36 protein-coding genes are annotated in these 52,739 nt (G+C 36.7%); 19 read left to right on the top strand and 17 right to left on the bottom strand.

Features of this window, described 5'->3' with window-relative positions:
- The 4 genes from MP478_RS21980 to MP478_RS21995 all read right to left on the bottom strand — a co-directional run.
- Positions 1-1,479 (bottom strand): DUF6443 domain-containing protein (locus MP478_RS21980; protein ID WP_257201672.1); only part of this gene is annotated, 1,479 nt, incomplete at its 3' end.
- 5 nt (positions 1,480-1,484) lie between these two features.
- Positions 1,485-4,541: an RHS repeat protein gene (locus MP478_RS21985; protein ID WP_257201673.1), complete on the bottom strand. Its 3,057-nt coding sequence runs from the start codon at positions 4,539-4,541 to the stop codon at positions 1,485-1,487.
- Between the two features lie 3 nt (positions 4,542-4,544).
- Positions 4,545-6,170, bottom strand: coding sequence for a T9SS type A sorting domain-containing protein (locus tag MP478_RS21990; RefSeq protein WP_257201674.1), 1,626 nt, complete (start codon positions 6,168-6,170; stop codon positions 4,545-4,547).
- A 449-nt stretch (positions 6,171-6,619) separates the two neighbouring features.
- Positions 6,620-8,551 (bottom strand): zinc-dependent metalloprotease, encoded by a 1,932-nt coding sequence (locus MP478_RS21995; protein WP_257201675.1) that lies wholly within the window; start codon positions 8,549-8,551, stop codon positions 6,620-6,622.
- Positions 8,552-8,773: 222 nt separating this feature from the next.
- Here MP478_RS21995 and MP478_RS22000 point away from each other — a divergent pair, with 222 nt between their 5' ends.
- The 3 genes from MP478_RS22000 to MP478_RS22010 all read left to right on the top strand — a co-directional run bounded on the left by MP478_RS22000 (position 8,774) and on the right by MP478_RS22010 (position 12,010).
- Positions 8,774-9,844 carry a DUF4407 domain-containing protein gene (locus MP478_RS22000; protein WP_257190041.1) on the top strand — a complete coding sequence of 357 codons (1,071 nt, stop codon included), beginning with the start codon at positions 8,774-8,776 and terminating at the stop codon, positions 9,842-9,844.
- A 14-nt stretch (positions 9,845-9,858) separates the two neighbouring features.
- Positions 9,859-11,733 carry an AAA family ATPase gene (locus tag MP478_RS22005; protein ID WP_257190042.1) on the top strand — a complete coding sequence of 625 codons (1,875 nt, stop codon included), beginning with the start codon at positions 9,859-9,861 and terminating at the stop codon, positions 11,731-11,733.
- A gap of 79 nt (positions 11,734-11,812) precedes the next feature.
- The gene (locus tag MP478_RS22010; protein WP_230037369.1) at positions 11,813-12,010 is read left to right on the top strand and encodes a KTSC domain-containing protein; all 198 of its coding nucleotides are present in this window, start codon (positions 11,813-11,815) and stop codon (positions 12,008-12,010) included.
- Positions 12,011-12,074: 64 nt separating this feature from the next.
- Here MP478_RS22010 and guaB read toward each other — a convergent pair whose 3' ends face one another.
- The 8 genes from guaB to MP478_RS22050 form a co-directional block, all read right to left on the bottom strand.
- Positions 12,075-13,535, bottom strand: coding sequence for an IMP dehydrogenase (gene guaB / locus MP478_RS22015; RefSeq protein ID WP_230037367.1), 1,461 nt, complete (start codon positions 13,533-13,535; stop codon positions 12,075-12,077).
- A 357-nt stretch (positions 13,536-13,892) separates the two neighbouring features.
- The gene (locus MP478_RS22020; RefSeq protein ID WP_257190044.1) at positions 13,893-14,099 is read right to left on the bottom strand and encodes a hypothetical protein; all 207 of its coding nucleotides are present in this window, start codon (positions 14,097-14,099) and stop codon (positions 13,893-13,895) included.
- Positions 14,100-14,152: 53 nt separating this feature from the next.
- Entirely contained in the window at positions 14,153-14,653 is a 501-nt protein-coding gene (locus tag MP478_RS22025; RefSeq protein WP_230037363.1) for a DUF4252 domain-containing protein, read from the bottom strand.
- 11 nt (positions 14,654-14,664) lie between these two features.
- Complete coding sequence (locus tag MP478_RS22030; RefSeq protein WP_257190046.1) at positions 14,665-15,945, bottom strand: DUF4252 domain-containing protein; 1,281 nt, start codon at positions 15,943-15,945, stop codon at positions 14,665-14,667.
- A gap of 61 nt (positions 15,946-16,006) precedes the next feature.
- A complete protein-coding gene (locus tag MP478_RS22035; RefSeq protein WP_257190048.1) occupies positions 16,007-16,663 on the bottom strand; it encodes a hypothetical protein in 657 nt (218 codons plus the stop codon).
- Positions 16,638-17,147, bottom strand: a complete 510-nt coding sequence (locus tag MP478_RS22040) for an RNA polymerase sigma factor (RefSeq protein ID WP_230037356.1) — start codon at positions 17,145-17,147, stop codon at positions 16,638-16,640. Before MP478_RS22040 ends, MP478_RS22035 begins: the two co-directional genes overlap by 26 nt.
- A 98-nt stretch (positions 17,148-17,245) precedes the next feature.
- Positions 17,246-18,406, bottom strand: coding sequence for a putative sugar nucleotidyl transferase (locus MP478_RS22045; RefSeq protein ID WP_257190050.1), 1,161 nt, complete (start codon positions 18,404-18,406; stop codon positions 17,246-17,248).
- A 255-nt stretch (positions 18,407-18,661) separates the two neighbouring features.
- Positions 18,662-18,913: a type B 50S ribosomal protein L31 gene (locus MP478_RS22050; protein ID WP_047489008.1), complete on the bottom strand. Its 252-nt coding sequence runs from the start codon at positions 18,911-18,913 to the stop codon at positions 18,662-18,664.
- A 184-nt stretch (positions 18,914-19,097) separates the two neighbouring features.
- On the opposite strand from MP478_RS22050, the gene MP478_RS22055 reads away from it, so the two are divergent.
- From MP478_RS22055 to MP478_RS22080, 6 genes are all read left to right on the top strand, one after another.
- Complete coding sequence (locus tag MP478_RS22055; protein WP_257190051.1) at positions 19,098-20,507, top strand: hypothetical protein; 1,410 nt, start codon at positions 19,098-19,100, stop codon at positions 20,505-20,507.
- A complete protein-coding gene (locus MP478_RS22060; protein ID WP_047488591.1) occupies positions 20,507-20,833 on the top strand; it encodes a nucleotide pyrophosphohydrolase in 327 nt (108 codons plus the stop codon). The genes MP478_RS22055 and MP478_RS22060 overlap by 1 nt, the downstream gene beginning before the upstream one ends.
- A 68-nt stretch (positions 20,834-20,901) precedes the next feature.
- On the top strand, positions 20,902-22,125 hold the full coding sequence (locus MP478_RS22065) for a 3-phosphoshikimate 1-carboxyvinyltransferase (protein WP_257190053.1): 1,224 nt from the start codon (positions 20,902-20,904) through the stop codon (positions 22,123-22,125).
- A gap of 73 nt (positions 22,126-22,198) precedes the next feature.
- On the top strand, positions 22,199-22,687 hold the full coding sequence (locus tag MP478_RS22070; protein WP_257190054.1) for a hypothetical protein: 489 nt from the start codon (positions 22,199-22,201) through the stop codon (positions 22,685-22,687).
- A 16-nt stretch (positions 22,688-22,703) separates the two neighbouring features.
- Positions 22,704-23,387: a hypothetical protein gene (locus MP478_RS22075; RefSeq protein WP_257190055.1), complete on the top strand. Its 684-nt coding sequence runs from the start codon at positions 22,704-22,706 to the stop codon at positions 23,385-23,387.
- 116 nt (positions 23,388-23,503) lie between these two features.
- Positions 23,504-24,499 (top strand): phosphatidylinositol-specific phospholipase C, encoded by a 996-nt coding sequence (locus MP478_RS22080; protein ID WP_230037344.1) that lies wholly within the window; start codon positions 23,504-23,506, stop codon positions 24,497-24,499.
- A 193-nt stretch (positions 24,500-24,692) separates the two neighbouring features.
- Here the strand turns inward: MP478_RS22080 and MP478_RS22085 are convergent, their stop codons facing one another.
- From MP478_RS22085 to MP478_RS22095, 3 genes are all read right to left on the bottom strand, one after another.
- Entirely contained in the window at positions 24,693-26,519 is a 1,827-nt protein-coding gene (locus MP478_RS22085) for an alkaline phosphatase (protein WP_257201676.1), read from the bottom strand.
- Between the two features lie 76 nt (positions 26,520-26,595).
- Entirely contained in the window at positions 26,596-28,104 is a 1,509-nt protein-coding gene (locus MP478_RS22090) for a RagB/SusD family nutrient uptake outer membrane protein (RefSeq protein WP_257201677.1), read from the bottom strand.
- A 24-nt stretch (positions 28,105-28,128) separates the two neighbouring features.
- A complete protein-coding gene (locus MP478_RS22095) occupies positions 28,129-31,017 on the bottom strand; it encodes a TonB-dependent receptor (protein WP_257201678.1) in 2,889 nt (962 codons plus the stop codon).
- Between the two features lie 408 nt (positions 31,018-31,425).
- Here MP478_RS22095 and MP478_RS22100 point away from each other — a divergent pair, with 408 nt between their 5' ends.
- The 10 genes from MP478_RS22100 to MP478_RS22145 all read left to right on the top strand — a co-directional run bounded on the left by MP478_RS22100 (position 31,426) and on the right by MP478_RS22145 (position 46,821).
- Positions 31,426-32,214 carry an SDR family oxidoreductase gene (locus MP478_RS22100; RefSeq protein WP_257190059.1) on the top strand — a complete coding sequence of 263 codons (789 nt, stop codon included), beginning with the start codon at positions 31,426-31,428 and terminating at the stop codon, positions 32,212-32,214.
- A gap of 181 nt (positions 32,215-32,395) precedes the next feature.
- Positions 32,396-33,973 (top strand): autotransporter assembly complex family protein, encoded by a 1,578-nt coding sequence (locus MP478_RS22105; protein WP_257190060.1) that lies wholly within the window; start codon positions 32,396-32,398, stop codon positions 33,971-33,973.
- A 182-nt stretch (positions 33,974-34,155) separates the two neighbouring features.
- Positions 34,156-37,314 carry a SusC/RagA family TonB-linked outer membrane protein gene (locus MP478_RS22110; RefSeq protein ID WP_257201679.1) on the top strand — a complete coding sequence of 1,053 codons (3,159 nt, stop codon included), beginning with the start codon at positions 34,156-34,158 and terminating at the stop codon, positions 37,312-37,314.
- Positions 37,315-37,330: 16 nt separating this feature from the next.
- Positions 37,331-38,863 carry a SusD/RagB family nutrient-binding outer membrane lipoprotein gene (locus tag MP478_RS22115; protein WP_257201680.1) on the top strand — a complete coding sequence of 511 codons (1,533 nt, stop codon included), beginning with the start codon at positions 37,331-37,333 and terminating at the stop codon, positions 38,861-38,863.
- A gap of 81 nt (positions 38,864-38,944) precedes the next feature.
- Complete coding sequence (locus MP478_RS22120; RefSeq protein WP_257201681.1) at positions 38,945-41,290, top strand: phosphocholine-specific phospholipase C; 2,346 nt, start codon at positions 38,945-38,947, stop codon at positions 41,288-41,290.
- A gap of 194 nt (positions 41,291-41,484) precedes the next feature.
- Positions 41,485-42,063, top strand: a complete 579-nt coding sequence (locus MP478_RS22125; protein ID WP_257201682.1) for a hypothetical protein — start codon at positions 41,485-41,487, stop codon at positions 42,061-42,063.
- A gap of 104 nt (positions 42,064-42,167) precedes the next feature.
- Positions 42,168-42,968, top strand: a complete 801-nt coding sequence (locus MP478_RS22130) for a WxL protein host-binding domain-containing protein (RefSeq protein WP_230037323.1) — start codon at positions 42,168-42,170, stop codon at positions 42,966-42,968.
- Positions 42,961-45,714, top strand: coding sequence for a hypothetical protein (locus tag MP478_RS22135; RefSeq protein ID WP_257201683.1), 2,754 nt, complete (start codon positions 42,961-42,963; stop codon positions 45,712-45,714). Before MP478_RS22130 ends, MP478_RS22135 begins: the two co-directional genes overlap by 8 nt.
- Positions 45,711-46,244, top strand: coding sequence for a hypothetical protein (locus MP478_RS22140; protein ID WP_257190067.1), 534 nt, complete (start codon positions 45,711-45,713; stop codon positions 46,242-46,244). The genes MP478_RS22135 and MP478_RS22140 overlap by 4 nt, the downstream gene beginning before the upstream one ends.
- Before the next feature lie 7 nt (positions 46,245-46,251).
- Entirely contained in the window at positions 46,252-46,821 is a 570-nt protein-coding gene (locus tag MP478_RS22145; RefSeq protein WP_257201684.1) for a hypothetical protein, read from the top strand.
- Between the two features lie 112 nt (positions 46,822-46,933).
- Here MP478_RS22145 and MP478_RS22150 read toward each other — a convergent pair whose 3' ends face one another.
- Positions 46,934-48,829, bottom strand: a complete 1,896-nt coding sequence (locus MP478_RS22150; protein ID WP_257201685.1) for a SusD/RagB family nutrient-binding outer membrane lipoprotein — start codon at positions 48,827-48,829, stop codon at positions 46,934-46,936.
- Between the two features lie 16 nt (positions 48,830-48,845).
- On the bottom strand, positions 48,846-51,752 hold the full coding sequence (locus MP478_RS22155; RefSeq protein ID WP_257201686.1) for a SusC/RagA family TonB-linked outer membrane protein: 2,907 nt from the start codon (positions 51,750-51,752) through the stop codon (positions 48,846-48,848).
- Between the last annotated feature and the right edge of the window lie 987 nt (positions 51,753-52,739).

Raw genomic sequence — 52,739 nt, forward strand, 5'->3', positions numbered from 1 at the left:
CTGAATGGTTATGCCTGATTCACCGGGTTTTCTAAGATGATAGGTATTGGTGTTTTGTGGAACTCCTGCAAAATCCAGCATGGATTCTGTTTTGGTATAGCCTCCCAAATGATTAATCGAATGTGTACCAATGAGTCTACCTTTAGTGTCATAGTAAATATAGTTCTTTGTCCATCCAATATCATTGGCTTCTGTATTTTTTACATAGCTGGCAATGGGTAGTCCTTTTGTACTTACCGTAGAGTTTTGGGTGTTATCCTGTAAAACATTGCTTCCCTGTATCTGTGATGGAGTGGCAGGTGCCCCTACAGGATACGTATCATAATAATTGAGGCTTAAAAAATTATAGACTTTATCATATTGGGGATATCCTTGGGTAACGGAATAATAGATATCCATTCCACTATAGTTCATTGATAAACCAGAGCTTCTGGTTTCACTATTGCTACCTTTGGTATTGGCATAATTCTGTTCTTCCAAACGGGAGTTCCCCATAGCCTGACATATCCCAGTCATAATCACTCTTGAAAACTGGTCATATTTGGTGTACATCCACTGTCCTTTAGCTCTGAGATTGGCATCTTGTGTGCCCACCAGTCTATCCTGTTTATCATACACCATATATTCCCAATCTTTTCCAGGAAGCTTCTTTTCTACCAAACGGTTTCTTCCATCATAACGGTACTCATAAGCTAATTCCTGCTGGTCAGCCCATCCCCAATGTACTTTTTCTGATAACAAAGGAGGGATTACCCATGCTAGCTGATCATATTCATTGTATACATAATAGGTGTCTGCATTTTCTGTAGCATTGATTACTTTTCTTACCATCAGCGTCTGACCTTTTCCATTTTTGAATTCAATGGTTTGGTTTCCGTCTTCATCGGTGATGGTATTTTTGTAGAGCTGGCTTGCTCCATACATACCTCCATACTCAATGGTTGATTTTGTAGCACCGTTCTCCCAGGTGGTGGTAGTGAACATCTTTATAACATCTGTTGCTGTATTGGTTCCATAATCAAATTTTACAGGTTTACCGGACCAATCATTTCCGACCTGAATCTGTTGCTGGATTCTGTCTAAAGGCGAGTTTTCCAGGATCTTTTCTGCATAAATCTTTTCTGAACCATAAGGAGTATTGGTCGCATTCGATAAAGGATTGGGAACAATAGCTCCATTCAAAGTTCCTCCTTGTGGAACGGGCAAATAATCTTTTACCTGCCTTCCAAAGCCGTCATATTCAATATGAGTGACAATATCTTTTTCCAATGGGGATGCTTTTACATTAACTACCTGTTTAGGTCTTCCTAATCCGTCGAAATATTGAACTGTTTCGGCAGATTTTGTAGCCGTAGCTCCATTGTAATCCAGATACGTTTTAGCCTGGATATAGTTTTCCGTATTAGGAAGCGGAGTGAGCTGTGCCTGTAAACTTCCTGTTACCAACAGTACTCCTATGGGAATTATTATCTTTTTCATCGGTATTAGTTTTTATAGTTGTACTTCATTTCCTTTACTACTTTTCCATTCGCATCAGCTACTTTTATCAGCCTTCCTGCTGTATCATAAGTGTAAAACTCTGTGATCCCTGTTGGCGGAGTGATACTTCTGACCCCTACCAACGGATCATAGGTATAAGTAGTGACCGGAGAATTAGGAAACTGAGCTCTGAATGTCTTCAATGCACTTAATAAAGCGGTTTCATCATTATTGGACCCTGCTGCTTCATCCAAATCAGAAGCGCTGACAATAGCACTGGTAGCAGATGAAACCTGAGCATAGGCCATTCCTTCTATTTTAGCGATAGGCTGGGTATTATTATATCCCCAGATAATGACTGTTGATATACCGTCTTTTGTGGTATACTGTTGTAGGTTTCCGTTTAAATCATATTTATCATATTGAGCCTCTGTCGTTGAAATAGCAGGGTTTTGAAGATCATAAGATTTAACAGCTAACGGCAGTACGATATTTCCGGTTTGAGCAGTAGGTAGGGTTGCCGGATAGATGGTCTCTGTTTTTGCAATAATTTTATTATCTTTTTTAACTTCTGTACTTACAGGAATACCCACCATGTTTTTGGATATCATTAAAGTATTATTTACTTCTGTATCCTCTGCATATAAATACTTTTTTGATAGACTGGAATTGTCTGATGTAACCATATTTTCTTTGGAAAGGTTCAAGTTTTTACTACTCTCATAATAATATTCTTCTGTATACTTAATTTCATTATTGCTTATGAAATCTGTAACCACTTTCTTTTTGATAGCAGACATATTCAAAAACTTCTTATACCCCTGAACCCAGGCACCTGAAAGATGATGCACCGTTACAAAATTATTATTGTCTTTTGCATTATTAGGATTAAAATCTATATTGTCATTGAAAGTATATTCTGTTTTCTTTAAAGGATTTACAGAGCCTTCAGCGTATATAATTTCTGATTTTAGTTTACCTCTTAAAATACTTCTATCAATTCCATATAAATTTCTGAGATTTTTATACAAATTTTCTGGAACTATCTGATCGGAAGTAAAGTAGTTCCTTAAGTTTCCAGTATCAGGGTTTAAAATATCAGGATAGTCTTCATAATTTGTAAAATTGTACTCCGTATATCCTTTTCCTGCATTCACTTCAAAAACCTTTTGGTATCCTACATTATAACTATCCATACTATTTTGCTGAACATTAGAACTGGATCTCATCATCAGCTTCTGAATCGAAGTAGGACTTGTAAATTCTATATAATAAATATATCTTGGCCAGTTCATCAATATCCCTGAAGAAATTCCCCCACTTAATGCCATTGTATATTTGTATGTTTTATCATTAATTATTCCTCCGTTTTCTGAATAATCATATTGTCTGAGAATTCTTGCTCCTCCTACAACTCCCGCATTGTTCATTAAAGAAGGCAAAAAAGAACTTGCAGAATTTCTTTCTATTCTCTTACCATAATAATTAGGTTCATATTCAAAAGTAGAATACCCTTTTGTTGGATAGGTGATCTTACTTAACAATCCTAAATTGTATTTTTGAATATTAGTATCTCTATATGTATTATTTAATGTATAATCTCCTGTGGTGGCATTATAGGTTTCAAAGGGTGATATATTGGTATTATTATCATTTCCATTCCAATATCCCCAGTGATCCAGACCTTTTGTGACATACTTAGGTAAGTTTGCCGTATTATAATATTCAAAACTGTAGACTTTATTACTTTGAGGCTCTGTAATTGTTTTTAAAAAAGGTCTTTTGTTTACCCCTCCAAAATCATCATATGCAAATATGGTATTCCGAACCAAAAGGTTGTTACTAAATATCTGAATATTATCTACCAAAAACTCGTTGAAATTTAAGGCACTTGCACTTCCTTCATAATGTTTAATTGGATAACCAGCATCTTTATAATTAATTTTCACTTCCTTATCTCCATATTTTATAGATTCAAGAAGAGAACGTTTGGTCAAAACAAAATTTTCAGTATAACCTGGTGTACCAGCTGCACTAGAAGCACAGCCTGCAAGTCCTCCCGGACAATTTACCCAATCATCAACCCTTGCACCATCCTGAAAGTAGCCTTCAAAATTAAGTACTTTTGCATTATTCAGGACATTTGTAGTACTGGACATAATACTACAAAAAGTACTGTTTAAGTTATCTTGAACATATCCAAAATTGACGGTTTGCCCATTTGTAAATTCAACTTTTGAAAGACTGAATGAACTTATGTATGGGAATCCCTTAAATACATTTTGTTTAGACGGACCAGGAAGAGGTAAATTATATGCTATTTCATATTTGGAGAAATCTCCACCAAAGTAATATTTGTTTCCCTGTCCATCAGTAATAATAATTGTTTGATTAGTTGGTTTACAAAATTCATATCCTCCATAGGAGACTACTCCTGTTAAGTCAACTTTTATATTGGGATCATTTGATTCTACCAAAACATTTCCATCATTTCCCAACATAAATTTTCCGGAAATCCCCATTGCGTTAAAACTAAAAACATCAGGTTCTCCTTCATAACCATTATCTACAGTTCCCAATCTCCAGTTCTCCCCAGTTATACCTCCTGTACCATTGTATAAATCATAAACCTGAGTATTAGTGTAGGGATTGAGCCGAACTCCAGTTAAAAAGCCATGAAGATTTGCCCCTGTTCCAAAAGGATTACCAGCAGTTCCATTAGGAATACCCTTATATTCATCAGGAATACCTTTTAAAGTTCTGGTAATCCTTCCTCCTGCCAAAAGTGACCAGTTCATCCCGGCATAATCAGATTTCTTATGAGGTAAAAAACCGGACGAATCATAGGAAATAAAAACGTCTATATTTTTTCCACCATTTGTTGGAATCGTATAAATAGGTATTCTAAGATCCAGCGTACCTGTATAAAGATTAACAGGTACATTTCCATACTTTTCAAATGCATAAGTTTGTGGTGACTTTATTTGTATTGGCTCCTTTACTTGTTGTGAGAAAGTATGCATAGCTAGCAGGAGTGGTAGCGATAAGTATATTTTTTTCATTGTTTATTTTTTAATCAATTTGGCATTCGCTGTTTTATTCGTATCCGTTTTTATGGTCACCAGATAAGCACCTTGAATAAGCGCCTGGGCATTGATTTTGGTAACATTATTTTTAGTTTTTATATTCTGAAGCTGTCTGCCACTCATATCATACAGCATAATATCAGCTTCTTTGAAATCAAAGCCTATTTCTACATACGCATAGTCTGAAACCGGGTTTGGATAGATCTTGATATCATGCTTTTCTATTAGCTGATCAATCTGTTTATCTCCCAGCTTCACAATCTTCCAGTTCTCTTTTCCTAATTCCTCGGCACTGGTTCCGGCCAGAACAATAGAGCCATCTCTGTTAAGTCTCAAATCTGAAAGTCTCTCCTCTCTTTTCCTCGAGTCTCCATTCACATGTTTTCTCCACTGTTCATTTCCATTGCCATCCAGATACAGCATCCAGAAAGTCTCATCATCTTTCTCTATTCTTCCTTCCGCCTGCGTATAACCGCCCAACAATATTCCTTTGGTCATGTCTTGATTCTTGGCTCTCGGCTCTTGACTCTGTATCACATTCATTCCCATTAAGATATCCCTGTTCTTAAAATTGTAAGACTTCTGCCACAGCTCATCACCTCTTTCATTCAAAGAAATCAGCCAAAGGTCCGTACCTTCTTCAATACCTACTGATTTATTTCCGGATCTTTCGGACCTGGATTCTCCTCCAATGATAAAACCGGTTGAAGTTAAAGCCAATGTTCTGATATGATCATCTCCTTTTCCACCAAAGTTCTTTTCCCATTCTAGTTTTCCATTTTTATCCAGCTTTACGATCCAGTAGTCGCCTTCACCAAAATTGATGCTGGCTTTTGGCAGCTGGCTAATGGCTATTGAGTTAGCCGGTTTTTCAGTTGAAGGTTTAGTCTCAGAATTCCCAACCTCGGAGCTCCTTGAGTAGATTCCCAGTAATGCTCCGCCGTCTTTTGTTGGGATCATTTTCTCTACTTCGTCTAATCCTCTTCCTCCTAGAATAAGCTGAGACAGTTCTTTTCCGTCTTTATCCAGTCTGGTGATCCAGACATCTTTTGAACCATAGCCTTTGGATGAATTCTGTATATTTCCCGCTACAAAAAATCCTAAGTCGGTGGTCTGAATCACTGCTTTGGCTTCTTCATCTGAGGAAGTGCCCAAGGTTTTCTGCCACAGTTCATCACCAAATTCATTCAATCTGATCAGCCAGATATCCGATCCTCCTTTGGAATCGTCTTTTTTATCCAGTCCTTTGCTTGAATACGTGGTACCTGAAACCAGAAATCCACCATCCTGGGTGGTCACCGTTGCGGATAGATAATCGTGGTTTTGTCCCGCAATATATTTCTCCCAAACCTGTTCGCCCTGCTGGTTGAGTTTGATCAGGTGAAAATCGTAGCCGTTGTTTTGCTTTTGGCTATTAGCAGCTGGCGACTGGCTTTTAGCCTGAATAGAGCTTCCGGTGATAAGATATTGCTGATCAATAGTTGTGATTACCTGATTGAGAAAATCCTGGGTAGAGGACTTGATGTCTTTCTGCCAGATCACTTCCTGGGCAGAAAGGTTCAGAGTTGTGCACAGAAACCATGCACCGAGATAAAGTTTTTTCATTCTCTGTTCTTTTTAAATTATTGTTATTTTAATTTTGCTGCAAAAGTATTCTTTTTAGTTCACTGTCGAAAGATTTATTAGCGTGAATGCGTACAAAATCATCACCCATTAACTTCTTTCTAGGTTTATGTTATTTTCATTCAAAAATAGTACTCAAAAGCGTCAAAACGTGTCGTATAATCATGAAAAAAAAAACAATTAATTCTAAAAAAAGAGATTTCATATTAAACTCAATTGAACCTATTCATATAATAATTTGTTTTACAAAAAAATTATGTATCAAACACATCTATTGAGTTAAGTAAGTATTACAGTTAAAATAAAGGCCGCTTCACAACTAGTGAAACGGCCTTTTATGATGATTTTCTCAATCTTCTGCCTGAACATATTTCCAATACAGAGGATTCTCACTCCATATCATTAATGCTATGAGACAAATTCTGTCCCTATTAATTATTTAAAAATTTCTTAGAAACATTTTTATTTCTATCAAAATAGTTGATTATAAATGCTCCTTTCGGCAGTTGGTTACTGATTTGAATTTCATTTGTTTTAGTATTTCCTTTCTGAATAAGCTTACCACTTAAATCATAGATCTGGTAATCTCCAAACACATCATTTCTGTTTCCAACCAGCTTTATTTTATTTTCAGACTTCAGGTATACAATTTTTGATTCCGTGCTTCCTTTAGTTTCTGCCGTGCTTAATTCAGAGCTTGTAATTCTTACGGCATAATCTTCCATTTGCCCATATTGTAATTGAGAACAAGCTGTCATATCAGGAAGCGTTGTGCCACCATAAGTTGCAGCATCTACCGCTACCCTCATTCTCAGATAGGTACCTGTTACTGCACCTGCAGGAGGTGTAATATTGCTGGTCAAAGTAGTCCCAGCTCCGCTTGCCATAGAATTTGATGTATTATTGACCACTAATTCAGAATCTTCAAATGATCCATTGTTATTATAATCTATCCAGACTTTTGTTTTGAATTTATCGGACTGTAAAAAACCATTTTCATAATATACTTTCAGCTCTGTACTTGAATTCAGCGGAATGTCAGTATAATAAGCAGGTCTGATACAAGTAGCCATAGCATAATCTTCATAAAATTTAGGCGATGGTTCATCAGAATCATATCCGTTTGTCATACTGTTAACTGAACCAAACTGAACTCTTGTAGGGCCAATCGCAAAATTATTATTCGCAGGATGTACAATTGTTGATGGGTTACATTGTGCTGCTACCACAGAAACAGGAGATGGAATTACCACTGACGGATCCTGTCCTGCGTTGGAATTGAGTAGATTCTTTCTGTATTCCATCATCAGCATGATTGCTCTATCTCTCTGACCGGCTGTAAACTTTCTTTCATTATTCGAGTAATTCATAATATTATACTGAACACCTTGATAATTCACTCCTGTACAAGGGTTGATATCTGAATTTGAAGGTGCGGGAAACTGAGAATATGCAGCTCCTGATACCTCTGTATCACAAACTCTGTCATTATCTACTGTACAATCAGTCTCTGCAGGTGGACAATAGCCAGCTGTACCACTATTCGCCTGATAATCCCCTCCATCAAAAGTATGGTATAAACCAAAGGCATGGCCAAGCTCATGTGTAAGAGTCGAATTATTCTGATTCTTAATTGTAGCCACTTTCATAAAACTTTCATACCCATAATCATAGGTATCAGGGAATCTGGCATATCCCATTAAACCGTATGACAACTGCTGCTGTCCATTAAAACCAATAATCACATAGATATTAAAGTAAGAGGTTTCAGGCCAATGTGGAGCTAAAGTCCTTATACTTCCAACTGCTGCACCAACACCCGGATTTGTAGACGAAAGGGCAGTCTTCATTCCCTTCGTATCATATAAAGGAATTGTGCTTCCATTATATCTTATGATGCCCGTAGTAGCAGTACACGTAGGAGATCTCTTTGCTAATACTAGCTTGAAAGGAATAACATTTCCTCCATTCGGACCATCACCTTCTGCATAAAACCCATTTCCATAGGTTGTTGCATACATTTTATTAGCACGGTTTATCCAGTCTGTGACCTCTTGATCTGTTACCGATAAATTGGCATTGGCAGCAGCTGTGGATTCAATGACATGTACAACAACAGGAATCTCAAAGATCTGCCCTGTATAGAGTCCATTCCACGAGGTAGTTCCTCCTACCTTTTTAAGATATGATTGCATATCCATACCCCTGAGCCTCGCTTCTGTTGCTTCTCTTTTTTTCTTCAAATCAGGATGTTTGATGTCCATTATTCTTAATTCTTCATCAAAACCACAAAAACTTTCATGATTTTGAGAAAACAAATTAAAAGACAATAAAACCATAGAATTAATACTAATTTTTACCATACTTTGTATTTTTATTAATTATTAAACACCAAATATATTAATTTAATAAAAAGATTCAAAATTTAATATTATAAATTTAAATTGTTGGTATTCTAATACGGATGGAAACTATATAACTAAATGACAAACATTTATATAAAAAACGCACTTACTTGGTAAAACATAATACTATCTTTTACATTGGTATGATTTTTAGTATTACATTTGTATAAATTTTCAGTTATGAAAACAAACCAACAAACTATAAATCAAGGGAATCATAAAATAAATTGGTTCCAGCAGTTTCTGATGGTATGTTCCGGCGGAAACATCCATATTTTGAGAAAAACTCCCAGTGAATGGAATAAATTTTCGGGGATTGGAGGAATTGTCCTCTTCACCGCTGTATTTGCTACTCTTTCTGCTGGGTATGCCATGTATACGGTATTTGATAATATCTGGGCTTCTGTAGGATTCGGAATTCTTTGGGGATTAATGATCTTCAACCTGGACCGTTATATTGTTTCATCCATTAAGAAGACCGGGACATGGTGGAACCAGATCCTGATGTCTATTCCCCGCCTGATTTTGGCCACATTTTTAGGAATTATCATTTCAAAACCTTTAGAGCTTAAAATTTTTGAAAAGGAAGTTAACAAACAGCTTAATACCATTATACAAAGAAATAAGAAGCAGCTTCAGGGAGAAATGAGCGGAAGAATTCTTCAGCAAAGCGGACCCTTTGAAACCGAGAAGCAGCAGATTTCAGAAAAGACCGCCCAATATCAAAAGTCTTATGATTCAGCATCTGTGGAACTGGAGAAAGAAATTCTGGGAAAACAGTCAGGACTGACCAGTGGAAAAGAAGGTTTCGGGCCTAATGCCAAACGTAAACAGCAATTAAAAGAACAGCGCAGGCTGGATCTTGAAAATTTTCAGAAACAATCTGCTCCCAGACTGGAATATTTGGATAAAGAAATTTCCAAAGTATATACTAATCTGGAAACGGAAAGGAAATCTTCAGAAACCTTTGAAGATAAATTCAACGGTTTTGCCGCAAGACTGCAGGCCCTGGATGAACTTGGCAAAAACTCAGCCATTATTGGATTGGCTGCTGCTTTCATAATGGGACTTTTTATCTGTCTTGAGATCTCTCCTGTTCTGGTGAAATTAATATCCCACATAGGGCCTTATGATTATCTTTTAGAAAAAACGGAAAATGATTTCAGACTGTATTCCAAAGAAAAAATTGAAAAAGGAAATGCGCTGACCGATTTTCGTATTGATGATTTTAAGGATAATTTAAAAAATTAGTGTATTTTTCAAATATGATTATTGATAAAGAAGAGATCCGGAAAAAAAAGAAAAAGCTGGATGACTGTAAAGCTTTTCTCAAAAAGGAATTCATTGGAATAGATAAAATTATTGATAACCTGATGGAATATATTCAGGTATGGTATCTGATGCCTGAGATTCTTACCCGCCCTGTGGTAATAAGCCTTTGGGGAATGACAGGAGTAGGAAAAACTGACCTGGTAAGAAAAATGGTCCGGTTTCTGGATTTCCAAAACCGTTTCGTAGAAATTGAGCTCAGCAACAGTGATGAAACCTCATGGAGCAAAAGCGTTGCCGATATATTTCAAACTAATGGTCTTGGTGATGAGAAACCCAGTATTGCCCTTTTTGACGAGATCCAGCGCTTTAACACCCTTGAACCGGATGGAACTCCTGTTCCCCAGACTAAATATACAGATTTCTGGGAGCTTTTAAGTGATGGACGGTTAAGTAAAAGGGAACGTGAAGATCTTGAACATTACCTCTTCTCCTACCTTTTACGGAAAAAGGAAAATGAAAGACGGAAAAAAGGTGGTGAAACAGATCTGGAAGAAAACCCCTATCTCAATCTCTGGGATGCAAAAGAGCTTAAGAAATACCTCAGCATGGAAGATGATGTGATGAGCATCATTGATATGAAAGAGGAAGATATGATCAAGCTGATCCGTAAGAAACAAAAGGAAAAGAAAATCTATGAGCCTGTAGATTACAGCAAAATGCTGATCATCATCAGTGGAAACCTGGATGAAGCCTTTCAGATGTCCCGCGAAACCAGTGAAGCTGATATAGATGCCAATATCTACCATGCATTTACAAAAAAAATCACAATGGTGGACATAAAGAATGCATTGGCCAGAAAATTCCGTCCTGAGCAGGTTGCCAGGTTTGGTAATATTCATCTTATTTATTTTTCACTGAAAACAGAAGATTTTTACAAGCTGATTCAACGGGAGATCAATAATCTGAAACATAAGACCAAAACAAAATTCGGTATTGCCCTGAAGATTAATAAAAATATTAATGAGCTTATCTACAGAAACGGTGTTTTTCCTGTACAGGGTGTCCGTCCCGTATTCAGCAGTGTAGTGGATATTTTAGATACCAACCTCAGCCAGTTTCTTTTTGAAGCAATTATGAATGAGGATACAACTATAGAAATTGATTACCTTCAGGAGCAGAAGATCATTACCGGGAAGATAGGCAGCAGAATGGTTGAAATTCCTTATCTGGGAAGAATAGACAGCATACGTCAGGCTAATGAGCAGAATGCCGTCGCTAATATCAGCGTCCACGAATGCGGTCATGCCGTTTGCTATATGCTTTATACCGGATTTGCCCCATTACAGCTGAAAAGTAAGGTGGCAAGCAGCTATGCCGCAGGTTTTACATTTCCCCATCAGATACACGACACAAGGGAAAGTATCCTGGACAGAATTAAAATTTATCTTGCGGGAGGAATTGCTGAAGAAATTATTTTTGGCGAAAAGAATGCCAGCATAGGAAGAAGTCATGATAGAGAGCAGGCTACTGTTCTTGCTATTGATTATATCAGAAAATATGGTTTTGAGGAGGATTTTCAGGCCACCTATAACCTGGAAGATTATCCTCACCGCATGCAGCAGCATATTACCGATGAGAGAGTAGAAAAACTAATACAGGATCTCGCCAAAATAACCAGGGAAGACCTTATCCTTCACCTGGACCTGTTGATAGATATAAGCAGAATACTGAGTGAAAAAGGAAGCATGCTGCCTAAAGAAATTTATGATATTGCCATTAAGCATCATCTAAAGGTAAGCATCAAAGAGGAGGGCTATCTTCATATTACAGATTACCATGACCTTCTCCATCTTCAGAAAAAAAACTGAGAATAGTATAACTAAAGCTTTCGGATATCCGGAAGCTTTTCTTTTTCATATCAGGGAACATTTTTTGCTTTACCCTGGTATGCCATCAAGTGTCGTAAATAGCTTTATTTATTTTCCTGAAACTGAAATATTGCGAATTATATATCAGTCGGGAGCTGTTTATGACTACCTTAATGTACCGTCTGATATTGTTGAAAAGTTTAGAAAGGCCAAGTCAAAAGGCATTTTCCTAAATAAGATCATTAAACCTGGATTTAAATATTCCAGAATAAGCTGAACAAAAAAGCCTTCAAAAGTAATTCACTTTTAAAGGCTTTCTATTGAACAATATTAACTTCTTTTTATAAAGAGTAGTTCGGAGCTTCCTGAGTAATGATGACATCATGTGGATGCGATTCTTTTAATCCACTTCCTGTGATCATCACCAGTTTGGAATCTTTTTGTAAAACTTCAATATCTTTAGCTCCACAATATCCCATACCGGCTCTTAATCCTCCCGTTAACTGGAAGATTACATCTTCTAGTTTTCCTTTGTGAGGTACTCTTCCTTCAATTCCTTCCGGAACGAATTTTTTAGCTTCACTTTGAAAATATCTTTCTTTTCCTCCTCTTTTCATTGCAGAAAGGCTTCCCATTCCCTGGTAGGATTTAAATTTTCTTCCCTGGAAGATAATCTCTTCACCCGGTGCTTCATCTGTTCCTGCTAAAAGAGATCCTAGCATCACTGCTCCTGCCCCGCTTGCAATTGCTTTTACAATATCTCCGGAAAGCTTAATCCCTCCATCTGCAATTACGGTAACATTTTTAGATTTCGCATATTCATATACGTTATAAATAGCTGATAGCTGTGGTACACCTACTCCGGCAACCACTCTCGTTGTACAGATAGATCCCGGACCTACTCCTACTTTAAGAACATTAGCCCCTGCTTCAATCAAATCTTTAGCAGCATCAGCCGTTACAATATTTCCTCCTACAATATCTAAATCCGGATATTTTTTTCTGATTTCTGAAATCTTATCCAGTACCCCTTTCGAATGTCCGTGTGCAGAGTCAATTGCTATGATATCAACGCCGGCTTTTACCAAAGCCTCGATTCTATCTAATGTATCTTCTCCTACTCCTACTCCCGCACCTACAATAAGACGGCCTCCCTGATCTTTATTAGCATTAGGGTATTCTAATTGATTATCAATATCCTTGATGGTAATTAACCCTACAAGCTTATTATCTTTATCTACAATCGGAAGTTTCTCTACTCTGCTTTTAAGAAGAATTTCTTTAGCTTTTTCAAGGTTGGTATCTTTATCGGAAGTGATAAGATTTTCTTTGGTCATGATCTCTTCCACTTTCATATCAAGATTTTCCTGATATTTCACATCTCTGTTGGTAATGATTCCTATCAGAACATTATCAGCATCTACTACAGGAAGCCCTGAAATTTTGTATTTCGACATCATTTCTTTGGCCTGTCCTAAAGTATAATCTTTAGAAAGGGTTACCGGATCTGAAATCATTCCGTTTTCGGAACGCTTCACGCGATTCACCTGTGCAGCCTGCTCAGCAATGGTCATATTTTTATGAATAAAACCTAAGCCTCCAACTCTTGCCAAAGCAATCGCCAGATCACCTTCAGTAACAGTGTCCATCGCAGCAGATACTATCGGAACATTCAGCGTGATTTTGTCGGTAAGTCTTGATTTTAATGATACCTGGTTAGGTAAAACTTCTGAATAAGAAGGGACTAGAAGAACGTCATCGAAAGTGATGGCTGTCTCTACAATTTTGTTATGAATAGACATCTTTACTTTCTTTGCAAAATTAGGCTATTTTAGTGAGATATGAAAATCATTTTTAATAGTTTACATAAAAATTAATAATCTATAACTTAAATCAAAAAAACCATCCTTTAATAAGAATGGTTTGATCACAAAATAAATCTAGTATGTTTGAAACTACTTGTTACAAATTATCTTTACGGCATCATAACTTCTGTTATCTAACCGGGTTACCATTTTCGTTCAGCTTTTCAATGTGGGTCTGGTTATTTTTATCAATATAAAGCCTTTAGCCGAACTTTTCCTTTTGTATCGCGGATAAAAATACCCACATCTCCATTGGATTAAAGAAGATCATTCCCGCCTCTCTTTCTCTCGGCTTCATTCTTTGTGACTGGCCATTCCGGGATGTTGTCTTTCTTTATTGCTGATGATCATCTTTAAGGTTCCGTCTTTCTCTACAATATTGATGCGTTCCACATCTATTTCTTTAAACCTCTCATTGGAAGACTGCATTTTGAATGCGAGAATAAAAAACAGAATACAAACTACAGTAAGTGAAACAACGTAAATCTTTAGGGCACGCACTTCCTTTACTAATTTTTAAATATTAAAATTGCTTTGACTTATATGAAATTAAATTACTTATCTGAAACAGAATTAATTATTTTTGAGATATCATCTGCTGTAAAATTTCCTTTTACATCTACAAATACCAATTCTTTACTTGAATTTACAGTAATCAGCATATTTTTAATAGCATCCCCATTCTGTTTTACGCGTACATTCACATTTTCACCATCATGTTTTACGGTCGCCCAGTCTTCATAGTTATTATTATTTAAATAGTTAGCATAATCATTCAGCATTTCTTTACTTCCATTTTCTACGGTAAGAACTTTGATTTTAGAAACCTTTCTAATCAGATCAATGACCTCTTCACTTTCCCCATCTTCTCTTAAGGCTTTCTTTATAAAAGGCTTTGCCATCATCAGGGGTACATTAATACTTTTAAATTTCGCCCCTTTGAAATCATACCCGGAATCTGAAAAGAAATCCATATTGGGTTTTCCTGAAACCACACAGGACTGAAGTGCAAATACTGTGAAGAAGACAAGAAAAATGTTTTTAAAAATTTTCATGGTGATTGTTTTTAGTCTATAGCTTTTAATGAGCCTCCTGAAGTTTTGCTGATATTGGATTCTATTTCCGGTCTTCCTTTATATCTTACCAGTCCTCCTGAAGATGCTCTCACTTTTAATTTTCCTGATACACTTACTGTAAGATTTCCACCTGATGTAGCTTCTGTTTCTACATAATCAAACTTTAAGTCTTCTGCCTTACAGACAGCGCCGCTGCTGATATCAATGGTTCCGGAATTGGCTTTTCCACTTAAGCTGGTACTGGATCCGCTTGAGCTTTTAATGGATATATTCCCTGCAGTCACTCCCGCTCTTACACTTGCTCCCGATGAAACAGACAGGTCTACGGCTTCCATGATTTTAAAATCACCTGTCATGTGAGCTCCCGATGATGCATCAATTCTCATATCCTTTTCCTGAATAGAATTGACTACCGTAAAGTTTGATCCTGATGAGATATCAATATTATCCATTTTTGGAGAAGATACATTAACGCTTAAGTTTTTAAACCTTAAGTTTTTTACTCCTTTATTATCAACATGGATCTTCAATACTCCGTTTTCTACTTTTGTAATAATATATTGCAGCTTATCTGCATCTGCAATTACCTTAACACTGGTAGGCTTTTCCTGTTTGAAAACAACATTTACTCCTGTACTCACCTGGATTCCTGAAAACTCACCTACATTTCTTGCTTCTCCATTCAGATAAGACACATTATTTTCTGAAGTAAGTGTATTTCTTGTGTTTGTTACAGGATTCTTTTTGGTTTCACTGGAATTAATGATCTTGCTGACATCATCCATAGAAAGCTTCCCGTCAAGCATTACAAAAATACTCTCTCCGCCACCTCCGTCAATGCTCAACAGCAAATCATCCAGCATTCCATTCTTAGCTTCGGAAGAGAGGAACTTTACCTTAGCTCCCGCGTTATTCACTGTCATGATCTCGCTATAATTGAGATTTTTCACATAGGAAGCTACATCTCTGCTCAATTGAGAAAGGTTGTCCTGAACTCTGCGTCCGTCTGCTGTATTTCCTTTTTCAGGATTCTCTGTGATCAGAATTTTTAATCCATTAATTTTTGATAATAATGGTTTTATCTGATCCAGCTGCGAATCATCAATATTCAGGCTGCTAAGCATTCCAAACATCGGCTTGGCAATTTTGATGGAAGTAACTCCTTCCACTTCCTGATATTTTTCAAAAAGCTGGTCGAATTTGTCTCTTTGCCCATATACATTAAAAAAATGGGAGAAAGCAAGTGCGAATATTATGAATAGTTTTTTCATGAGTCAATTTTATTTTTTAAGTTAATGATGAGTACTACTGATCAGACCGAATCTTTTTCAGTTAATAATCGTCATCCACCACTTTAGGCTGTACCAATTTTTCACTAACGTTATTTGCAAATATCTGGAATGAATACTTAGTCACATTGATGGCTTCTTCTACATTATCAATTCTTTTTCCGTTAACGATAACGTAAGAGTTTTCATAGCCTGTAGAATCTTTTTTTGTTTTAGTGTTGAAAGAAGAATTATCTACATATCTCGGCTTTCTCTCTTTTTTAAGCCGTCCTCTTTTGGGTAGAATCTCATCCAATACATCTTTTTCAGCCATAGAATTTCCCTGAAAAATAGAGTCTTTTTTTGCTCCTGAGATAGAATCTGTATGATTAACAGCTACCTGGCTTTTATGGTCATTATTCTCTTCTATAAAGTCAGACTTTTGTCTTAATACTTCATCTTTCACTAATTTTTCGGCATCCTGAGCACCTGTATTCTGATAGGTATTGAAAATAAATCCAATACTGAAAAGTAACAGAACAGCTGCTGCCATCCAGAACCATTTTGGGAAAGAAGGCTTATTCTTTTCTAAAGGAATAATAGGAGCAGTATCTTTTTCTTCTGTCTTCTGAAGAAAGTCTTCAAAACTCCAGTCCATTTTTTCGTCCTTTATGTCCCGGAAGATTTCGTCGTATTTATCTTGTAATTGATCTTTTTTCATAACTCATCAATTGTGTAATTTGTTCTTTTACCTTTTGTCTTGCCCGCATCAGGTTTACCCTTACTGCATTTTCTTCCATTTCCAGCATTTCAGAAATTTCGGAAACTTCATACTCCTCTACATCTTTCATATGGATGACCATTTTCTGCTTTTCCGGAAGCTGGTTGATAAATCCTATAATATGATCTTTAAGATTATCAATATCCATACTGTAGAGCTCTGATCTGTGGAGCTGCATATCTGCAAACCCTATCTTCACGTTGTGATGCTTCAGACGGTTCAGGCATTCGTTCCGGACAGATTTCAGCGCATAGGATTTCAAATTCCCAAACTGCTCAAGTTCCTCCTTCTTCTGCCAGAATTTCATCATCAGATCCTGCACAACATCTTCTGCTTCATCACTGCTCATGACAAATCTTTTCGCAAAACGATACATCTCGTCTTTGAGAATAAACACCGTATTCTTGAAAGTTTCTTGGGTCATGAGTTTTGTTTCTTATAGGTAAGACAATTGCTGTTACCATTCTATTACATCGAAAATAAAAAAAACTTCAATTATTTTGAAGTTTTTTTATAATCAGGTTAATAGGTCTCAAAAATATGTTTTAAAATCGCCTTGTCATCGTCTGTTAGAGAGACTTTTCGTCTTCCCATTGCTCTTTCTGCAACTTCATACACTTTATCCAACTTAAACCTTTCATCATCTTTAAGCCCACCCCATGAGAAGTTTTCTACAAGATTGGGAGGGAAGCCCGGTTTAAAGATATTGGAAGCCACGCCAATAACAGTTCCTGTATTCAATTGGGTATTGATTGCTGTTTTTGAATGATCACCTACGATCAGACCTGCAAACTGTAAGCCTGTATCTTCAAAAGCTTTAGTCCTGTAGTTCCAGAGTTTTACATGGCTGTAATTATTTTTAAGGTTGGAAGAATTGGTATCGGCTCCGAAGTTACACCATTCTCCTATAACGGAATTCCCGATAAAGCCTTCATGCCCTTTACTGGTATAGCCGAAAATAATAATATTGTTTACTTCACCCCCTACTTTACAATGGGGCCCGATAGTAGTAGCTCCATAGATTTTGGCTCCAAGATTAAACTTAGAATCATCTCCTAATGTAATAGGACCACGAAGATTACAGCCTTCCATTACTTCAGCATTTTTACCGATATAGATTTTCCCTGTTTTGGTATTCAGGGTTGAAAATTCAATCTGTGCTCCTTCTTCAATAAACAGATCTTTCTTATCTCCTAAGAATCCATTGGTAGAAGAAAGTTCCTGTGAAGTTCTTCCTTTTGTAAGAAGTTCAAAATCAAAATCAATAGCATGGTGATTATAGGTAAACAGATCCGCAGGCTTCTTAAAGAAAATAAGCTTTTCCTTAATATCCGTCATTTTTTCAATCTGATGTAAGGAAAAATCTTTCATGTTAATTCTGGCCGCCACCAATTCGTCTTCATATACCAGCGCCTCTCCCTGTTTAAGTTCTTTGATCTGCTGAATGACTGATTCTGTAGGTAAAAAATTGGCAACCAGAAAAAGACTCTCTGTATCTTCAGGATTTTTAAACTTATTCTGAAGATAGTTTTCTGTAAAATAAGAAACTTCATTATTCTCCAGGATTTTCTGCCATCTTTCTGAGAAAGTGAGGATTCCGCATCGCATTGCTGCAACAGGGCGGGTAAAAGTAAGTGGAAGAAAGTCTTCCCAATATTGTGCGTCTGAAAATACTAATTGCATTTTTTAGAAGTTAGAGATTAAAAGTTAGAATTCAGAGACTGAAATTCTATCCAAAACAAAAATACAAAAAGATGTGAGAAGTTAGAATAGGATCAGGTGCAAAAATTGGGAGTAATAAAAACTTACATCAATATACCTTCTCTTTAACGCAAAGTTCTACTTTTATTACGCTTTATCTGGGCAGCCACATCACGTTATGACACAAAAAAAGTCTCCCAAAAGATTGGAAGACTTCTATATTTTGATAGCAAAAAATTACTTAGCGAATTTTTTGTATTTGTTCATGAACTTATCTACTCTACCTGCAGTATCAACTAATTTTACTTTACCAGTGTAGAAAGGGTGAGAGGATGAAGAGATTTCCATTTTGATCAAAGGGTACTCTTGTCCTTCATACTCGATAGTGTCTTTTGTTTCTGCAGTAGACTTGCAAAGAAACACCTCGTCGTTACTCATATCTTTGAAAACAACAAGTCTATAATTTTCTGGGTGAATTCCGTTTTTCATAATACTATTTTTAAAAAAATTAAAGTTTGCTTCCGAAATAGTAATGGATATTTCTCTGCTAATTTTAGGTTGCAAAAATACAACATTTTTTTAAATATGCAAATACTGAATTCAATATTTTTTTAATGATAAGAAATTCAAAGTATTTTCGTTAAATTTGGAACTTACTTAAACTTTAATTTCGATGAAATTCAAATTATTACTGGCTTTTTCTTTCTGGGTACTGCTTGCCGCAGTATCGTGTAATAAGGACGATATTACGTTTGATGCCCCTTCACAGGAGCTGCGTTTTTCCAGGGATACGGTATTTTGTGACACGGTATACCACCAGGTTCGTTCAGAAACCTATGTTGTAAAAGTATATAATAATGAGGATAAAGATATTCTAATCCCAAGAATTAACCTTGAAAAAGGAGCCGCTTCTTTATATAGAATTAATGTAGATGGAAAACCAGGATATGATTTTAAGGATGTTCCTTTAAGAAAGAAAGACAGTCTTTTTATATTTGTTGAAATAGCTCCGGAAGCTTCAGGACCTGAAGCCATTGCTGAAGATAAAGTTCTTTTCTCCGGACCTGCAGGCCAGCAGCATGTCACTTTATTTTCTGTGGTTCAGGATGCTGAGTTTTTTATTCAGACGTCCACTAATCCTAATATAATTGCAAATCATACTACATGGAATAACAATAAGGCCAAGATCATCTACGGAAACCTTACCGTTAATCCGAATATCATGTTGAATATAGAACAGGGTACTAAAGTATATTTCCACCAAAACAGTGGAATGAAAATTTCTTCAGGGGGCACTTTAAATATCAACGGAACACAGGATCAACAGGTGATTATTAGGGGTGACAGAAATGATTTGGATCATGATACCCTTCCTAAAAACTGGAACTCAATCAGAATGGAAGCCAATTCAACACTGAATATGAACCATGCAAGACTTTTTGGAGGAACCAGGGGTCTGGATATGAGACAGACTACCGCCACCATTAAAAACTCATTCATCCATACGTTCTTTGAATATGGAATTTATGCAGTAGCTTCTACAGTTAATGCCAATAACCTGGTAATGAACAACTGTGGTTCATCCTGTATCGGAATTTTCAGAGGTGGAAATCACACCTATACTCATGCCACGATTGCCAATTATTCAAGAAGCATGAGTTCTTTTGACAGAAAAGGAATTTTTGCAACCAATGAATGGAAAAATGATGCAGGGCAGACCGAACAAGGCGCTTTACAGCAGCTTATCCTGCAAAACAGTATTGTCTATTCTGACAGAGATAATTCTGTTCAGTTTGAACAGACACCGGGGCAGCAGTTTGAATTCTTAATCCAAAACTGTTTATTAAAATATTCCGGAACATCGGAAGCAGGTTTCCCTTTCGACAATAATACCAATGTGGTACAAAGTATCAAAAATGAGGAACCTCAGTTTGTCAATTATTTCATGGCTAAAATGAATTTAAGGGTAAAAACGCCTTCTCCGGCCAGAGGTAAAGGAAATGTAACAGTGGCAGGAACGGTACCTTTTGATATCGTGAATGTATCCAGAACCACTAACCCTACTCTTGGAGCTTATCAATAATGGAAATCACTCATCTACAGCAGCAGGTTGACGAATGGATAAAAACCATCGGTGTACGATATTTTAATGAGCTTACCAATATGGCGATGCTGACCGAAGAAGTGGGCGAAGTTGCCAGAATCATTGCCAGAAGGTATGGTGAGCAGAGCGAAAAAGAAAGCGACAAAAGCAAAGATCTTGGAGAAGAACTGGCAGATGTTCTTTTTGTTACTTTATGTTTGGCCAACCAGACTGGAGTCAACCTCCAGGAAGCATTTGACAAAAAAATGAAAATAAAAACTGATCGGGATAAGGATCGCCATCAGAATAATGAAAAATTAAAATAAGATCTTCATCAGATTTCAGGTAAGCATATCTGAAATCTGATGTCCGGATTTTGAAATATGAAGAAATAATGAAGCTAGAGAAATCAACATTAACTGGAGATAAAACAGTACAGATCAGCGGTTCGAAAAGTATTTCGAATCGTTTATTGATTTTGGAAAGTCTGTTTAGCAATATAAAAATCGGAAATCTTTCCAATTCTCAGGACACGCAGTTGCTAAAAAAAGCATTATCTGCAAATACTGATGTGGTGGATATTCACCATGCGGGAACAGCCATGCGTTTTCTTACATCCTATTATTCAATTCAGGAAGGGAAAACAACTGTTCTTACCGGCTCAGGGAGAATGAAAGAAAGACCTATCAAAAATTTGGTAAGCGCTTTGAGAGATCTTGGTGTGGACATTGAATATTTAGAAAATGAAGGATTTCCTCCTTTAAAAATCACAGGAAGAAAAATCACTCAAACCCAGGTGAATGTTCCTGCCAATATTTCAAGTCAGTTTATTACATCTCTTCTTCTTATTGCAGGAAAACTTGAAAACGGACTGAAGATTAATCTTGTCGGCGAGGTAACGTCAAGATCTTATATTGAAATGACCCTGGATATTTTAACAAAATTTGGAATTACAAGCAGCTTTGAAGGAAATACCATACAAGTAGAACACCACTATGAGGATAGTGAATCTTCAGCATTAAGTTATGAAGTAGAAAGTGACTGGAGTTCGGCTTCTTATTTCTACTCTATCTGTGCGTTGGGAAGAAAAACAATTTATTTAAAAAGCTTTTATAAAGAATCTACTCAAGGGGATTCGGCCATTGCAAAAATCTATGAAGACTTCTTCGGGATTAAAACGATCTTTTCTGAGGATGAGCATAAAATCACATTACAACCTCAGCCGGATTTTTCTTTTCCGGAAAAAATCGTATTGGATATGAACAATTGTCCGGATATTGCACAGACTCTTTGTGTAACTGCGGCAGCATTACAAATTCCTTTTGATATTTCAGGACTGGGAACTTTAAGAGTGAAAGAAACCGACAGATTACTGGCTTTATATAATGAGCTGAAAAAACTGGGAACGGAAACGGAAATCACGGATCTAACTATCAAATCTATCCATTTTGGGAATCCGCAAGAAAATATTTCTATTAAAACCTACCAGGATCATAGAATGGCGATGAGCTTTGCTCCTTTTTGCCTGATCAAAGAGCTTAGTATCGAAGAGGAGGATGTTGTAGAAAAGTCTTATCCGATGTTCTGGGAAGACCTTGCCTCTGTAGTTACAAAATAATTTAAGAATGTGGTAATTTGAATAAGATTATAAGTCATTTCAAATTACTACATTTAATACATCATATCCTTCCATGAAAAAATATTTAATTTTATTTTCATTACTACTTCCATTGTCAGTTTGGGCGCAATACCTGCTTCCCAATGAAGAAATTCTGTATTCTTTTGAAACGAAAACAGGAAAGAAAATGGCCTTGGTAAAAGATAAAGAGAACGGATACATTCAGTACCGTTTTGGGAGTAAAGATCATGTAGAAATGGAATTTCCCGCTGAAAAGACAAAAGACAGCTGGAAAAAATTCAGGTACAGATCTTATATGAGAGGAGGAGGAAAACAGAATGCAGGAATGGAGCTCAACTATTTGACCTTTACCAATAAGGAGTATCAATATCAGCTTTTCAGAACATACTACGCAGAAGATAATTCCTATTCTACCGGTATCACAGTAACCGACACTAAGGGTAAAGAGACCAATATCAACGGTATATACAAAACGATAAAAGGGTGCATGTGCTATTTGAAAGAATCCGGACTGATCGAAAAAGAAGATACCGGATTATAAATTCAAATATAGCTGTATGAAAAGTCTTTTCTCTTTAATTGCTTTATTGCTGATCACTTTTTATAATGCCCAGGGTCTGAAAAATTTTCCGACACCGAAAGGATATACAAAGATTGCCGAATCTAAAGGAGACTTGGATAAGGACGGAAAAGATGAAGTGGTGATTATATTTGATACTGATCAGAAAGCTTCAGAAAACGCAGACAATCCGGAATTTAAAGATTATAAAAGAGTTTTCTACATTCTGAAAAACGAGGATAACAGCCTTAAGGTCTGGAAGAAAAACGCCACCGTTCTTTTTTCAAGCGGAATGGGTTTTTACCCTGAAGAGAATACTCCTCCGGAAATTTCTATCAAAAATAATGCACTGACGATTTCACAGACATTTAATACCAATTCAAGACATACCCAAAATTATAACCATACTTTCAGGTTTCAGAATGGAGATTTCTATTTGATAGGTTCCCATGATCAATTTGAAGACACCTGTGATTTTATTTTTTTGAATGAGATCAATTTTTCAACAGGAAAGGTTATCGTTGATAAAGAATATTCATCCTGTAATGATGAAACGAAAGCACCTGATCCTTTTCACAAGGAGTTTACCCATAAGCTGAAAACCCTTATAAAGATGAATGACTTTACCATTGGAGGGCATCAATTCAGAATTCCCGGTTCTGCTGATGATCTCTTTTTTTAGAATGTAGATTTCTTTCTTATTTATGTCATACAAATTAATCATCTCTTAAAATTAAATTAACTCCTTATATCTTGACCTATTCTTATTTTTAGCTTACCTAAAAATATAATAAAACTATGTTCAAGAACCACATGAGACGTTTTACTACGATGAGTCTTAGTATTGCCACCGCAAGTTTATTTTTCTCCTGCTCGGATGCCAGTACCGAAAGAGAGGTAAATGATAATGGAATAACATCTGTAGAAAAAGCCAACTACAGAAATGCTGCACTTCCTATAGCCATGAACAGCTGGATGTCCGGCCTTCAGGATAACATTTCAATTTCAAGGATTTCTATTCCTGGTACTCATGACTCCGGTGCTACCAGAGAAATCCCTTCTAACAGCGGTACGGCAAAAACCCAAAACCTCAGTATCGGTGAACAACTCAATACAGGGGTACGTTTTCTGGATATCCGCTGCCGGCATATTGACAATTCTTTTGCGATTCACCATGGTCCTATTTATCAGAATCTGAATTTTGATGATGTCCTTACTGCCTGCTATTCATTTCTGGAAAGTCATCCTTCAGAAACCATCATCATGTCTGTAAAAGAAGAATATGATGCTTCCAATACGACCAGAAGTTTTGAAAGTACTTTTGATTCGTACATTCAGAAAAATCCATCAAAATGGGATCTGGGAACCAATATCCCCAATCTTGGACAGGTAAGGGGGAAAATCAAATTATTAAGAAGATTCTCAGCAGGAACAGCCAAAGGGATCAATGCAACTTCATGGGCAGACAATACTACATTTGAAATCAATAACAATGGCGCTCCAATGAAAGTCCAGGATTATTATAAGGTAACGAATAATGATGATAAATGGGCAGGCATTTCATCTCTCCTGAATGAAGCCAAGAATGATGGCAGCAATAAGCTTTTTGTCAACTTTACAAGTGGCTACAAACCGGGAATCTTCGGAATACCAAGCATCCCTACAGTTTCCAACAGCATTAATCCTAAATTGAAAACATTCTTCCAAACAAATACACAAGGAACTTACGGGGTAATGCCTATAGACTTTGTCAATGCTGAGTTATCTGAGCTGATCGTTAAAACAAATTTTTAGAATCTTAAATTTCTAAGAAATACAAAAAACCGGCTGCTTCAAAAGTGAAACAGCCGGTTTTTATTAGATCAATTAATATATCTGAATAATCTGTGTAATCTAATGTTATAAGAATTTTAATAATATGATGCTTTCATTCCTTATTACAATCAACAAGACAATCTCAATAATGAAACATCCTTATTCTTATACATTATTTCTGAATACCATATGCTGCCAAAATCTTATTGAAGATCTCTGTATTTTCAAACAGCCCTGTAAATTCTTTGGAATTGGGTCCGTACGCAAATACACTGGAAGGAATTGAAGTGTGATCATTGGTACTGAAGTTTCCAAATATCCATCCGTCTTTAAGGCTACCGTCCAGAAGCGTCAATCCTCCAGTTTCATGGTCCCCTACAACGATTACTAATGTCTCTTTATTTTCATCAGCAAACTTCATGGCTTTCCCTACCACCTGATCAAAATCCAGTAACTCGGTTACCAGCTGCTCAATATTATTACTGTGTCCTCCTCCATCGGTCTGTGAAGCTTCAATCATCATAAAGAATCCTTTTTTATTGTTCTTTACTTCGTTTAAAGTAAGATCAAACGCATCAGCCAACCAGTTTCCTCTTCCATTCGTAATTCTTTGTGAGGCTAAAGGATCAATAATCAATGTACGGTTGTTTATTTTGCTAACCGATTTCAAATCATAGAATACATCTACTTTTGCCTCTTTAAACTTCTGCAGGTTTTCCTGAGACAATCCATTGGTAGGGCCTCCGATTAAAATTTTTGTTTTGGAAGAAGCAAAGTCTTTCAGTATCGGCTCTGAGCTATTTCTGTTATCTGAATGTGCATAAAAATCTGCAGGCGTAGCATCGGTAACATCTCCTGTAGAAATTAAACCGGAAACCATTCCTTTATCTGCTATAATATCAGGAATCTGTGCCAAGGCTTTTCCCATATGGTCTACTCCCACAAATGTATTTTTGGTTTTTACCCCTGTAGCAAAAGCAGTAGAACCGGGAGCTGAGTCTGTAATATAGGCATTGGAAGAATTGGTTTTGGACAATCCTGTAGACTTCATATTAAAAACATTCAACTTTCCTTTATTCGCTGTAAATGCAGCATAGTACTGTGGTAGCGACGTTCCGTCCGGAATCAGAAGGATCACATTTTTCACCTTTTTAGCTAAACCATCCGTTTTATAAGTGGGCGTATAGGTAGTGTATTCTTTGGTATTTTTATAAAAGTTTTTAGGAATGGTATTCATGAACTTTTTAAGATCCGGAATATGGTCGGTATTGATATAATCCACTCCCATATCCATAAAATTCACCCAAGCATTAGGGAAATCAGGAGCTCCGTAAAAACGCATTGGTTTTTGCTGAACATGGGCTTTTTCCACTGCTTTTTTAATCTTATCGGTTTCTTCATCCCTTGGAATTCCTTTCCCATTCCATTTTATAAGCTCAGGTAAATCTGCACTGAACATTCCTACCCTTTTCAGTTGGTCCGGAGTATAATTTTTCTCAAGATCTCCATCAAAATAAAGATAGCTGGGATAGTTTTTAAAATCACCCGGCTGGGGCCTTCCTCCCGTAATCACAATTTTAATTCCAGCATCCCCTGTAATCTCAGGATATTTTTTCAGGGTACTTACTAATGCATTCAAAGAAGTCTTATAATCCTGCTTGATGTCAATAAGCAGCTGCAGCTTTTTATTGGCATCCGGATAAATATGTCCTTTATTCTGTTTAATCTGTTTCGAGATATTGTCCAGATAAAGGTTTTCTAAGGTCCGGTCTGAAGACAGTTCTTTTTCCGTATGGCCTACCCATAGTTTACCTTTTACCAGGAAAACATCTGCTTCAATAGAACCAAAATTAGCATAATAAGCCTGCCAGAAAGGGATTTCCTGCATGTAGTCATTATGAGAATGGGCATTGCCCACATTATAATTTAAATAATTCTGTGCCTGATTTTCAGAGAAAACAGCCAGGGCCAATACAGCCAAAATCTTTGATAATTTCATACTATTTTTGAAAAAAACTATATCACCACAGCAGTTCTGTGATGATATAGCGGATAATATATATTAGACTAACATTTTACCAACCTTCGTTTTGTTTAATAACATTATGGCTGTTTACAATTTCAGCTTGCGGAACGGCCCATACGTTATGTACAGCAGGGTTAAAATTTCTTGCACCCCATACTTCCTGATTGTTTATCCCGTGAAGAGGTTTTGCATACGTTTCTTTAGCATCTCCCCAGCGGACAAGATCTCTGTGACGGTCTGCCCATTCTCCTGCAAGCTCACAACGTCTTTCGTGCTTCAGGTCAGCCATAGTACATCCGAATTTTGGAGCTAAGCCTGCACGTTGTCTTATCATATTGATTTCTACGTCAGCATTGCTGCCTTTCATCAGTAAAGCTTCAGCTTTGATGAGGATCACCTCAGCATAACGCATAATCGGAACGGCAAGATCTGTACACGGATAATCCCCGTTGGCACTTACGTGGCCACTGTTCAGCTGATATTTAAATGCATCCATGTATTTATTGAACTGATAACCGGTAAGGGAATTGGAAGAAGCATAGGTTCTTTCTGTTCCGTTAAAAGTAAACTTATCACCCAATTTCAGAATCGTTGCACTTCTTCTGAGGTCCCCTGTTTCATATTCATCATACAGCTCTTTTGTCGGCTGGAAATATCCCCATCCATTATATTCTCCCCATCCTTTGTTTTCAAGCATTACTCCCGGAAGAATACTTCCCACCGAATTAAATTTAGGGGTACTTGGTATTGACCAGATATATTCTGAGCTATAATTATTTTCGGCTTTAAAGACATCCTTATAATTGCTCAACAGGTTTCTGTTTCCTTTTGTAATGACTTCATTAGCCCAATATTCTGCATTCTGCCAGTCTTTCATAAACAGATACACTTTTGCCAACAATGCCCATGCCGCGGCTTTATGAGGTCTTCCAAAATCCTTTGCCGGAAGTTCAGCCTGAGCTGGCAACAGTTCTGCCGCCTTTTTCAGGTCATTCACAATATAGTTGTAATTCACCATTACATTAGCGGCTCTTGGAATAGGATTGGGATCCGGTTCTTTTGTACGGTCTATAATAGGAATTCCCGCTTTTTCATTTCCATAATTATAGGCTAGCTCAAAATACATCCGACTGCTCATAAATAAAGCTTCACCCAAATATTTATTCTTTATAGCTGCCGAAGTCTGAATATTGTCAACATTACGGATCACACGATTAGCAACTCCGATTACATTATATCTTTTGTTCCATTGTGTTTCCAGATCTCCCGCTGCTATATAATTGCTGCTGAAGTTCTTGGCATTATCCGCCTCACTCTTCGCCCTTCCTGTTACCATATCATCACTGGCATTGATAAACCAAAAGAAACCTCGTCCGTAAAACTCTCCGTCAGACAGAGGTTTATACATAGCATTAGCGCCGGTGATCAGATCATTTTCCGTTTTCCAGAAACTGGCTTCCGTAGGAGTTCCTTCAGGCTGAATATCCAGCTCTCCCGTACATGATAAAAGCATTGCCGATATTCCTGATACTAAAAATATTTTATTGAAAAATTTCATTTTTTTACTTTTTGTTGTTTAAAATTATAATCCTATTTCCACCCCGAAAATGAATGAGCGTGACTGTGGATATCTTCCGGTATCTACTCCATAAGAATTCATTCCTACTTCGGGATCAAAACCTGTATATTTAGTAATAGTGAAAAGATTATTGGTGGTCACATAGATTCTAACCTTATTCACATCCAACTTTTGGTAAAGCTCTCTCGGTAATGAATACCCGATGGTCAGGTTCTTCAGTCTTAGATAAGAACCGTCTTCTACATAGAATTCTGATACCTTGGAATAGTTTCCACTTGGATCACCATGTACAAGCCTTGGAATATCAGTATTGGTATTCTGAGGAGTCCAGGCATTCAGGATATCTCTGTCCATATTATAATTCTGCCCTGTTCCTCCCGGATTTAAGGAAATAAACTTCATCCCGTTAAAAATCTTATTCCCGTATACTCCCTGTAAGAAAATATTAAGGTCAAAATTTTTCCAGGTCATATTGTAAGAAAATCCATAAGAGAATTTAGGATATGGACTGCCAAGATTTACAAAATCCTGGTTGCTCAGTACCCCTGTATTTCCATCTTTCTTCAGGAATTTAATATCTCCAGGTTTCGCATTGGGCTGAATAAGATTCCCATTAGCATCTTTATAATTATTAATCTCATCCTGAGACTGGAAAATACCACCTGTTTTATATCCGTAAAAAGAATATAACGGATCTCCTATTTTTATACGGGTCGGTTTCAATACCCCTCTTACTCCATTGTCATTAATAAAAATTTCATCCACATCAGCAAGCTGTTTCACCGTATTTTTTAGTTGACTAAAAGTAACTCCCACTGAATAAGTAAAATCCCCTGTCTTCTTACCACTATAGTTAATTCCTAATTCGTATCCTTTATCCTGAAATAATCCGGCGTTCACATACTGGTTATTATAGGTAGCCGTACTTGGTAAGCTCACATTAAAGATCTGATCTTTGGAGTTTTTCACGAAGTAATCAAACTGTAAAGAAAGACTGTTGTGAAGGAAAGAAGCATCTACTCCAAAGTTAGTCTGTTCAGATTTTCCCCATTTCAGATCCGGATTAGGTCTCGTTGTAGCATAATAGGCAATATTCTGCGAAGGATCCTGTCCAAAAATCACATTATTATCCCTTGTCATTAAAGGATTGACGGCCTGAGGAGAAATACCTCCAAGATTTCCTAAGATACCATAGCTTCCTCTAAGTTTTAAGTTTGACAACCAGGAAATATCATTCATAAAACTTTCCCTGGATACTACCCAAGCTCCGGAAACAGCGTAGTAATTAGCAAAACGGTTCTGCTTTGCCACTAATGAAGAACCATCACGTCTTCCCAGCAAACTGATGATATACTTCCCTGCGTAATCATAATTTAGTCTTGCCAGATAAGATACCAAAGCCTGTTTGAATCTATAACTGGATACTTCTTTATTCGTATCTGCGGCATTCTGAAGATGCTGGAAAACATCTGCCTCACTTCTGAAATCAAAAGATTTTGCCAGAAACCCGTCTTCAACTGTTTTCTGAAAAGTAAAACCTGCCAGGAAATCAAAATTGTGTTTACCTGCAGTAAACTTATAGGTAAGAAGCTGCTCTGCAAGGGCAGTAGACGTATTATTAGACTGGTATTCTAAATTGTTCGTATCAAATATTTTCCCAACTTCCAGCACTCTGGAAGTAAAATTCTTTACATTTCCTATTTTAAATGTCTGTGAGAAGTTGGATCGGAATTTCAAATCTTTTGCCAACGTAATTTCAGCATAGGGATTAATTAAAATTTCATGGGTAGGATTCCTGATATTGATCCTTTTAAGATAGGCTACAGGATTGATCATATCTCCGTAACCACCGGCTACATCAATAGGTAACCCGGAAAAAGCTCCTGTTTGGGTATATACGGGAACATTCGGTGGATAATACATGGCGGCTATCAAAGCTCCCGTATAGCCACTTTTAGTATCTGCCGTATTTCCGTCAGAGTAATTATAGTACATATTCTCTCCAATCGTCAGCCAGTCTTTCACTTTATGCTCAGAGTTCACTCTGAAATTATATCGCTTTGCCTGGGTATTCAATAAAATACCTTCCAGCGCTCTATGGTTCATTCCCACATAAAATCTGGACTTTTCTCCACCACCGCTTAAATTAAGGTTATATTCCTGGATCGTTCCTGTACGGAAAATCTCTTTCATCCAGTCTGTTCTGGTAATTCTTCCGTCAGGATATTTTTCAGGATTAAAAGCAATAGGTAAACTACCCAGCTTACCGGCATTTGCATAAGCCTGGTACATCACATCCTGAAATTCAGCCGCATTTAAAGACTCTTTCAATCGCCATGCCTCGTTAATACCATATTTAACATCAAAGTCTACAGTAAGGACTCCTTTTTTCCCTTTTTTAGTGGTAATAAGGATCACCCCTCCGGAAGATCGTGCTCCATAAATTGCTGCAGAAGCATCTTTAAGAACAGAGATATCCTGAATATCATTCGGGTTAATAGATGGAGTTCCGTTGAAAACCACTCCGTCTACCACGTAAAGAGGGGTTTCTCCGTTAATACCTCCCAAACCACGGATATTTACTTTGGGAGAACCGTTAGGATCACCTCCTTCATTCACTACCGTTACTCCGGGAGCCTTCCCCTGAAGAACCTCTCCTACTCCTGACAAAGATCTGGAAGTAAGTTTATCCAATGAGGCTTCGGTAACAGCACCGGATACTTTGCTTTTTTTCTGCGTTCCATAGCCCACAACAATAACCTCATCAATGGCTTTTTCTTTTAAGCTGTCTTTTTTTTGAGATAGAAACATCGGTGAAACCGATATTGCACCAATAAGTAAAACCCTCCCCGTCAGATAAGAAACTGAAACAGGGACTTTAAATACATTCATGACATCCTTTTTAATTAGATGCAAAATTAGACCAGCCTTAACCCGGGCGGCATTAAGCTTTCCTTATGTTTTTATTAAGAAATTTTAGCTTAATTCGAAATGCACATACAATACAAAACACGCAATACTCTGATTTAAAGACAAATAAACAAATAAAGTAGTCATTCCATTTATATTATGGACAGCATTAAGATTAATTTTACTTTAAGTTTAATCACTCCGGGACAATAGATCAGCACATCACTAAACAGCAGGTACCTCATGTCTTATATTTAGAAATAATAACAGACTTCCCTTTTCTTTTTTTACATTTGCTGAAAAATAGAGCTTTCTTTAAGCAGCTGATAGAATCAACCTCAGCAGACTGCTTATAAAGAAATAAAAGAACAATTAAATCATACAGATTAAATGACCATTATCATCACAGGAACATCATCAGGAATTGGTTTTGCATTGGCCGAATATTTTGGTAAAAAAGGGAACAAAGTATATGGTTTAAGCCGAAAATATACGGAAAGTCAGTACTTCAAGTCTATTCCAACGGATGTTACTGATAATACTGCGGTTCAGAATGCTATTACAGAAATTTTAAAAACTGAAAGCAGCATCGATGTTCTGATCAATAATGCAGGAATGGGAATGGTAGGAGCTGTGGAAGATTCTACCCAAGAGGATATCTTAAAACTATTCAGCCTGAATCTGGCAGGTCCCGTTCAGATGATGAGCGCTGTTCTTCCGAAAATGCGTGAGCATCAATTTGGAAAAATTATTAATGTTTCCAGTATCGGAAGTGAAATGGGACTTCCTTTCCGTGGTTTTTATTCTGCATCAAAATCTGCATTGGATAAAGTAACTGAAGCGATGAGGTATGAAGTTTACCCATGGAATATTGATGTATGTTCTCTTCATTTGGGAGATATCAAAACCAATATTGCAGAAAACAGGGTGATAGCCCAAGTTTCAGAACCTTACAAAAATGTGTTCAATAAGGTATATGCTTTAATGAACTCTCATGTCAATGACGGAACAGAACCTGTAGAAGTAGCAGAATATATAGAAAAGCTTTTAGGAAAAAATAAATGGAAAGCTCATTATTATTTTGGTAAATTCGGGCAGAAGATTGGAGTTCCGCTGAAATGGATTCTTCCACAGGGAGTTTATGAGAATTTAATGAAGAAATATAATAAACTGGATTAGTTTCAGTTATTAAAAAGTTATTTATATTTTAAACTATTAAGGTGATTGAGTTGTTAAGAATGAAGATGAACTTCGCTTATTCGGTTCATTTACTAAAGTCAGAGTGACTGTCTGTATCTCAAGATAATTCTTAATGATGTAAGCCCAGCTAAAATTGAAGTTATTTCTAAAAATATTTTTTGTGCTGTTCTGCGTTTTTATCCAAGCGCAGAAAAAGCATTATTGGCTTATTGATACGGAAACAAAGGTTAAGAAAAAGGTCAAAGATTCAGCGTCTGCCGTAAAGTTTCTGGATTCATTAGCCCAAAACAATTATTTCTTCACCCAGCTGAAAGAGGTAAAAATAAAAGGCGACAGCACTGAAATTTTTTTCGACAAGGGCAAAAATTACAACGAAACCTATGTTGACCTTTCTGATTCTATAGTTCAGAAGCTCAAGGTTCAGAAAGATTTTTTCACCAAAAATCTGGATTCCACAAAAAAAAGTATCAATAAAAAATATATTGATGACGGCTATTCCTTCAGCAGAATTAAATCAAAATATAAAGGCAAAAAAAATGGATTTCCCGTTATAGAGTTGGATATCAATAAGAATGACAAAAGAACTATTGATGGATTTGTGGTCAAAGGCTACGAGAGGGTTCCAAAAAGATTTATTAAAAATCTGGAAAAGGAGTTTAAAGGAAAAACCTATGACGATAAAAATCTGATAGCCGTCAACAAAAGTTTTCAGAGTCATCCTTTTGTAACACTGGAACGCCAGCCTCAGACTTTATTCACCAAAGACTCTACAAATATTTATCTTTTCCTGGAAAAGAAAAAGACCAATAGTTTTGATGGGGTAATCGGTTTTGGAAATGACAAAACGAATAAGTTTACCTTAAACGGAACCATGAATGTCAACTTCAGAAATATGTTCAATGGTTTTGAAGCAATTAGTTTATATTGGCAGAGAAACCCGGACAGAGGGCAGACTTTTGACCTGCAGGTTGATATTCCTTATCTTTTCAAATCCAATATCGGGCTGAATACAAAGGTGAATATTTACAGACAGGATTCTACTTTTGCCAATGTCAAATTCCTTCCTGCTTTTTATTACCACCTTAATAACCGGAACAAAATCGGTCTGCGCGGAACTTTAGAAACTTCAAGTATTATTGATACTTTATATACCCAGGGAAAGGATTATAACAAAAGAGGAATAGGGATCTGGTATGAGATGACTGAACCTACCGATATTGATCTTTTTCTTTATAAAACAAAGATCAGTGCCGGATATGATTTCTTAACGACCACCTATACAAAAGATAACATCAAAGCTACCCAAAATCAGTTTTACTTTTATGGGGAGCACAATTACCATATTTCCGGAAACCATTTTCTTAATATAAAAGGTGAAGGCCGGATGATGGATTCTAAAATGGAATTTTCCACCAATGAATTATTCCGCTTTGGAGGCTGGAATTCCATGCGGGGTTTCAATGAAAACTCCCTTGCGGCAGATTATTTCTATTACGGAGGTTTAGAATACCGGTACTTAATTGGTAATCAGGCATTTTTCGACCTCTTTGGACAGTACGGACAGCTCAATAATAAATCATTGAATGTAAAGCCCAAACTCTACAGTGTCGGGCTCGGTTTTAACTTCTTTATTCCGATAGGGCTGATGAGCTTCCAGCTCTCCAATGGTAATGAGTTTGGAAATCCGTTTAAGTTTAATGATATTAAAATTCACTGGGGAATCCTGAGCAGGTTCTAAAAAATTCTTTTTCCCATTTCCATGATCCTTTAATAAATAAAGCGAAAATATCTTATAAAGACGGCTTCTTACTTTACCATTTTATTAATTATTATTGTTAAAAAATATTAAAATCATATTTTTAATTTAACATAACATTAAAACACAGGTAATAGTGTCAGGGTATATTTGCCTTCAAAAAAATGAAGAAGACTTTAGCTAGTTTTGCAATTTCTCTGCTTCCTCTTTATTTTACAGCTCAGGAAATTAATATTTCAGGAAATGTAAAATCTGAAAACGGAACAAGTGTTTCCGGAGTCAATATCACTGACAAAAATACCGGTAAGACGGCTAAGACCGATGATAATGGTAATTTTACCATCTCGGCCAATCCCAAAGACATTATTGAATTTTATTCTCCGGACTTTTCTTTGTACACTATAGAAGTTTCTTCAAAAAAACAGTATGCGGTAACTCTGAAAAAGGTGAATGAAAAACAGCTTGAAGGTGTTGTCATCACCGCTTTGGGGATTGCAAAAAAGAAAGAAAAGATTGGGTATTCTACTCAGGAAGTAGGCACCAAGCAATTTGAAACAGTTACTACTCCCAGCATAGGAAATTTGTTCTCCGGTCAGGTAGCCGGTCTTAATGTATCCAACCCTACCGGCATGCAGCAGGCCCCGGATTTTACTTTAAGGGGAAACTCTAACCTGGTTTTTGTTATTGATGGAGTAATTGTTGAAAAAGAAGTTTTTCAAAACCTGGATCCCAACAATATTGAGAACATCAACGTTCTGAAAGGAGCTACTGCTTCTGCATTATATGGCTCCAGAGGGAGGTATGGTGCCGTGCTGATTACTACGAAAAGTGCTAAAAAGAAAGGTTTCTCTGTAGAATTTTCACAAAATACAATGATTACCGGCGGGTTTACCAATCTTCCAAAAACTCAAACCGAATATGGAAATGGCTCCCATGGAAAATATGAATTCTGGGACGGAGCAGACGGTGGTGTGAATGACGGAGATATGATCTGGGGTCCAAAATTCACCCCCGGACTTCAGATTGCACAATGGAACAGCCCCATCAGAGATAAAGTAACAGGACAGATTGTCCCCTGGTATGGAGCCGTGACAGGAACCCAGTACAATGATAAATCAAGATATGAAAGAGTTCCCATCGACTGGAAGTACCATGATAACTTAAATACATTTCTGAAGCCAGCAGTTATCAACAATAACAACTTCTCTATAAGCTATAAAAACAATCAGGATATATACAGACTTTCGGGAAATTTCATGAATTACGATGACCGGGTTCCCAACTCTTATCTGCAGCGTTATGGCGTGAATTTTTCTTCGGAAAATCATTTGGGAGAGAAATTCATCTTCAATACAAAATTCAATTTCAACCAGACTTTTACACCGAGTACCCCCAATTATGACTACAATCCAAGCGGACATATGTATACCATTCTGATCTGGATGGGTGGTGATGTTGACGGAAATGCACTGAAAAATCATATGTGGGTTCCTGGAAAAGAAGGTACTTCACAGGCAAACTGGAATTATGCATGGTACAATAACCCATGGTTCGGAGCTGAATATTATAAGAATAAGAACCGAACCAATATCATCAATGCTCAGGCCGGTCTGGAATATAAGGCTACAAAAGATTTCTCCGTAAAAGGTAAGATATCTATTGTTGAAAATCACAATAAACAGGAAAAGCTAAGCCCTTATTCTTATTTCAATTATGATGCTCCAAGAAGTGGGGGTTATATCCTTAATGATTCCAAAACATGGAACCTTAACTATGATGTATTGGCAACTTATAAGAAAAAGATTTCCGAAAATTTTGATATTACCATTAATGCCGGAGGTTCTACATTCTACTATAAAAATAATATAGACAATAAATCTACTGATGGACTGAAAGTTCCGGAACTTTATACGCTTGACAACTCTATCGGGGCTATAAAATATTACTCCTATCTTAAAGAAAAGCTGATCTACAGTGCCTATTCAACCATTGATATCGGGTTGTACAACGCCTTTTTCATCAATATTTCCGGGCGTAATGACTGGTCTTCTACCCTGCCTAAGGCTAACAGATCTTATTTCTATCCGTCAGCTTCCGTTAGTGCTGTCATTTCCAACCTTGTCAAAATGCCTGAAGCCATTAATCTCTTAAAGCTTTCAGCATCATGGGCAAAAGTAGCCTATGACTTTAAACCTTATTCTACCAGAAATTATTATGTAAATAACGATGGGATTACCTTTAATGGAAATCCTACCTATTATTACCCTACCATTCTGAATATTGAAAACTCTTTAAAGCCTGAGCAAACCAAGTCTTATGAATTGGGAGTAAGCGCAGGGTTATTCAAAAACAGGGTTAGCTTGGATGTCACTTATTTCAGAACACTGGATTATAATAATATCCTTAAGTTCCCAAGTGCCCAATCATCAGGTTTTACCTCTCAGTATGTCAACGGGAACGAATATACTACAAAAGGACTTGAAATTTCATTAGGATTAGTTCCGGTAAAAACCAAGGATTTCACATGGAAATCATTGGTCAACTGGAGTACTTATGAACAAAAGCTTACTTCCATTTATGATAATATGCCCAACTACAATAATATCAAGCTGGGTGAAAGAATGGACAGCTACTACGATTATACATGGCAAAAGTCTCCGGACGGAAAAGTGATCCTTGATGCAAAATCAGGTATGCCAACAAGAGCCAATGCACCGAGCAATCTGGGGCATTTCAACCCGGACTGGACTTTCGGATTTAATAACAACTTTAAATATAAAAAGATATCCTTAAATATAGGAATCGACGGAAGCATTGGCGGAATAATGAGATCCCAGGTGGTAGAAAAAATGTGGTGGGGAGGAAAACATCCGAACTCTACCGCTTATAGAGATCAGGAATACGCTAACCCGGGAAGTTATTATTTCGTTCCCGATGGTGTCAATTATAATCCAACTACAGGGCTTTACACGCCTCATACCAAAGCAATCAGTTTCCAGGATTGGGCACAGAACTACCCTTATCAGGCAAGAGTTACCCAGGACGAGAGTGATGTATTTGCCAACGTCTTCGACAGAACTTTTATCAAACTAAGGTCTGTCGTATTGGAGTATGATTTTTCATCTTTACTCAATCCGAACGGAGTGATCAAAAGCTTTACGGCAAACATTTCGGCTTATAACCTGGCAATGTGGAAAAAATCTAAAAACCTTTATTCCGATCCTGACTTCCAGATCAAAACAGGCAGGGAAGGTGACATCAGTAATGATATTCAGGATCCTTCAAGCAGATGGTTCGGAATCGGATTTAATCTTAAATTTTAATTAAGTACAGAATACAATGAAAAATAATATAAATGGTATTGCTAAAATTGCATCGCAAAATGGTAAAACTGCGAAATGGCTTACTATAAAATCGCTACTTATTGCCGGAACGCTGGCATTGGCATCATGTGAATCCAGTCTTGATAAGATCAATGAGAATCCCAATGATAAGGCAAGCGTTGATCCCAAAGTTCTTCTGACCTATGTTTCAAAAGATGCTTTTCAGATAAACGGTGATAATATGTATGCTTCCCGAATGATGATCGGAACGGATGGCGAGAACACTTACCAGTACATGAAATGGAATGACACGTCTTTTGAAGTCTATACAAAAGGGCTTTTGAACACGGCAAAGATGATGCAGGAAGCTGAAAAAATAAACAATAAAAACTATGTGGCTATAGGAAAGTTCTACAGAGCCTATTATTTCTTTACATTAAGTTTAAAGGTTGGGAGTATTCCTTACAGTGAAGCTGTAAAAGGAGAATCCGGAATTACCCAGCCCAAGTATGACAGCCAGGAAGCGGTAATGGCCGGAATTTTATCTGAACTGAAAGAAGCCAGCAGCCTTATCAATTCCAATGATAAGATTGAAGGGGATATTATCTATAATGGAGATGCTGCAAAATGGAAAAAACTAATCAATTCTTTCCGTCTCAAGATCCTGATCACCATGTCTAAGAAAAGTACCGTTGGAAACTACAATATCGCCACAGAGTTTGCCTCTATCGCCGGAAGCCAGCCTCTGATGACTTCCATTGCAGATAACGGTGAACTTAGGTTTGCAGATGCTGCAGACAGCCGGTACACTATGTTTAACAACAGTGGTTATGGATCAAGCTTATATATGGCTGATTATTTTATCAATATGTTCAAGGCCCGACAGGACCCACGTTTGTTTACATTTGCAGCCCAGACTACCGGTGCAAAAGAAGCGGGAAAAGCTATTACCGATTTTACAGGATATAATGGCGGAAATCCTACCTCACCATATTCTGATAATGCAACATTGATTACGGCAAAAAACATTTCTAAAGTAAACGACCGTTTCTATAAAGACCCTACCAATGAACCTTCATCGGTATTAAGTTATTCTGAACAGGAGCTTATTCTGGCTGAAGCTACGGCAAGAGGCTGGATCTCCGGATCTGCAAAAACTCACTATGATAATGCTATCAAAGCAAGCTTCAGCTTTTACCAGACCTATGTAAAAAATCCTAACCAGTATTTCGCCGGGTTTAATGTGAATCAGTATCTGGCAACGCCATTGGTTGTGTATGACGATGCCGCTCCTCTACAGAATCAGCTGGAAAAAATTATCACTCAAAAATACATGACCATGTTCCATCAGGCACAATGGACCTCGTATTATGATTACCTGAGAACAGGCTATCCCGATTATCCGCTCAAGGCCGGAGTTTCTGCCCCATTCAGGTTCAGATATCCACAGTCTGAGTACAATTACAACAGCTCTAATCTAAAGGCTGCCCTTACCGTTCAATATGGAGGAAATGATAATATTAACTCCAAACCTTGGTGGCTGCAGTAAGATTTTAATTATTTTTATATTCAACAAGAAACCGCAGGAAAATCCTATTAACTTGCGGTTTCTTTCTTATTACGATTGAACATGAACAGAAGAGAATTTTTAGAAAAATCGAGCCTTTTACTGGCCGGATTGGGAACTTCAAGCGTCCTTCATCCTTCTATCTTAAAAGCATTAGCTATTGAACCTGCAGCATTATCTACGTTTTATGATGCGGAACATGTGGTCATCCTGATGCAGGAAAACCGTTCTTTTGATCATGCTTTTGGTGCGCTTAAAGGAGTAAGGGGATTTTTAGATCAGAGGGCTTTTATAAAACAGGACGGGCATTCTGTTTTCTTCCAAAAGGATAACAACGGAAAATATGCTTCTCCTGCCAGGCTGGATCTTAAAAATACAAAATCCACATGGATGAGCTCCCTGCCCCATTCATGGTCTGACCAACAAAAAGCTTTAAATAAAAGGAAATATGACCAGTGGCTTCAGTTTAAAGCTTCAGGAAATAAAGAGTATAAAAATATCCCGCTTACTTTGGGATATTACAACCGTGAAGATCTTCCATTTTATTACCAGCTGGCCGACGCATTTACCATATTTGATCAGTATTTCTGTTCTTCCCTTACCGGGACTACCCCAAACCGCCTGTTCCATTGGTCCGGAACTCTTAGGGAGCAGCAAAACGGTAAGGTAAAGGCCAATGTTTACAATGATCATATTGATTATGATAAGGCTAGACAAGCGAAATGGAAAAGTTTTCCCGAAATTTTAGAAGAGAAGAATGTTTCATGGAGAATTTATCAGAATGAAATAAGCCTGCCTAAAGGAATGTCCGGTGAGCAGGAAGCATGGCTAAGTAATTTCACAGATAATCCTATTGAATGGTTTTCAAATTTTAATGTTAAATTCTCAAAGGGATATTTTCAGAATATTCCCAATATGATCAGTTACCTGAAAAAAGAGATTGAAAAAAATCCCGGTCAGAAAACAAAACTTGAAGCCATAATTACGGAACTACAGGAAGATCAGGTAAAATACCATCCGGATAATTATTCAAAACTTTCCCAAAAGGAAAAAAACCTTCACGAAAAGGCCTTTACTACCAATTCTAATGATCCTGATTTCTGGAATCTGGAAATCGGTAACGATGAAAACGGAGAAAGATTGGTTGTTCCGAAAAGTGATGTCCTGTTCCAGTTCCGAAAAGATGTAGAGGAGAAAAAACTTCCATTGGTTTCATGGCTGGTAGCTCCCGAACATTTTTCCGACCATCCTGGATCTCCCTGGTATGGAGCCTGGTATATTTCTGAGGTTTTAAATATTCTGACTAAAGATCCTGAAATCTGGAAAAAGACAATCTTCATTATTAATTATGATGAAAACGACGGATATTTCGACCATGTCCTGCCTTTTGCACCTCCTCTAAATCCGAGTCAGCCGGTTGATATGAATGGAAAAGAAGGTGTGGAATATGTAGACAAATCCCAGGAATATATGTCTACCCTTCCATTACAGGACCATGAAAGAATTGAAGGAACTGTAGGCTTAGGCTATAGAGTTCCTATGATCATTGCCTCACCATGGACAAAAGGAGGTTTTGTGAACTCGGAAGTGTCGGATCATACTTCAATACTTCAGTTTCTTGAAAATTTTATTAAGAAAAAATTTAATAAAGATGTTCATGTGGACAATATCAGTGACTGGAGAAGAGCTGTGTGTGGAGATCTTACTTCTGCTTTCAATTCCCCGAGTGTAAAAGCTCCGCAAATGGACTATCTGAATCAAAAAGATTTTGCAAAAACCATTAATGCAGCAAAAAACAAACCTGTTCCTGATTTAAAATGGTATTCTGAAAATGAACTTAATAATACTCTCCTGCACATTCAGGAAAGGGGAACCAAACCATCCAATGCACTTCCTTATCAATTCCACGTTAATCTGGAAGGAGGAAAGATCAGGATGTCCAATTTAAAAGACAATGGTGTCCCTTTGCTGTTGTATGACAGAACCCAATTCAACAGTACAGATTATCATTTTTCATATGCTTTATATGCCAAACAGGAGCTATCGCATCCTGTACGTGCTGCTATTTATGATTATGAAATTTTCGGTCCTAATGGATTTTTCAGAAAATTTAAAGGAAATTCCAGCCCGGAAATAGAGGTTATGCTCATCAATCATACTCCCAAGAACCAGGTTGAACTGATCTTCAGAAATAATCAAAAAAGAAATATTCCGATACTCTTAGAAGACCTCTACGAGAAAAATAAGAAAACCTTAACTTTAGATCAACCTGAAGAAAAAATACTGATTGATCTCAGTAAGAATAAAGGCTGGTATGACATAAAAGTAATATGGGAAGATCATATCTGGCATTTTGCAGGAAGGGCAGAAACCGGAAAAGCTTCGATTTCGGATCCTCATTGGGCTTAAAACCTTCTCAATAAAACTTAAAATCCCGTATACTTTTTGTACGGGATTTTTCATAATTACATACTCTAATTCCTTTATTATTCCCAATCATATTCAAATATAAGAACGTAATATTTAACAATATAAAAAATAATGTATATTTTTTTCATAGTATGTTGAATTTTATTACCTTCACTAAACTAATTATTTACATCATGAAAAAATTAAAATTAACAATTGCAATGTCTCTATTTGCGGTAGCCATATCTACTGGTATCAGTGCACAAGATACCAATACAGACAATCATACGATCACCATTTCAGTTCCAGAAGTTGCTCTGGTTGACATTGAACCTGCTGCTACTAAAAACCTTACATTGGGATTCACAGCTCCTACAGAAGCCGGTAATCCTATTATTCCAAGTACTGCCAACACTACGCTTTGGCTTAATTACTCTTCTATCAAATCTGTTGCTGATCCTACACGTAACGTAACCGTAAGCCTTAATGCCATCATTCCTGGCGTAGATATTCAAGTAACTGCAGCGGCAGCTACCGGATCCGGGGGAGGAACATTAGGAACATCTGCGGGACTTTTAACATTAAGTGCTGCCGACCAAACTATTATTTCGGGAATTGGAAGTGCTTACACAGGTAATGGTGCCAATAACGGACATAATCTTACTTATGCTCTTGCAGCAGGAAGCGGCCCCGGAGGTGTAGCAGCTTATGCGGACCTGCAGGCAACAGCCACTACAACAGCCACTGTTACTTACACTATATCAGATAATTAGAATTTAATAAAATTCAATTCTGTATTTCAAAAACAAGAAGAAATTGTCTTTCAGTTTCTTCCTGGTTTTGTATTATTTGATGATTTAATTCCAAACTCTATATAATGATAAAGCGTATTCTTTTTTTGATCGCCCTTATTTTACAGTTTAGCTTTCTACATGCCGGCATTGTGATTCTCAACGGGCTTACGCATTCTTATACAATAGAAAACGGAAAAGTTTACAAAGGGAAAATTGGTATCGAGAACACGGGAAATAATGCTCAAAGTGTCAAGTTATTTTTACAGGACTTCGCCTATAATGCCGATGGAACAACCCATTATACGGCATTACATACCAATAAAAGAACTAATGGTGACTGGATTAAGCTCAACACGAATTTAATTACCCTGAAAGGGAAAGAAAAAACAGAGGTATTCTATGAGATCACAGTTCCAGATCAACCGGTAGATCCCGGCAGCTACTGGAGTGTAGTGATTGTAGAACCCGTAGATGATATAAAGCCCAGTGACAATAAACCAGGGGTGAATATCACTTCTGTCATACGGTATGCCATTCAGATCATTACAGATTATGATACAGAAAAGGCCAAACCGGACCTTAAGTTTGAAAGTGTAAAAGTAGAAAAAGAAGATGGAAAGCAAACTGCAAAAATTGCCATAGCCAATAAAGGGAATCTTTACTGTAAACCAACGGCCTCTATTGAGGTCTATAACCGTAAAACAGGAGAAAAAGTAGGGACTTATTCAAGTTTAACGATGGGGCTGCTGCCTTCTACTTCTAAAACCTTTTACATTGACATCAGCAAAGTACCGCCGGATAAATACCGTGCTATGATAATGGCTACAGATGAGGAAGAGAATGCCTTTGCCCTCAATGTGGACTTAGACGTAAAAAATGATTAGAATTTGGACATTATTTATTACCATACTATTTTTCCCGGTATTTATTTTTTCACAGAAGCAATCAGACCGATTGAACAGTAAAAAAGATAGCCTAACTCCGGGAACATCTACATCTATACCTTTTACATTAGAAAATAACTCGGATGAGAACAAAACCTATGATATCTCAACGAATGTTTCAAGTCCGCTTATTATTCCCATTTTAGAAAAAGGGGAATTTCAGATTGCTCCCCATGAAACTTCAGTATATCTTGTTCCTTTGCGTATCGCAGCAGAAACTACTCAGGGTGATTATTCAGTAACCTTACATATCAAAGACCGGAATACCGGAATTTCTTTTGTAAAAACTTCAAAAATTATCATTTCCGGCAACAGAAGACTTTTTGTAACGGCATTAGATTCTCCAGAGTTTATAAGGGCCGGAGAAACTATCCGTTCTTCTTTTCTTTTAAAAAATAATGGAAACGTAACGGAAAATATTATTCTGGAAAGTAAAAATGCTATTGTTGATCATGATGCATCATTGGTTTTGGAGCCCAATGAGTCAAAAATTATTACCATCCACAAAGTAACTCATCCGGAGCTCCGGCAAAATGAATATCAAAATCTAAATCTTTCGGTATATCCTAAAAATAATCCTAAGGAAAATCAAAGTGTTTATATAAGTACCCAGGTTATAGCGGTAAAGCCCACAGAAAACGATATTTATCACAGGCTTCCCATCTCGGCCTCATTATCTTTCATTGGAATGAAAAATATGGGTATTTACAATGATGGCTTCCAGGGGGAGATTTATGGTAAAGGATCGTTGGATAAAGAAAATAAAAACCAGATTGAATTTCGGGCCGTTACCCACAACCCTATAGAATTCAACACATTTACCCAATATGAAGAGTATTTTGTAAATTACAAGCGGGATCATTTTTTTGTCCACCTTGGTGATAAAACGTATTCTTCATCCTTTTTAACAGAGTTTGCAAGATACGGCCGCGGAGCAGAAGTCCGATATGATTTTAATAAAGTGAGTGTGGGTGGCTTCTATAACCATCCGAGGTTTTTCAGGGATATTAAAGATGAATTTAATATCTATTCGGCTTTCAGGATAAGAAAAGAATCAGAACTTTATGTTGGATATCTTTACAAAACTCCTAGAGAAGGGGAAATAAATTACAGTAATGCAAGGTTAGACTCTGATGCCCATCTTCCCTATGCTAAGGGAAAATTCAAGGTTTCAAAAAACATTAATCTTTCCGGAGAATTTGCTTACAGTACCACAAAAAAAACAGACGGAACAGCTTATATGCTGCAGGGTGAAGCTATTTTTGAAAGACTTAACGGAAGTTTAATGTATATCAAAGCAAGCCCGGAATTTGCAGGATATTTTACAAATACCAATACCTTTAACGGTAATATTTATTATAATGTAACCAAAAAGCTAAGTGTTTTCGCCAATTATATGCAGGATGCCAAAAATTTTCAGCGGGATACTCTTTTGCTGGCTGCACCTTACAGAAAATATTTTCAATATGGACTGCAGTATAAATATCTTTCTAATGGTTTTATCATGCTTAACAATGGCTATCAAATCTATCAGGACCGTTTGGAACCCCGGCAGTTTGATTACTATGAACGATATTTCAAAGTTATTATTAATCAGCAGATTGGAATATTTCAGATGAATATTGAAGGACAGTTTGGTAAAACGGATAATTACCTTACAGGATTTAATGGGGATTCCAGTTTTTACTCTGCCAATCTCTCCTTTCAAAAATTCAGAACATCTTTTAATCTATTTGGAAGTTATGCCGTCACTTCCCGATACCAGCTGCAAAATCAAAAAAATTTCTATTACGGTGCCAGAATCTTCAGCCAGTTTTCTGATAAAACCAACCTAAGTCTTTTTTACCAGAACAATTATATGCCTGAAGAATATTTCAAAGACAGAAATTTATTTGAACTTCTGTTCCATCAGCAGTTATTTTCCGGGCATGAGGTTGACCTTTCGGGAAGATATTCACTGCAAAGAGGAGAAATAGGAAATAAAGATTTTATATTTTCAATGCGCTATACCTGGCGTCCCAATATTCCGGTACAGAAAACTGCCGAATACATTACTTTATCAGGAAATATCAGCAACTTGGGAATAAAAAAGACGGAGGGAGTAAGATTAATGCTGGGAAGCTATTTATCAATTACAGATAAAGAAGGAAACTACTTATTTAAAAATGTGATTCCCGGTAATTACTTTTTGGAAATAGACCGTTCCACCACAGAGATCAATGATATTCCTACCTTGGCATTTCCCACAGCACTTTCTCTTATTAATAAAGAAAATATCTTTAATTTCGGATTAACTACAGCAGCCAGTGTACAGGGTCATATTCAGCTTGTAGAAACAGCAAACAGGGATCAGACAGGTATTTCAGAATTTCTTGCAAAGAAAGAAAAAAAGAAAAAAGAAAGTATCATTGTAGAAGCTGTCGGCAATGATCAGACGTACCGTAAAATCTGTTTTATAGGAGAGGATTTTGATTTTACCTATCTCCGGCCGGGTGACTGGACAATTAAAGTGTACCGGAACGGTCTTGATAAGCGTTATAAAATTTCAACCGATAAATTCCAGTTTACTTTAAAGCCTTCTGAAACAAAAAAACTAAGCATTAACGTTGTCAAACAGCAGATAGAAATCAGATACCAGCAGGAATCCCTAAAGGTAAGTTATAATGAAATAAAAAAGAAGAGATGATTTTAATCCGTTCCATAATATTAATAGTATCCTTTATTCTCTCCGGTCCGGTGTATTCCCAGACTGCTAACAGTACTGTTACTATAACTTTACCTGTAGTAACGTTAATGGATGTTGAGCCTACAGGAAATATTACGTTGAATTTTACAGCTCCTACCGAGGCTGGAAATGCTCTTGGCAATCCAACTCCCAATACATCAAAATGGATTAATTACACTTCTGCCATTACTCCCGCAGGCCTTACCAGAAGAATTACGGCATCTGTAAATAAGGTCATTGATGGTGTTAATATAAGACTGCAGGCCGCAGCAGCTTCCGGAGCAGGAGGAGGAACACTGGGAACTTCTTCAGGGCAGGTTGTTCTTACGACTACGCCTGTTACAGTTATTAGTGGTATTGGAGGCGCCTATACCGGAAATGGAGCCAATAATGGCCACAGACTTACCATCTCATTAGTTCCGAATAATTATGCTAATGTATTGACGCAGGCTAATACGGCTATTACAATTGTTTATACCATCACTGAATAAAATTGAAATGAAAATCAATAGTCACTTTCTCAGAGAAATACGCTTACAAAAATATCTATACTTTATTGCTTTCACAATGAGCAGTTACCTGAGTGCACAAACCATAAGTGCCAGTGGAAGTGGCTGGGCCGTAAGCGTCCCTTCTATTACTGAAGCAGGAAATAACTATGCCGGAACTTATGAGAGTGCCACTAATATCACAACATTATCCGGATTTTTACCGGGATCTTTTTTAAATCTTCTTTCAAGTGGAGCTGCCAGGGTCAGTATGCATTATAATCCTGTTTCCTGGAACAGTGCGCTGCATCTTTACACAAGAAGAAGTGGAGGAAGTACTGTTATTAACGGACTTTGTCTTCTCTGTAGTGCAACGGTCAATGGAGGAACTACTTATCTGGAAATACCTCCAACAACGGATACATCATTTTTTACAATCAACTTTACCGGAGTTTTAGGACTTGGTAACAGTGTCAATTTCTCAGCAATTAATGTGCAATTTCAGATAAGTGGTGTCTCTGTAGTCATTCCTGCCAAAGCATATAGTGCGCAAGTAGTTTTTACCATAGGACCTAATTAAAAGTCTTTTTAGCCAACCTTTTGTTCATGAAAGAGAGTAGTATAGATGACTTTAAAACATATAAAAAGTCCTTCATCAAATGATAAAGGACTTTTTTGTATATAATTTTTAATTAATGCTTTGCCCACCAAAGAGGTGTTAAAACAGCATCAGTTCCTCCAAGCAACTGCACTGCCTTATCATATCCGGTTTGGTCAGTATTTCTGAATGTACTGGGATATCTCAATCTTTGCGGAAAATTCTGAATAGAATTAGTCATATAGTTTCCTGAATTTAAATTAGGTAAATTCACCAATGGAGTTTCCACCGCCGGATTTTCAAAGAATGGTAATCCTAATCTTCTCTGATCATTCCAGGCTTCTAACGGAAGCCATGGTGTATTGGCTAAATATTTTTGCGTGATGATCTTCGTTAACTTATCATTTTTAACTGATCCGTTTTTGTAAATAGTATTCACAGGATATTTAATATCAACAGAAACCAGATTACCCGTTGCAGGATCTTTATATTTCATACTGTGACTCGCTCCGGGTTCTGTTATATGCGTATAAGAAACAGAAGTTCCGTCACGGTTATAATCTGTGGAAGCAATATACTGTCCATAGAATTGTGACACACCATTATAAGTAAAGCTGTCTTGTATCCCTTTGTTATAAGCAGCTTCGTCACTCATAGGAACAGACCATCCTTTTAAGGCAGCTTCTGCCATAAGGAAATAGGTTTCCCAGCTTGCAAAGAAAATCCTTGAATTTTTACTTTCTCTGTATTGTTTGCCTAATGCAGGCATACATCCTACTACATTTCTTAATCCGTTTCGCTGTCCTTTTACCCCCCAGTTCCCAATGGTATAAGCATTCCAGGTATTTACGGCATTAACAGTTATTTTAGAATTATCAGCAAACGTCAAATCACCGTAATTGGTGGTAGCCTGATTGGTATAGGTTGGATAAAGAGAATAAACAGGACTTGTCAAATCTCCTGGGATATAGAACGTTTTATAAGCTCTTGGGTCAATTTTATTAGGAAGCCCATCCAGCCAATAACCCGCACTGGGATCATTCGTCATTGTGGTGAACTGCTGATCATATTTTATTCCCACATAATCAGGGGCTTTCACAGCAGTATGCTGGGCTGCAGGCAGCTGGTCCGTAGAATTAATTCCCCCTAATCCAATATACATATTATTAAGAGTTGCCGATAAGATTTGAGAATTCCATTCTCTGGACATTACTCCTGATAGTGGATTCCAACCAGTGTCTTCCTTTACTGTAAAATTGTCTGCACTTGTAGTGATCAACATATTAGAGTTGGCAGCCGATTCAAACTCAGTTTTTGCTTTTGCAGGATCTACTTCGGCAATTCTCATGGCAATTCTCATTCTCATAGAATTGGCATATTTTACCCATTTACCCCAATTAAAACCATATACCATATCATTAGCATTAGGATTTCCAGGAACGGGTTGATTGGTATCCATTTTAGCAACTGCATCTTTCAGTTCATCTAAAATAAAATAATAGATTTCTTTCTCAGAATTAAAACCCGGATTTGTTCCCTTAAATGCCTGGATAGGCTGTGGTCCAAAATTATCAGAAAATTCACTCATCAAATAGGCCCTCCAAATTCGGGAAACCTGAATGAGATTATCATAATGGGGCTTACCTTGCCCTATTGCTTTTTTTTCATTGGCTATCTCAATCGTTGCATTGGCATTATTAAGCCATTCTGAAATGCCTTTCCAGTATTCAACAGTCCAGGAATCATCGTATGTTCCCCCGGCAATCCCTGTTGTCAAATGCTGCCTTCCTGCAGTTTTCCAGTAGAGAACAAAAACACGCTCCGCAATATTAGGATCTTGCTGAGCACCCAAAATAGAATTATTCAAAAAATATTCAGGTTCAGCTTTATTAATGTCCACTGAGAAAGGATCATTGTTAATGTCCTCAAAATCGTTGCATGCCGTAAAAATTGTGGCCAGCGCTATGAAAGATAAAATATATTTTTTCATGATGTTATTATTGATATTAAAATCCTAATGTAATAGTGAATAAATAAGATCTTGTAGTAGGGAAAGCCATATTTTCAAATCCTACAGCATTGGAGTTAATGGCAAACACAGATTCAGGATCTATTCCTTTTGCTTTACTGTAAATCATCCATACATTATTGGCTGTAAATGAAACTTTAGCGCTTTGTAAAGCTAATTTTTGAAAGATACTTTTAGGAAAACTATAAGATACCTGAACATTTCTTAATCTAATATTAGTAGCATCGTAAATATTCTGTTCTGTAATTCCAAGATTGCCAGCCGTAACAGCAGCCCAATAATCTTGTTGAGTAATTTCTTTTGTATTAGATACATACCCTCCACCATTTTGTTGTACCACAGCATCAAGTACGAAATTATCCCGCCTTCCGCCCGGTGCAGTATCAGCTGCAAGCCCTACTTTTTGTAGAGCGGATTGAGTGGATGAATAAAACTTTCCTCCAATACGCCCATCAATAAGAAAAGAAAATCCAATATTTTTGTAAACGAAGCTATTTGTAAATCCAAATAAGGCTCTTGGAGTTTGATCACCTAAATAATACTGATCAGGAGTAGCTTGAGGTAAACCGTTTTCTCCTACAATGAGCTTACCAAAATTAGGGCTATTAGGATCTTCAACTCTTAAAAATTTCGTTCCATAAATAGCTCCATATGGTCTACCCACTTCCGCAAAAATACCAACATTATCAAAACCAGCCAAAGGGTACTTTAAAACATTATCATCAATCTTATCGATTACACTTTTCAATTTTGAGAAATTGGCATTAACATTCCATGTAAAAACCTCTTTTTTAAAAATATCTGTATTTAAAACAATCTCAATTCCGCTATTACGAAGTCCCCCTGAACTTATTTTTTTAGCTTCATAACCGGAAAGAGGATTCATAGGCAAATCAATCAATTGCCCTGACGCACTGTTTCTAAAATAACTAAGATCTAAAGAAACCCGGTTAAAGAATTTAAGGTCTGCACCTACTTCAAAAGTTTTCAGTTCTTCAGCCTGCAAATTAGAGTTATAAAGTATTTTTTTTCTCCCAAGAACTGCATGGCCACCAGGATCAGCACCAAGCTTATAAGTATTATATAATTCGTAAGGATTTAAAGAATTTCCTGTTACAGCATAGGCTGCACGCAATTTAGCAAATGTCAATATTTTAGAAGTCGTCCCGTTCAATTTATTCAGCATTTCAGTTAAAACCAAGGAGGTACTTATGGATGGATAAAAATAGGATCGATTTTCGATAGTTAAAGTAGAAGACCAGTCATTCCTTGCTGTAGCATTGATGAACCAATAACCATCATAATTAATTTCTGCTGCTGCAAATACTGAGTTAATTTTTTTCCAAAAATCTACTTCATTATTAGCTATACCTGCAAGGTCACTTGTATTATTTACACTAAAGACATTTGGGACAATAAGGTTCTGAGTAGAAAAATAAAGAGCTTTAGTTCTGCTTTCCATCATTTGCCCATATACGGAAACTGAACCTCCCCATTTTCCAAATAAATTATCTTTTTTAGCCGTAAGACTTGCTATATAATTGTTTTCATAAAACTTCTCTTCATTTGTTGCATAAGAATTTTTACGTGAAGATCCTGTCCACACCCTTGCATCAGAATTTAAAGAATAAAAATCCGTACCAAGTCTAACATCTGCACTTAACCAATCATTGAATTGATATTTAAGATATCCATTTAGTAAAAAACGATCTTTTTTATCTGCATTAAGGCTATTATAGGCTGACCAATAGGGATTAATTCCGTTAGGTGTAATCCAACGAGATGTTATATCATTCTGAGTTTGCCCTGCCTGATAATCTCTTATATCGATATTTTGTGGCATAAGGAGAATATTAGAATAATAATTACCATCTCCTCTTCCTCCAGAAGGCCTGTTTTTGGCTTTTGAACTAATATATTGTACTTTTACTTCTGATGTCCATCTTTTGTTTGCACCAAAAGTTGAATTCATTTTGGCCATAAAGTTGAATCTTTCAAACTTGGAATTAGGAATTTGGCTGTTATCATTTAAGTAATTTGCTGAAGTATATAAACTTGTCCCTTCTCCTAAGTTCTCCTGAAAGCTCAAAGTATGTTGTGAATTAATACCGGTTTTGAAAAAATTCTTTAAATTATCATATCTTTTTGATCCTGTTTCTCCAAAACCAGGGCCCCAAGAAGATATATTATCACTATTAGCAGGATTAGGTGTGCCATTAAGCCCTAAACCAAAGCTCTCCTGCATATCAGGTTTCATAAAAAGGCTTTCAAAACCCAGGCTTGTAGAATAGGTAATCCCCAGCCCCCCTTTCTTTTTACCAGTTTTTGTAGTAATCAGAATTACACCATTTCCTCCTCTTGATCCATACAATGCAGAAGCTGCACCTCCTTTAAGAACAGAAATACTTTCTATATCTTCAGCATTAATATCGCCTAAACCGTTTCCCATATCCAAGTCAGGATTCCAAAAATCATTATTGTAATTCCCGTCATTTTGTTTAGGCTTCGATCCTAAATTGTTACTTAATGGTACCCCATCTACCACAATAAGAGGCTGATTATCGCCTTTAAATGAGTTAAACCCTCTAAGATTTATCCTTGATGAAGAGGCAGGTCCAAAACCTGCTTTTATGACTTGTAGTCCAGAAACCTTTCCTACCAATGCATTGGTAACATTTGTTTCTTTAGCATCAACAAGGGTCTGTCCTTTCACATCCTGGAAAGAGTACCCTAAAGCTTTCTTCTCTTTTTTAACACCATAAGCTGTTACAACGATCTCATCAATTTTTGAAGCTTTAGTAGAGTCGGTATTCTGTGCATACAATCCATTAAAGCAAAAAATTACAGATGGGAGAAGTCCTATCTTAATTATTGTTCTATTCATATAATATATAATGATTTAAACAAATATAATATTTTAACAGTATTTAATAGTATGCCACTAAAAATTAAATAATATACATAAAAATAACATTGATTTAATGGGAGTTATCTAAATAAAAGTTAATAAATCTCATATAAATAAAGGGAAAAACAGAGCAATTATGAATCCCAAAAAACGGTTGAGAGTAAGGAAAATCAAGAAATAAAAAAATGAAATGAAAATTAGAGTTATTTAAAAGCTAAGCTGTTTATTTAAACTTTATAACATTATAAGAATGGTAAGATTATGTCTGTTATAGATAGCCCCCTGTCTGTAAATTCAGTTCGTTCAATTCAGTTTAAGATATACTATTCAATAGGGCGGACTTTTAACCGTTCTTATTAAAATACAAAACCATCCATTGGCTTTATCTTAAACTTCAATGGGTTTAATGATTTTGAGTGTTACCGGTTTTAAGTTTTGGCTAAAGCCATATTGGGGATGCTCTTGTTTAAATGGGCTAAAGCCCATTTCTATTGAATAATCAAATAAGCGGAGTAAATATAAATGATGGATAGTAATGAACAGAGTGAAGTGATCTGTGTTATAAATGATGAGTGATAAGTGATAAGTGATAAGTTATGAGTTATGAATCGTCAATGGTCAATGGTTAATTGTGAATAATAGCTCCTGTTGTAAATTCAGTTCGTTCAATTCAGTTTAAGATATGATATTCAATAGGGACGGGCTTTAACCATTCTTATTAAAATACAAAACCATCCATTGGCTTTAGCCTAAACTTAATAGAAGGGTTATGAGTTAGGAGTTGAGGGTTGACAGCACTATCAACTATCAACTATCAACTATCAACTATCAACTATCAACTATCAACTGAGGTTGGGTATAGTTTAGAGTTGGAGTATAGGAGTATAGCAGTTATAGTATATAAACAAAAAAAATCCTCTATCTTACGATAAAGGATTTTTAAAAATAAAATAAAAACTGGCG

Source organism: Chryseobacterium sp. WG14 (assembly GCF_024586945.1).
Lineage (GTDB): Bacteria > Bacteroidota > Bacteroidia > Flavobacteriales > Weeksellaceae > Chryseobacterium.

Bases quoted from the DNA above. Each gene is read 5' to 3' on its own strand.
- MP478_RS21985 (WP_257201673.1), bottom strand. From the start codon at position 4,541: ATGAAAAAAATATACTTATCGCTACCACTCCTGCTAGCTATGCATACT.
- MP478_RS22155 (WP_257201686.1), bottom strand. From the start codon at position 51,752: ATGAATAGAACAATAATTAAGATAGGACTTCTCCCATCTGTAATTTTT.
- MP478_RS22055 (WP_257190051.1), top strand. From the start codon at position 19,098: ATGAAATTCAAATTATTACTGGCTTTTTCTTTCTGGGTACTGCTTGCC.
- MP478_RS22145 (WP_257201684.1), top strand. From the start codon at position 46,252: ATGAAAATCAATAGTCACTTTCTCAGAGAAATACGCTTACAAAAATAT.
- MP478_RS22150 (WP_257201685.1), bottom strand. From the start codon at position 48,829: ATGAAAAAATATATTTTATCTTTCATAGCGCTGGCCACAATTTTTACG.
- MP478_RS22050 (WP_047489008.1), bottom strand. From the start codon at position 18,913: ATGAAAAACGGAATTCACCCAGAAAATTATAGACTTGTTGTTTTCAAA.
- MP478_RS22125 (WP_257201682.1), top strand. From the start codon at position 41,485: ATGAAAAAATTAAAATTAACAATTGCAATGTCTCTATTTGCGGTAGCC.
- MP478_RS22130 (WP_230037323.1), top strand. From the start codon at position 42,168: ATGATAAAGCGTATTCTTTTTTTGATCGCCCTTATTTTACAGTTTAGC.
- MP478_RS22095 (WP_257201678.1), bottom strand. From the start codon at position 31,017: ATGAATGTATTTAAAGTCCCTGTTTCAGTTTCTTATCTGACGGGGAGG.
- MP478_RS21995 (WP_257201675.1), bottom strand. From the start codon at position 8,551: ATGGTAAAAATTAGTATTAATTCTATGGTTTTATTGTCTTTTAATTTG.
- MP478_RS22075 (WP_257190055.1), top strand. From the start codon at position 22,704: ATGAAAAGTCTTTTCTCTTTAATTGCTTTATTGCTGATCACTTTTTAT.
- MP478_RS22035 (WP_257190048.1), bottom strand. From the start codon at position 16,663: ATGAAAAAAGATCAATTACAAGATAAATACGACGAAATCTTCCGGGAC.
- MP478_RS22005 (WP_257190042.1), top strand. From the start codon at position 9,859: ATGATTATTGATAAAGAAGAGATCCGGAAAAAAAAGAAAAAGCTGGAT.
- MP478_RS22135 (WP_257201683.1), top strand. From the start codon at position 42,961: ATGATTAGAATTTGGACATTATTTATTACCATACTATTTTTCCCGGTA.
- MP478_RS22000 (WP_257190041.1), top strand. From the start codon at position 8,774: ATGAAAACAAACCAACAAACTATAAATCAAGGGAATCATAAAATAAAT.
- MP478_RS21990 (WP_257201674.1), bottom strand. From the start codon at position 6,170: ATGAAAAAACTTTATCTCGGTGCATGGTTTCTGTGCACAACTCTGAAC.
- MP478_RS22120 (WP_257201681.1), top strand. From the start codon at position 38,945: ATGAACAGAAGAGAATTTTTAGAAAAATCGAGCCTTTTACTGGCCGGA.
- MP478_RS22060 (WP_047488591.1), top strand. From the start codon at position 20,507: ATGGAAATCACTCATCTACAGCAGCAGGTTGACGAATGGATAAAAACC.
- MP478_RS22115 (WP_257201680.1), top strand. From the start codon at position 37,331: ATGAAAAATAATATAAATGGTATTGCTAAAATTGCATCGCAAAATGGT.
- MP478_RS22065 (WP_257190053.1), top strand. From the start codon at position 20,902: ATGAAGCTAGAGAAATCAACATTAACTGGAGATAAAACAGTACAGATC.
- MP478_RS22110 (WP_257201679.1), top strand. From the start codon at position 34,156: ATGAAGAAGACTTTAGCTAGTTTTGCAATTTCTCTGCTTCCTCTTTAT.
- guaB (WP_230037367.1), bottom strand. From the start codon at position 13,535: ATGTCTATTCATAACAAAATTGTAGAGACAGCCATCACTTTCGATGAC.
- MP478_RS22045 (WP_257190050.1), bottom strand. From the start codon at position 18,406: ATGCAATTAGTATTTTCAGACGCACAATATTGGGAAGACTTTCTTCCA.
- MP478_RS22040 (WP_230037356.1), bottom strand. From the start codon at position 17,147: ATGACCCAAGAAACTTTCAAGAATACGGTGTTTATTCTCAAAGACGAG.
- MP478_RS22025 (WP_230037363.1), bottom strand. From the start codon at position 14,653: ATGAAAATTTTTAAAAACATTTTTCTTGTCTTCTTCACAGTATTTGCA.
- MP478_RS22070 (WP_257190054.1), top strand. From the start codon at position 22,199: ATGAAAAAATATTTAATTTTATTTTCATTACTACTTCCATTGTCAGTT.
- MP478_RS22085 (WP_257201676.1), bottom strand. From the start codon at position 26,519: ATGAAATTATCAAAGATTTTGGCTGTATTGGCCCTGGCTGTTTTCTCT.
- MP478_RS22140 (WP_257190067.1), top strand. From the start codon at position 45,711: ATGATTTTAATCCGTTCCATAATATTAATAGTATCCTTTATTCTCTCC.
- MP478_RS22030 (WP_257190046.1), bottom strand. From the start codon at position 15,945: ATGAAAAAACTATTCATAATATTCGCACTTGCTTTCTCCCATTTTTTT.
- MP478_RS22080 (WP_230037344.1), top strand. From the start codon at position 23,504: ATGTTCAAGAACCACATGAGACGTTTTACTACGATGAGTCTTAGTATT.
- MP478_RS22010 (WP_230037369.1), top strand. From the start codon at position 11,813: ATGCCATCAAGTGTCGTAAATAGCTTTATTTATTTTCCTGAAACTGAA.
- MP478_RS22090 (WP_257201677.1), bottom strand. From the start codon at position 28,104: ATGAAATTTTTCAATAAAATATTTTTAGTATCAGGAATATCGGCAATG.
- MP478_RS22100 (WP_257190059.1), top strand. From the start codon at position 31,426: ATGACCATTATCATCACAGGAACATCATCAGGAATTGGTTTTGCATTG.